This window comes from Mycobacterium sp. NGS67, from assembly GCF_059812185.1.
The window spans coordinates 55,469-111,293 of sequence record NZ_JCALCF010000007.1 but is presented as its reverse complement, the minus strand read 5'-3'; the positions used below and the strand labels follow the sequence as shown (position 1 = coordinate 111,293).

Sequence of the window (55,825 nt, the reverse complement as noted above, 5' to 3'; positions counted from 1 at the left end):
GGTCAAGGCGCTGCTGATGCCCGGCCTCCAGGAACTGGCCGAGAACTCCGTCCCGGCGCATCTGGTGATCTGCACCAAGGACCGCATCGTGCCATCGCCGAGGTTCAGCAAGCACTTCCGCCACCACCTGCCTGACGACCATCAATTCACCAAACTCGAAGGCGTCGGCCATGTGCCGATGTTCGAGGCACCCGGCCGGGTCACCGAGGTCATCCTCGATTTCCTCGATGAGTGCGTGCAGGACACTCGCGCGGTCGAGCCCGGCGCGAGCTAACCGGCCACCGTCAGCGCGCAATTGGCAGCTGACACCCGCCATGCGATAGGCTGCGGGTCGGTCATGAGCGCCAGCGTCAAGCCCCGGCTCGCTGGCCGGCAACCCTCCAACCGCGGTGGGGTGCCCCGGGTGATGACCAGGTTGAGTAGCCACTACCGGCTACGCGGCAAGCGCGGGTCCGCCATGACGGGCCCCTGAGCCAGACAGGGGAACATTTCGTGAGCACTGACGGCACCACCGAAACCGATCCGACTGCGGGCTGGTCGTTCGAAACCAAGCAGATCCACGCCGGCCAGCAGCCGGACCCGGCCACCAATGCCCGGGCGCTGCCGATCTACCAGACCACCTCCTACACGTTCGACAACGTCGCGCACGCCGCCGCGCTGTTCGGTCTGGCCGAGCCGGGCAACATCTACACCCGCATCGGCAACCCGACCACCGACGTGGTCGAGCAGCGCATCGCCGCACTCGAGGGCGGGGTGGCCGCGCTGTTCCTGTCCTCGGGGCAGGCCGCCGAGACGTTCGCCATCCTGAACCTGGCTGGCGCCGGCGATCACATCGTGTCCAGCCCCCGGCTCTACGGCGGAACCTACAACCTGTTCCACTATTCGCTGGCCAAGCTGGGCATCGAGGTCAGCTTCGTCGAGGACCCCGACGACCTGGAGTCCTGGCAGGCCGCGGTGCGGGACGACACCAAGGCGTTCTTCGCCGAGACCATCTCCAACCCGCAGATCGACATCCTGGACACCCCTGGGGTTTCCGAGGTCGCGCACCGCAACGGGGTGCCGCTGATCGTGGACAACACCATCGCCACCCCCTATCTGATCCAGCCGCTGTCTCAGGGCGCCGACATCGTGGTGCACTCGGCCACCAAGTACCTCGGCGGGCACGGTTCGGCGATCGCCGGGGTGATCGTCGACGGCGGCACCTTCGATTGGACGCAGGGCCGCTTTCCCGGCTTCACCACGCCCGACCCCAGCTACCACGGTGTCGTGTTCGCCGAGCTGGGACCTCCCGCGTTCGCGCTCAAGGCGCGCGTGCAGTTGCTGCGCGACCTCGGCTCGGCGGCCTCGCCGTTCAACGCGTTCCTGGTCGCCCAAGGCCTGGAGACGCTGAGCCTGCGGGTGGAGCGCCACGTCGCCAACGCCCAGCGGGTCGCCGAATACCTGGAAGGCCGCGACGACGTCCTGTCGGTCAACTACGCCGGGCTGCCCAGTTCGCCGTGGCACGAGCTGGCAAAGAAGCTGGCGCCCAAGGGAACCGGGGCCGTACTGGCCTTCGAGCTGGCCGGCGGGGTCGAGGCCGGGAAGGCGTTCGTCGACGCGCTGCAGCTGCACAGCCACGTCGCCAACATCGGCGACGTGCGCTCGCTGGTGATCCATCCCGCGTCCACCACGCACGCCCAACTCAGTGCGGCCGAGCAACTGGCCACCGGGGTCACGCCGGGACTGGTGCGCTTGGCCGTCGGCCTCGAAGGCATCGACGACATCCTGGCCGACCTGGAGCTTGGATTCGCGGCGGCCGGGGTATACGCGGCCAACGGCAGCGACCCGCAGGCCGTGGCTGCCTTCTGAGGACCGCGTAGAACATGACGATCTCTGACGTGCCAACTCAGACGTTGCCCGCCGAAGGCGAGATCGGTGTCGTCGACATCGGGTCGCTGACGCTGGAGAGCGGCGCGGTCCTGCCCGACGTGCACATCGCGGTGCAGCGCTGGGGCGAGTTGTCGCCGGCACGGGACAACGTGGTGATGGTGCTGCACGCGCTCACCGGCGATTCGCATGTCATCGGACCCGCCGGACCCGGGCATCCGACGCCCGGCTGGTGGGACGGGGTGGCCGGGCCCGGCGCACCCATCGACACCGACCGCTGGTGCGCGGTGGCCACCAACGTGCTGGGTGGTTGCCGGGGTTCCACCGGCCCGAGTTCGCTGGCCCGCGACGGCCAGCCGTACGGCTCCCGGTTCCCGCTGGTCACGGTGCGCGACCAGGTGCAGGCCGACATCGCCGCGCTGGAAGCACTGGGAATAACTCAGGTGGCCGCCGTCGTTGGCGGATCCATGGGCGGCGCGCGAGCGTTGGAGTGGATCGTCGGTCACCCCGACCGGGTGCGAGCCGGGCTGCTGCTGGCGGTGGGTGCGCGCGCCACCGGTGACCAGATCGGCACCCAGACCACTCAGATCGCGGCCATCAAGGCCGACCCGAACTGGCAGGGCGGCGACTATTACGACACCGGCCGCGCACCCGAGGACGGGCTGCGGGTCGCGCGCCGGTTCGCGCACCTGACCTACCGCGGCGAGATCGAGCTGGACGTGCGGTTCCGCAACGACCCCCAGACCGGCGAGGACCCGTCGGCCGGCGGCCGTTACGCCGTGCAGAGCTACCTGGAGCATCAGGGCGACAAACTGTTGTCCCGCTTCGACGCCGGCAGCTACGTGATCCTGACCGAGTCGCTCAACAGCCACGACGTCGGACGGGGCCGGGGCGGCGTGCATGCGGCGCTGACCAGTTGCCCGGTGCCGGTGGTGGTCGGCGGCATCACCTCCGACCGGCTCTATCCGCTGCGGTTGCAGGACGAGCTGGCCGAACTGTTGCCAGGCTGCGTCGACGTGCGGGTGGTGCCGTCGGTCTGCGGGCACGACGGGTTCCTGGTCGAAACCGAGGCCGTCGGCGAATTGATCCGCGAGACACTGGAACTCGCTGCGGGCACGTGTGCAGGGTCGCAAAGGTGACCCGATCCCGGCGTGACCGCTCCCTGTCGTTCGGCTCGGCGGCGGCCGCCTACGAGCGTGGTCGCCCGTCGTATCCGCCGGAGGCCATCGACTGGCTGTTGCCGTCCGACGCCCGCGAGGTGCTCGACCTGGGGGCCGGAACCGGCAAGTTGACCACCCGACTGGTTGAACGCGGCCTGGACGTCGTCGCCGTCGACCCGGTTCCGGAGATGCTGGAAGTGCTGTCCGCGTCGCTGCCGCAGACCCGCGCGCTGCTCGGTACCGCGGAGGAGATTCCGTTGCCGGACAACAGCGTTGACGCCGTGCTGGTCGCGCAGGCGTGGCACTGGGTCGATCCGGCCCGCGCGATTCCGGAGGTCGCCCGGGTGCTGCGACCGGGAGGCCGGCTGGGCCTGGTGTGGAACACCCGCGACGAACGGCTGGGCTGGGTGCGCGAACTCGGTGAGATCATCGGCCGCGACGACGACGGCGGCCGCTTCGACGTCACGTTCCCCGCACCGTTCACCGAGCCGCAGCGCCATCAGCTCGAGTGGACGAATTACCTTACCCCGCAAGCACTTATCGATCTCGTCGCGTCCCGCACCTACTGCATCAACTCCCCTGCCGAAGTGCGCACCCGGACGCTGGACAAGGTGCGCGAACTGTTGAGAACCCATCCGGCACTAGCCAACTCCAATGGCCTTGCGCTGCCCTACATTACGGTGTGCGTGCGAGCCACGCTGAACTGATCGACGAGTAGTTGCACGCGTTGCGAGTCGTGGTCGGGACGTAGTCGTCCGGTCCGGCCGAGGGTGACCAGCCCGTGCAACGCCGCCCAGAAAACTTCGGTGAGCGTGTCTGTGTCTGTGTCTGTGTCGTGTTCTGCGGCCGTCCCCTCGACCGCTTCTCGCAACCGGGCGAACGCCGCCTGCAGTTGCGGCGGCGTGCTTTCGGCGGCGAAGCGCAAAGTGGTGGTTCGAGTGAACATCGCGTCGTAAACGGCCGGGTTGTCGCGGGCAAAGTCCAGGTAGGCGCGCACGACTCGTGTCAGGGCATCGCCCGCGGCGCTGGCTGCTGATGCGGCTGCGCACACGTCCGCGAGTTCGCCGAAGCCCTCGATCGCCACCGCTTCGGCGACGTGTTCCATGCCGGCGAAGTGCTTGTACAGCACCGGTTGGCTGTACTCGATCTCGGTGGCGAGCCGACGTGTGGTGACTGCGTCCCACCCTTCGGTTTCGGCCAACTTACGGGCCGTGTCGATTATCAGCCGCCGACGCGCGGCCCGCTCACGTTCCCGTCGGTCCTGAATTGCCATGTCGTCATTCTAGCATTGCTTTAATTTCTAGCACCGCTATTGCCCCAGCTGCGCGTTAGGGGTTAGCATTGCTAGCAGTTCGTCTGACGGGAGTAACTACATGGCCCTTGACCTCACCCGCTTCGCCGCGCTGATCGCGGTGCTGGCTAACGCCGTCGTCTACGGCACTGACGTGTTCTGCGCGACGGTTATGCGCCCGGCGTTGGCATCGATCGGCGACAACGCCCTGGTCACGGTGATGGGGAGCGTGCACCGCTACGGGGACCGGCGCATGCCGGTACCTGGAGTGCTCGGCCTGCTCGCCGCCCTGGTCAGCGCAGTGCTGGCGGCAGCAAGCGCACATTGGACGCACGCGATCGCGGCGGCCACCGCCGTACTGTCGCTGTCCATCTGGCTGGTGGTCTACCTGCGGGTGAGCGCACCGCTGAACAAGCAGCTCACCGCGGCAGCCGATGCCGGGCGCCAGCTGACGAACGGACGGGCGCTGCAGGCAAGTTGGGACCGCGTCATCGGCGCCCGCGCTGTGCTGCAGGGTCTGGCGCTGGCCGCTCTGTGCGTGGTGCTGGCGGCCTGATGTTGCAACTGAGGATTTACACCCTGCGCTCACCCGAAGCGCTGCGGCGGTACGCCACGGTTCACTGGGCTCGGCACCTGCCCACCTTCCGGACTTTCGGCATCACTACGCACGGCGTGTGGTCGGAGCGAACCGGCGGCGCGAATCGACTCGTCGCGCTGATCCGCTATCCACCTGGCGCCGAACCCGAACAACTCACTCGGCAGGTCATGGCCAGCCCGGAGTTCACCGCCGACATGGCCGGGTTCGATGTCGAGGAGATCGTCGACGTCCAATCGGTGCTGCTTGACTCACTATTTTCGGCGCAGGAGCTCTCGGCATGACCGCAACCATCGGCTATACGCTCGCCGGACTCATCGGCGTGGGCATCGTCTTCATCGGTGCACGATTCATCGTCGCGCCGCGCGTGGCTGCCGCCGGCTACGGCGTGCAAGCCGATCGATCCACTGACGCCTACCTGAGCGTCAAGGGGATCCGCGACATCGCGTGGGGGATTTTCGTCTTCATCATGATCGCCGCGGGCGCCACGCACCTGCTCGGCTGGATGATCCTGGCCGCCACGATCATTCCGTTGGCCGACGCGCTCATCGTGCTCCGCCACGGCGGCTCCAAGTCGATCGCGGTGGGCGTCCACGGTCTCACCGCCGCCGTCATGCTCGCGACTGCCACTCTGCTGCTTATCTCCTGACCAGCCTTCCCCGGCGAGTGTGCGTCCGGCGACGCCACCGCGGCGTGTCGCGTCGTGGAATCCACTCTCGGCGGCCGGAGCGGGTGGAGCTAAACGCGAAGTTAAAAGTCGAGCCCGGAGTACATGACGTGATTCGGGTCGTACTGTTGACGAACAGCGCTGAGCCGCGCCAGGTTCGACCCGAAATACCGTGACGCCGAGGTGTTGGCCTCCAGATAATTGACGTAGCCCCCGACCGAATACTGCTTCACCGTTTGGTGCGCGGTCGCCACCCAGGTACTGGACGTCGACGTCTGGCCGTTCCCGTTCTCCACATACCACTGCGCGACGGCGGCTGCGCTGCGCCACGGGAAGGCCGTCGCCGTCGCGTCGACGTCGCCCACGGCTCCGGACAGCGTGTCGACGATCACCGAGGCACGACCGCCTTCGGCCGGCCATTTGCCGAGTGCACCGACAATTGCCTGCGCCGCAGCCGAATTGAGGGTTCCGATCACGTCGGATCCGGCCACGAAGCCGCGCGGCGAACTCGTCGCGCTGCCACCGGCCAGATAGGTCACCAGCTCCATGTGGCTCAGCGTTTTGTGCTCGGCCGCCGTGGGCGCGGCGCCGACCGCGGACTTGATGGCATCGGCAACGGCCTGGCCGGTGCCCGCCGGGCAGGTCGCCAGCACATGACAATTGCCCTGCGCCCCGTTGACCGAGAGGTCGACCAAGCCCCAGGTGTTGCGATCGGCAGCGGAAAGCCATGTCTGCCAGCCGGTGAGCACCTGCGCGCCGGCCGACGGCGCGAAGTCGACGCGCACCACATCGGAATCGGAGGTCGGGAACATCGTGAACGTCAGCGACGTCGTCACCCCGAAATTGCCGCCACCGCCGCCGCGCAGCGCCCAGAACAAATCCGGGTGGTCTTCGGCGGAAGCGGTGACGGTCTGCCCGTTGGGCAACACCACCGTGGCCGACCGCAATGCATCGGCGGTCAGGCCGGCGTGGCGGGAATCCGCGCCCATCCCGCCGCCCAACGTCAAACCCCCCACCCCGACGGTAGGACAACTGCCGGCCGGTATCGCCCGGCCCGCGCCGGCCAAAGCCTGCTGTATCGCGTAGAGCTGGGTTCCCGCCGGCACCGTCACGGTGCCGGCGCCGTTGTCGACGTTCACTCCGCCCTGCAGGCCGCGCAGGTCGAGCACCATGGCCCCGTTCGCGTTCGACGCCCCGATATAGGAGTGGCCGCCGCCGCGGGGTGCGACCTTGAGCCTGTTGGCCGCCGCGAACGCGACCGCCTTCTCGACGTCCTGCTGGGAGGTGACCACCACCACCGCCGCCGGGTTCGCGGCGTCGTAGTTGGAGTTGAACACCTGCTTACCGGTGGTGAAGGAGGCACCGTCGGCCGGCAGCAGCACCCTGCCACCGATCGAGGTGGCCAACCCGCTCCACGCGCCCGTCGGCTCGGCCCATGCCCTCGTCGGGAACAGCGCGGAGGTCGCCAACGCTCCGGCGGCGCCCCGAAGAAAAGCCTGGCGAGAGATCATGGACCGCATTGTCAGTCGCGCCGGTAGCCAATGTGGTTGTCCGCCAACGTGTCGCGGCACAGCGTGATCCGATCGTGTTGTTACCGAACGCGAAACGCCGACCGGACCAAACCTTTACGCCATCGTGTCCCGAATGAGACCGCCGTAGAGAAAGGTTCTGGACACACCAAGAGGAGACCACATGAACCCTTTGCGCCACCAACCGTTGTCGGTTCGTCTGTTGACGGGCGCCGCGGGGATGCTGACTGCGGCGGCGGCGTTCGCCGCACCGGCCGAGGCAAGTCCCGTCGACGACGCCTTCATCACCGCGTTGACCAACGCCGGTGTCAACGTCGGAGACCCGATCGACGCCGAAGCTCTGGGGCAATCGGTCTGCCCGATGCTGGTTCAACCGGGCGGCAACTTCGCCGCGGCCGCCACGCGCATCCGGGGCAGCAACGGCATGTCGCCGGAGATGGCCAGCATGTTCACCACCATCGCGATCCAGATGTACTGCCCGTCGGTGATGGCTGACGTCGCCAGCGGCAATCTGGCTGGGCTGCAACAGCTTCCGGGCGCCTCGGCGATACCCGGCCTGGCCGGCGGCATCCCGGGTCTGGGCGCCATACCGGGTCTGCCCGGGTCCTGAGCTGCTGCGCTAACCGGTACCCAGCGGGTCGATCGTCCACGCGATGTAGACCATCGCGGCACCGACCGACGCGGTCGTCAGGAAATCGGTTCCCCGACTGCGCACCACCAGCAGTCCGGCCCGTTCCTCGGGCAGCGCCAGCCGCAGCGCGGCGCCCACCCCGACGCCGATGCCGATCAGCAGCGCGCCGCGGCGCCAGAAGTTCGCCCCCGCCAGCACGAACGCCACCAGGAAGATCAACCCGACGAGCAGGATCGGCCACTGGGCGCGGGCCGCGCGCGCCAGAATGGCCCGGACGGTCATTGCTGTTCGGCTGACTCGACGACGTTGGTCAGCAGGAACGCTCGGGTCAGGGGACCGACGCCGCCGGGGTTGGGCGACACGTGACCGGCCACTTCCCAGACGTCGGGATGCACGTCGCCGGTGAGCTTGCCGTCCACCCGACTGACTCCGACGTCGACGACGGCCGCGCCGGGACGCACCATGTCCGCGGTCAGCAGATGCGGCACCCCGACACCGGCCACGATGATGTCGGCCTGCCTGGTCAGCGCGCCCAGATCACGGGTTCCGGTGTGGCACAACGTGACTGTCGCATTCTCGGAACGGCGGGTGAGTAGCAGGCCCAACGGCCGCCCGACCGTCACGCCGCGGCCGATGACCACCACATGAGCGCCGGCGATCTCGACGTCGTAGCGGCGCAGCAGGTGCACGATGCCGCGCGGGGTGCACGGCAGCGACGCCGGGGTGTTCAACACCAGGCGACCCAGGTTGGTGGGGTGCAGGCCGTCGGCGTCCTTGTCCGGGTCGACGCGCTCGAGCGCGGCGTTCTCGTCCAGATGCTTGGGCAGTGGCAGCTGCACTATGTAGCCGGTGCAGTCCGGGTTGGCGTTCAGCTCGTCGATGGTCTCGTTGAGCGTCTCGGTGGAGATGTCGGCGGGCAGGTCGCGGCGGATCGAGGTGATGCCCACCTTGGCACAGTCGGTGTGCTTGCCACGCACGTAAGCCTGGGAGCCGGGATCCTCCCCGACCAGGATGGTGCCGAGGCCAGGCGTACGGCCCGACGATTTCAGAGCCGCCACTCGCGTGGTGAGGTCGGACAAGATCTCGTCACGGGTGGCCTTGCCGTCCAGCGTGATTGCGCCCACGGCTGACAGTCTCGCACGTTCGCCGGGGTGCGGTGGCGCCCGGCAGCGCCGCGCTTGCGATCGCCGCTGTGCCCGATGGCGGCGACCCGCCTCGCCCGGCTTCGCCGCGCTTGCGATCGCCGCTGTGCCCAATGGCGGCGACCCGCCTCGCCCGGCTTCGCCGCGCTTGCGATCGCCGATAGGCTCCCTCTATGTCTGCTGCCCCAGATGTGTTCAGCCCCGCCAAGCTGGGTCCGGTGACGCTGCGCAACCGCATTATCAAGGCCGCGACCTTCGAAGCCCGCACACCCGACGCACTGGTGACCGACGACCTGATCGAGTACCACCGCCTGCCCGCAGCCGGCGGGGTCGGCATGACCACGGTCGCCTACTGCGCGGTCTCCCCCGGCGGACGCACCGAAGGCAACGGCCTGTGGATGCGTCCCGAGGCGGTGCCCGGGTTGCGCAAGCTCACCGACGCGATTCACGCTGAAGGAGCCGCGATCAGCGCGCAGATCGGCCACGCCGGGCCGGTCGCCAACGCCAAGTCCAACCAGGCCACCGCCCTGGCTCCGGTGCGGTTCTTCAATCCGATCGGGATGCGATTCGCCCGCAAGGCAAACGCCGACGACATCGACGACGTGCTCGCCGACCACGCCAAGGCCGCGCGGTTTGCCGTCGAGGCCGGGTTCGACGCGGTCGAGATCCATCTGGGTCACAACTATCTGGCGAGTTCGTTCCTGTCGCCGCTGATCAATCGGCGCACCGACGAATTCGGTGGCTCGCTGGCCAACCGAGCCAAGGTAGCCCGCGGAGTGGTGATGGCGGTGCGCCGTGCGGTGGATCAGGGTCCGCGGCAGATCGCGGTGACCGCCAAAATCAACATGTCCGACGGCGTCCGCGGCGGGATCAGCAACGAGGAGGCGGTCACCACCGCCAAATGGCTCGAAGAAGACGGTGGCCTGGACGCGATCGAGCTGACCGCCGGCAGTTCGCTGGTCAACCCGATGTACCTGTTCCGCGGCGACGCTCCGATCAAGCAGTTCGCCGGCGCCTTCAAGCCGCCGATGCGCTGGGGCATGCGCATGACCGGCAAGAAGTTCCTGCGCGAGTATCCGTACAAAGAGGCGTATCTGCTCAATGAGGCCAAACTGTTCCGCGCCGAGTTGAAGATGCCGCTGATCCTGCTCGGCGGCATCACCAACCGGGACACCATGGACCTGGCCATGGCGGAGGGCTTCGACTTCGTCGCGATGGGTCGGGCGCTGCTGGCCGAGCCGGACCTGATCAACAAGATCGCGCGCGACGGCGCGGCCGTCCGGTCCGCATGCACGCACTGCAATCAGTGCATGCCGACCATCTACACCCGCACCCGCTGTGTGCTGACCGGCGCGCCGGACAGGGAGTGACTCCGGGCCTACCGGCTAAGGTTGTCACCAATGTCTCCGCCCGTCCCGCCAGCGCTGACCGTCCGTCATGACGGTTCGGAGCGCACCTTTGCAGCCGGACACGACGTGGTGGTGGGCCGCGATCTGCGCGCCGACCTGCGCATCACCCATCCGCTGATCTCGCGCGCCCACCTGCTGCTGCGCTTCGACCAGGGCCGTTGGCTGGCGATCGACAACAACTCCCTGAACGGCACGTACGCCAACGGCCGCCGAGTGCCGGTCGTGGACATCCAGGACGGTCAGGGCGTCAACATCGGAAACCCGGACGGTCCCCTGCTGATCTTCGAGGTCGGACGGCACCGCGGACCGGCCGGGCGCCCACCGCAAACCGAGTCGATGCGCATCCCCGCCGTGGCGGGCCCGTCCGGGGGCTGGCCGGCCGGACCGCCGGGTCCGCCTTCCGGAGCAGCACCACCAACCTCGCGGCTGCCCAGTCGGGGCGCCCCGCCGCCGCGGCCGCAGCCCGGTGGGCCCCCTCCCCCGCCGCCGGGGCAGCCCATGTACCCCAGCAGCGGCCAGCCGTGGGCCCCGCCCGGCTACCCGGTCAGCGGGCCGCCGCCGTCGTCGCCGAATTTCCCGCATGCGCCACCGCGACAGCCGCCTCCGCGCCCCGGGCCGCCGATCGGCGCCAAGCCGCCCGACGCCGGCAACATCGCGACCAAGATGTTCCAGGCCCTGCTGACGCGGACGGGGTCACACGCCAAGCCCGCCGGGTCGGTCACCATCGGCCGCTCCACCGACAACGACATCGTCATCCAGGACGTCCTCGCGTCCCGGCAGCACGCCTTCCTGACCCTGACTCCGCTGGGTGCGGAGATCCGCGACAACCAAAGCGTCAACGGCACGTTCGTCAACGGGGTGCGGGTCGGGTCGGCCATCCTGTCCGAAGGTGACGTGGTCACCATCGGAAACGTCGACCTGGTGTTCGCCGGCGGCACCCTGGTACGCCGCACCGCAGCGGCCACCCGGTCCGGCGGGCTGGAGGTCAACTCCGTCACGTTCACCGTCGAGGGCGGCAAGCAACTGCTCGACCACATCTCGCTGACCGCCCGCCCCGGCACGCTGACCGCCATCATCGGCGGGTCCGGCGCCGGCAAGACCACGCTGTCGCGGGTGATCGCCGGCTACACCAGCCCCAGCACCGGCAGCGTGACCTTCGAGGGCCACGACGTCCACGGGGAGTACGCCTCGTTGCGCAGCCGGGTCGGCATGGTCCCCCAGGACGACGTCGTGCATCGGCAGCTCACCGTCAACCAGGCCCTCGGCTACGCCGCCGAGCTGCGGCTCCCGCCCGACACCAGCAAGGGTGACCGCGCGCAGGTGGTCGCCCAGGTCCTCGAGGAGCTCGAGTTGACCAAGCACGCCGAGACCCGGGTGGACAAGCTCTCGGGCGGTCAGCGCAAGCGTGCGTCGGTGGCGCTGGAGCTGCTCACCGGACCGTCGCTGCTGATTCTCGACGAGCCGACCTCGGGTCTGGACCCGGCGCTGGACCGCCAGGTGATGATGATGCTGCGCCAGCTGGCCGACGCCGGTCGCGTGGTGCTGGTGGTCACGCACTCGGTCTCCTACCTGGACGTCTGCGATCAGATCCTGTTGCTCGCCCCCGGCGGCAAAACCGCATTCCTGGGCCCGCCCGATCAGATCGGCGCGGCCATGGGCACCACTAACTGGGCCGACATTTTCACCAAAGTGGGCGCCGACCCGGACGAGGCCAACCGCCGGTTCCTTGCCGAAAACGCGGGGGGGCCGCAACCGGCCGCCAAGAGCAGCCCGGCCGACCTGGGTGAACCGGTGCACACCAGTGCCTTGCACCAGTTCTCCACCATCGCCCGCCGCCAGGTGCGGCTGGTGATCTCCGACCGCGGATACACGGTCTTCCTGGCGGTTCTGCCGTTCTTGATCGGGATCCTCGCCATGACCGTGCGCGGCGAGACCGGGTTCGGCATTGCCGAGGCGGTGAGCAGCAACCCCGACCAGCCGGGGCAGATCCTGGTGATGCTCAACGTCGGCGCTGTTTTCATGGGCGTCGCGCTGACGATCCGCGACCTGGTCGGCGAGCGTCCGATCTTCAATCGCGAACAGGCGGTCGGCCTGTCCACGGGGGCCTATCTGGGCGCCAAGATCGCTGTGTTCAGCGGGTTCGCGATCGTTCAGGCTGCGATCGCGACGATCATCACGCTGGTCGGCTGGGGCTATCCGCCCACCGACGCTGTGCTACTGGGCAATGTCGGCATCGAGCTGTTCGTGACGGTCGCCGCGACCTGCGTGGCCTCGGCGATTCTGGGCTTGGCGCTGTCGGCGTTGGCGAAATCGCAAGACCAGATCATGCCGATGCTGGTGTTGGCGATCATGTCGCAGCTGGTGTTCTCCGGCGGAATGATCTGGGTGACCGACCGGTTCCTGCTCGACCAGCTGTCGTGGGCCACCCCCGCGCGGTGGGGTTATTCGGCGTCGTCGTCGACGGTCAACATCGAGAAGCTGGTACCGGGTCCGGTCAAGCCGAAGGACTCGCACTGGAAACACAATCCGGGCACCTGGCTATTCGACATGGCGATGCTGGCGCTGCTGTGCATCATCTACAGCTTCATCGTGTGGTGGAGGATCCGCCTCAAGCGGCGCTAGCCTTCCCCTGCGCTAGCTTTCCCTGCGCGAGCAGACGCAAAAGCCCCCGAAAACCGCACTTTTTAGGGGCTTTTGCGTCTGCTCGGCCAACAGTCAGCTGGCCAGGCTGGCCAGTGCGTACTCGCTCACCGCGATCAGCGCGTCGGTGGCCGACCTGCGGTTGCGGGCGTCGACGGAAATCACCGGGATGTGCTCGGGCAGGGTCAGCGCCTTGCGCACCTCACCCACGGGATACCTTGGCGCACCGTCGAACTCGTTGACCGCGACCAGGAACGGCAGCCGCCGGTGCTCGAAGAAGTCGACGGCGGCGAAGCTGTCCTGCAATCGCCGGCAGTCGACCAGCACAATCGCCCCGATCGCACCGCGCACCAGGTCGTCCCACATGAACCAGAACCGGCGCTGACCGGGCGTGCCGAACAAATACAGCACCAAGTCCTCGGCCAGCGTGATGCGACCGAAATCCATCGCGACGGTGGTGGTGCGTTTGTCGGGGGTGGCCTCGATCATGTCGACGCCCGCCGAGGCGTCGGTCACCATCGCCTCGGTCCGCAGCGGCATGATCTCCGAGACCGACCCGACGAACGTGGTCTTGCCGGCCCCGAACCCGCCCGCGATGACGATCTTCGTCGACGCGGTGCCGTGCGGTTCAGAGTGCTCGGAGGCCACGCAGCGTCCTTCCTATGAGTTCGTGCCGTTCATCGCGGGTGGAGCGGTCGGTCAAGGTCCTGTGCACCCGAAGGTAACCGGCGCCGACCAGATCCCCGATCAGGACGCGCGCAACACCGACCGGCAAATCCAGCCGCGCCGACACTTCGGCAACCGACGGGCTACCCGCGCACAGCCCGATGATCCTGCCGCGCACATCGTCGGCCCCCCAGGGCGACGCCTCACCGGCCTGCACCGTCTGCACCGGCGCCTCCAACGGAAGGTCGACGTCGGTGCCGGTGCGTCCGGCCGTCAAAGTGTACGGGCGGACCAGGTTCGGGCTCAGCGGTGGTTCGCGTCGGTCCATCGCGGCTCGGGCTCGGCGCGGCGGGCGGACTGCACGACGTTGCCCACCTGTTCGACAAGAATGGCCATCTCGTAGCCGATCTGGCCGATGTCACAGTTCGGCATGGCCAGCGTCGCCAGATGCGAGCCGTCGCCGACGCGCATCAACAGCAGGAAGCCGTGCTGCATCTCCACCACCGACTGCAGCACCTGCCCGCCTTCGAACAGCTGCGCGGCGCCGGTGGCCAGGCTGGCCAGTCCCGATGCCACCGCGGCCAGTTGGTCGGCCCGTTCGCGCGGCAGGTGCTCGCTGGCCGCAAGCGGCAGCCCGTCGACCGACACCAGCAGCGCGTGCGCCACACCGGGGACCTCGCGCACGAACTTCGACACCAACCAGTCCAGCGGGCTGTAGGAGGATTGGACGGTCATTGCTGATCGGCCCCTTCCTCCGGGGCGTGCTCTCGTCCGGCACGAACTCCGCTGAAGTGGCTGCCGATGCTGGCCCGGACCGCGTCGGGGTCGCGACCCGGGTGCGAACCGCCGTTGGACGCCGGTTGTCGGGGCTCGTCGTCGTCGGCCGCTCCCGGCACCAGGCGGGCCCCCGGGGTGCGCATCGGCAACCCGGACTCGGTGCGCGACTCGACCGGCTTGTCCTCGGCTTCGGCGGCCGCCGTCCAGCCGCGGTCCCATACCGTCTGCCAATCCAGGTCGGGGCTTCGGACCAGGTCGTGTGGGTCGCCCATGATCTCCGACAGCATCCGCTGGTAGATCACGTCGTCGTCATCGGGTCCCGACGGCTTGAGGTCCGGCGGCGCCGGCTTGGGGGGCGGGGCGGCCGGCGGTGCGGGACGCCGGGCGAAGAACGCCGAGGTGTCCGAGGCCGTCGTGGTGGGCGGTGCCGGCTCGGCCGGTGCCGGCTGGGATCCCTTCTCCCACCACGGCGTCGGCAACGGACGCTTCTGCTTGGGTTCCGGCTCCGGGGCGCCGACCGGGCCGCCGGCGGTGATGCCGCTGGACCCGGGACTGCGACGCGGCAGCGACGTCACCGCTTGCCCACCGGCGGGGACGGGCGAGGCCGCCGGGGCCGCCGGCTCGGGGGGCGGACTCACCTTGAAGAACTGCCGCTGCGGCGGTTCGGGTGGCTGCCCGCCGACCAGCACCGTCACCGGCAGATACACCTCGGCCGTGGTGCCGCCCGTTTCGCCGCTTGCCGGACCACGCAGTCCCACCCGGACACCGTGGCGGGCGGCCAACCGGCCCACCACGAACAGGCCCATGTGCCGCGCGTTCTCCGGGGTGGGCTCCGGCGTGCCGCCGGGCTGCAACCGCATGTTCGCCATCCGCCGGTCGGAGTCCGTCATCCCCAGCCCGGAGTCGGCGATGCGCAGCAGCACACCGCCCTCGCTGCCCCGCACGGCAGACACCTTGACCGGTGTGGTCGGCGGCGAGTAACGCAGCGCGTTGTCGATCAGCTCGGCGAGCAAATGGATGACGCCGCCGGCGGCGGTGCCGAGCACCGTGCAGTCCGGCACGGCGCCCGTCTCGACCCGGCGGTAGTCCTCGACCTCGGACACCGCGGCGTTGATCACCGTCGACAGCGGGACCGGGTCGCGCTGGTCGCGGGTGATCTGCGCGTCGGCCAGGACCAGCAGGTTGGCGCTGTTGCGGCGCAGTCGGGCGGCCAGGTGATCCAGCCGGAACAGGTTGTCGAGCCGCTCGGGATCCTCTTCGTCGCGTTCCAGCCGGTCGATCAACGCCAGCTGTTGGTCGACCAGGGAGCGGCTGCGGCGCGACATCGTCTCGAACATGTCGTTGACCAGCAACCGCAGCCGGGCCTCGTCACCGGCCAGCAGCAGCGCCTGGGTGTGCAGTTCGTCGACCGCGTGTGCGACCTGGCCGATCTCTTCGGTGGTGTACACCGCCAGCGGTTCGGGGATCGGTTCACCGCCGGCGCGGACCCGCTCGATCTCGCCTTCGAGGTCGGTGTGGGCGACCTTCAGCGCGCCGTCGCGCAGCAACCGCAGCGGCTTGACCAGCGCCCGCGCCATCAGCAGCACGATCAGCAGCGCGATCGCGATGGCCGCCAGCACCAGCACGGCGTCACGGACCGCGGTCGCGCGCCGGTCGTCGGCCTGGGCCTGAACCGACTTCGTCACCTCGGCGGTGGTGTTGGTGATGATCTGTTCGGCGATTCCCTGCGTGGTCTGTATCGAGCGCAGCAGGTCCTGATTGTCGACGAGTTCGCTGGCCGGGTCGGACATGATCGCCATCCGGGTGACCATCTGCTGCTGCAGGTTCTTGGCGTCCGGGGAGCCGGCGCCAAGTACCTCGCTCATGCCGAACAGGGTCGACGGCTCGGTACCGGCCAGCGTGATCATCGCGGTGCGCAACTGAGGTTCGGGCAGGTCGGCGCCGCGGGTCACCAGGATCTGCTGCAGGGTCATCTGGCCGCGGGCGCCCACGGCCCGGCTCAGGCCCTGCACCTGCGACCGGATCTGCTCACTGTCCGCGCGGACCGAGGCGTTGATGGCGTCCTCGGCGGTCAGCAGCAGCGGGGCGTAGGTGGTGATCCGGTCGCGCAGGCTGATGCTGTTGTCCAGTGTCTTGTCCAGCAGCGTCTGCCCACTGTTGAGCAGCGTGTCGACCGCGGTCCGGACGTCGGGGAGAACGTCGGTGCCCGCCAGGCGGGTCTGCAACTCGTTCTTACGCGAGGCGAAATTCTTCTTCGCCCCTTCCACGTCGCGTCCGGTAGAACCGGCCAGCAGCGCGACGTCGAGCGCGGACATGTACTTGGTGATCGTCGGGATCACGTCGGCCCGGGCCGCGGCCAACCGCAGGCCGCTGGAGTGGGAAAGGGCGCTCTCGACCCGCAGCGCCCCGAACACCGTCGCCAACAGCAGCGGCACCAAGGCGATCGCGAACACCTTCCACCGCACCGGCCAGTTGCGCAGCGACCATGCCCCCGGCCGTCTGGCCGGCGCCGGCGCCGGGGTGGCGGGTGCCGCTGCGACCGGGTGAGTCGGGCGGGCGAACATGGTCACGTGATCGCGCTTTCAAGCGGCGTCGCGTGAAACGAGAGAGTCATCGAACTTCCTGCTGCTTATTCGCCGACAGATAGCCGCGAACGTGATGCGTGGCGATCCGACGAGTATGGCAGCCTGCAGCCGAGGTCTCCACAATCGTTACGCAGTAGTTAGCTGTCCATCAGCCGACGGGGTAGCCGGACACCGCTTTCTTGACCACCGAGTCGACCTCCTCGGTCAGCAAGAACCGTTGCGCCACAAGGCCTTCCGCGGCAGCGCGGACCGCGGTGGCATAGTCGCCGCTGGTCGGGTAACGCTCGGCGACCGACGGCCGTCCCGGCGCGAAGGCCAGCTTGCTGCCGATCCGCTCGTAGAGCACGTCGGGCAGCTCCTCGGTGTACCGGCGGGCATTCCAACCGGTGTAGACCGCGAGCGGCGCGGCGACGGCCGGCAGCCGGATCCCGGCCACCTCGTTGCCGTCCGCGTCGACCGCCGACACCAGGTCGACGTGAGACTGGCCGCGGCGCGCCGACGGCAACCAGGCCGGCGAAGGGACGTTGGCGTACCCGAAGTGCGACAGCACGTCCTTGCGGGCGACGGCGGTGCCGTCGCTGGTCCGCGGCACGGCGCTGGCGGGCGGCTCGATGCCGTCGACGACCCAGTTCTCTAGTGCGACGAGCAGCGCCCGGGTGACCGGGGTGACGTCCAGCTGGTGCACCGGGTTGGCGGCGGGCAGCGCGTTCTTGATCTTGCTGCTGCCGAAGTGGTCGGTGCCGGCCAGCAGGTAGGTGCGGACGTCGGGGTCCTCGGGCAGGTCCTGGCCGGTGTGCGGGTCGACGTGGACCAGTGCGCCGTCGCCCTGCCAGTACTCGGTGGCGCTGTTGGTGAAGATGGTCTTCGGCACCCCGCCGAGTTGGCGCTGCACGGCGAGCAGGTCGGCGTTGCCGAACGGGTCGGCGGTGCCGCGCCCGCTGCCGCCGGGGGTCGACGGCTGGGCGTAACGCTGGTTGAACTGGCCGCGAGCGGCGCTGGCGAAGTCGCTGAAGATGCCGTCGAAGACCGGCAGTCCGGCCTCGTCGACGTTGAGGCCGTCGGAGACGAACTGGCGCAGCAGCCGGCCGGCCTGGGAGACGCCGTAGGCGAAGGTGTGCTCGATGCCGTCGGCGCGCAGGTGGGAGACGATATCCCGAATGGCCAGCAGACCGGTGCCGGCGACCGGAGCCAGCGCGGTCCGGTAGGTCAGCTCGTACCAGTGGAAGGGCTGGAAGCCGCCGTCCACGGCGACGTGGGTCTGGTCGGTGAAGCGCCAGGTGTCCCGGGGGACGACGGTCGGCTCGGCGTCGGGTGCGGTGCGCACGGTCAGCACGGCCTCGGGGTCGTCGACGTCGACGGTCGGGTAGTCGGTGAACTTGAACAGCACGTCGGCGCCGGGGATCGACTCGATCTCGGGTGCGGTGAAGCTCAGCACGTGGTCGTCTTTCGTAGTGTCCGAGCGCCATTCCAGGCGCATGAAGCCGGGCTCGACTTCGGCTTGGGGGGCGGTCAGGCCCAGGACGGCCGGCCCGCGCTGCACGTCCCACTGCCAGCCGCACGAGGCGATGGTCCAGCCGCGGTCGAGCAGGAAGCCGCCCTTCAACCAGGGGGCGTTGGTCGGCAGACCACGGTTGGGGACGACGAACAGCAACTTGCCGTTGCCGCCGTTCACCGGGCGGATCAGGCGCAGGTCGGCTTCGTAGCGGACCAGGCCGTCGGCGTCGCGGGGAGCCAGCTCGAGGTCGACGATGCGCTGGTTGGCCAGGTGGGTCGGGTCGACGGCGAAGGTGACGGTCGCTTCGACGTTCTCGTAGCGGCTGTCGGCGTGCGGGTAGGTGTTGGTCACTTGCACGGATTCGACGCTCATCTTCGGCTCCCCCGGGTTCGGCATTCCACTTGCTGGTACCGAGATTTCTGCAGGGGGCTTGAAGAGTTCTAAAAGACTTCTTGGAAACCTCTCAGGTGACCGAACCGGACGCGCGTTCAGCCGCTCGAGACGGCATCGTTCCGCCTCCGCGCACCAGGGTCGGCGGACCGGCTTTGTTCCTGATCGCTGCTGGTGGTGGCCCAGCTGCCGAAGGCGGTCATTCTGACCGCTCGTGCCTTATTACGTCCCGCGGTTGCCCGGCGCGCGCAGGAACGCGTCGCCGGGCTGCGGGCAGAACTGTCGCCGGTGTGACTGGTCGTCGCGATCAGTCGTCCTTGGAGTCCTTGTCATCGTCTTCGTCATCATCGTCATCGTCGTCATCGTCATCGTCGTCGTCGTCATCGTCTTCGTCATCGTCGTCGTCGTCTTCGTCGTCTTCGTCGTCGTCTTCGTCATCGTCATCGTCGTCTTCGTCGTCGTCTTCGTCGTCGTCGTCATCGTCGTCTTCGTCGTCGTCATCGTCTTCGTCATACTCATCGGCCTTGTCGGCGTACTTCGTCAGCAGGTCGACCAGATTGCGAGCCTCGTCGGGTGCTATCAGATCTTCGAACAGCGCCTCGTCTTCTTCGGAGATGCGAGCGATGTACACCTCGCCCTTTTTGGCACCTACGTCCCAACGCCCGCCCTCATGAGCCATTTGCCGCCCTTTCACCTAGAACCCGATTGACAGGCGTTGTTTACCCAATTGGAGGGAATGCGGAAACGACAGGATTTTCGGCCGGGCCGCTCGCGGACTTTGCCATGATCGACCCCATGTTCCGGCTGCTGTTCTATTCGCCTCGTATTGCCCCGAATACGGGCAATGCCATCCGGACGGCGGCCGCGACAGGCTGCGAACTGCATCTGGTCGAGCCGCTGGGTTTCGACCTGTCCGAACCCAAACTGCGGCGCGCCGGGCTGGACTACCACGACCTGGCCTCGGTCACGGTCCACGCTTCGCTCGAGTGGGCGTGGGAGGCGTTGGCACCGGAGCGGGTGTTCGCCTTCACCGCGCAAGCGACGTCGCCGTTCGCCGGCGTCGACTACCGGCCCGGCGACGTGCTGATGTTCGGACCCGAACCCACCGGCCTGGACGCGGCGACCCTCGCCGATCCGCACATCACCCAGCAGGTGCGCATCCCGATGCTGGCCGGACGGCGTTCGCTGAACCTGTCGAACGCTGCGGCCGTCGCCGTCTACGAGGCGTGGCGCCAGCAGGGTTACCCCGGGGCGATCTAGGTTCGGGCTACCAGCTGTTCCAGTGCGTCAGGCTCTCGGCAGGAAGACGCTTGGCCGGCCGGAAGTCGGTGCCTTTGGTGTAGGCGATCGGGAACAAACCGCCCTGGCTGTATTGGTCGTAGGGGATGCCGAGAACGTCGGCCACCTCGCGTTCGCCGCCGTCGAACAGGTGCAGGGTGGTCCAGCACGAGCCCAGCCCGCGCGAACGCAACGCCAGGCAGAAGCTCCACACCGCCGGGAACAGTGACGCCCAGAACGACACCCCGCCCAGCTGCGACTTGGCTTCGCGGCCCTCGATGCACGGGATGAGCAGCACCGGCGCCTCGTGCATGTGCTCGGCGAGGTACCGCGCCGAATCGCGCACCCGCCCCATCCGCTCGCCGCGGGTGTCGTCGTATTCGGGGGCCGGGGAGCTGAGGTAGTCGCGGGCCCTGGCCAGGTAGACGTCGGCGATTGCCTTCTTCTTGTCCGGGTCCTCGACGAAAACCCATTGCCAGCCTTGCGAATTGGAACCGGTCGGGGCCTGCAACGCTAGTTCGAGGCATTGCATCAGCACCTCGGGCGGCACTGGTTTTTCGAAGTCGAGGCGTTTGCGGACCGAGCGGGTGGTGCTGAGGACTTCATCGACGGTCAGGTTCAAGGCCATGCTCTGGAGGCTACCTGCCGGCCGGACCCTACGCCGAACGTGTTGTGGCTGCGAAAAATTCGGCGATTTTTCGCAGTGGTTACACGTTCGGCGCGGAGAGTGGTCCGCGCCGTGCCCGCTCACTGACCCGCGAGCGCATCAACGGAAGTCGCGGGACTTCGAGGCCACCGCCAGCGTGATGCGACCCATCCGCTCGGCGACCACGGTGATTGCGCCGCTGGCGTTTTGGACCTGGCCGCGGATCACCAACGCCGGTGCCGTCTGCGCCAGTTTGCGGTGCCGGGCCCACACTCCCGGCGTGCACAACACGTTGACCATGCCGGTCTCGTCTTCGAGGTTGACGAACGTCACCCCCTGAGCGGTCCCGGGGCGCTGCCGGTGGGTCACCGCACCGGCGATCAGCACCCGGTCACCGTCGGGCACCAATCCCAACTCCACCGCCGGCACCACCCCCATTGCGTCCAGGTCGGCCCGCAGGAACTGCGTCGGATAACTGTCCGGGGAGACCCCGGTGGCCCACACGTCGGCGGCGGCCAGTTCCAGCTCGCTCATCCCGGGCAGCGCCGGAACGTGCGACGACGACCCCACCCCCGGCAGCCGGTCCGGCCGTTGGGTGGCCGCAGCACCGGCCGCCCACAGCGCCTCGCGCCGGGACATCCCGAAGCAACCCAGCGCCCCCGCCGTCGCCAACGCCTCGGTCTGCGGCACGCTCAACTGCAACCGGGACGTCAGGTCCAGCAGAGAGGCGAACGGGCCGTTGGTCTTTCGCTCCTCGGCCAGCTTTTCGGCCAGTTCGTCACCGATATGGCGGACCGCCCCCAGCCCGAGACGCACTTCCATGCCCGCGTTCTCCAGCGTGGCGAATGCCAGGCTGGCGTTGACACACGGGCCGTGCACCAGCACCCCGTGCCGTCGCGCATCAGCCACCAGCGACTGCGGCGAGTAGAAACCCATCGGCTGGGCACGCAGCAACGCCGCGCAGAACGCCGCCGGGTGATGCAGCTTGAACCAGGACGAGTAGAACACCAGCGACGCAAACGACAGCGCGTGGCTTTCCGGGAAGCCGAAGTTGGCGAACGCCTCCAGTTTCTCGTAGATCCGGTCGATCAGCTCGTCGTCGGCGCCGTGCAGGGTGCGCATGCCGTCGTAGAACCGGCCGCGGAGCCGGCGCATGCGTTCGGTGGAGCGCTTGGACCCCATGGCGCGCCGCAACTGGTCGGCCTCGGCGGCGGTGAAGCCGGCGCAGTCGACCGCCAGCTGCATCAGTTGTTCTTGAAAGAGCGGCACTCCCAGCGTCTTTCGTAATGCCGACTCCATGGACGGATGGTCGTAGACCACCGGCTCGATGCCGTTGCGGCGCTTGATGTACGGATGCACCGAATTGCCCTGGATGGGACCGGGACGGATCAGCGCCACCTCCACCACCAGGTCGTAGAAGATCCGGGGCCGCAGCCGCGGCAGCGTGGCCATCTGTGCCCGAGACTCCACCTGGAACACCCCCACCGAATCGGCCCGCGACAACATCTCGTAGACCGCCGGCTCGGAGAGGTCGAGCCGGGCGAAGTCCACCTCGATGCCTTTGTGCTCGGCCACCAGATCCCGCGCATAGTGCAGCGCCGACAGCATGCCCAGCCCCAGCAGGTCGAACTTGACCAAACCTATTGCCGCACAGTCGTCTTTGTCCCACTGCAGGACACTTCGGTTTTCCATGCGCGCCCACTCCACCGGGCACACGTCGGCGATCGGACGGTCACAGATCACCATGCCACCGGAATGAATGCCCATGTGCCGAGGCAGGTTCCGGATCTGGTTGGCCAGGTCGACCACTCCTTCCGGGATGCCTTCGATGTCGACGGGCTGCCCGGACCAATGGCTGATCTGCTTACTCCACGCGTCCTGTTGGCCCTGCGAGAAACCCAGGGCGCGGGCCATGTCGCGCACCGCGCTGCGCGGCCGGTAGGTGATGACATTGGCGACCTGGGCGGCATAGTCCCGGCCGTACTTGTCGTAGACGTACTGGATGACTTTCTCGCGCTGGTCGGACTCGATGTCGATGTCGATGTCGGGGGGGCCGTCGCGGGCGGGCGACAGAAAGCGTTCGAACAACAAGTCGTTGGCTATCGGGTCGACGGCGGTCACTCCGAGGGCGTAGCACACCGCGGAATTGGCCGCCGATCCCCTGCCCTGGCACAGGATGTCGTTGCGCCGGCAGAACCGGGTGATGTCGTCGACCACCAGGAAGTAGCCCGGGAACCGCAGCTGGGCAATGACTTTGAGTTCGTGCTCGATCTGGTCGTAGGCTTTCGCCGCCCGCCCGGCCGGCCCGTAGCGGTCGGTCGCGCCCACCATGGTCAACGCACGCAACCAGCTGTCCTCGGTGTGCCCGTCGGGGACGTCGAACGGCGGCAGCTGCGGTGCGATCAGCGCGAGGCCGAACGCACACTGCTCGCCGAGTTCGGCGGCCGCGGTCACCGCCTCGGGGCACTGCGCGAAAAGCCGCGCCATCTCCTCACCCGAGCGCAGATGCGAACCACCGAGCGGAGCCAGCCAGCCGGCGGCCGCGTCCAGAGACTGCCGGGCCCGGATCGCACCCATGGCCATGGCCAATCGCCGACGGGATGGATGGGCGAAGTGCGCCCCGGTGGTGGCGACGACGCCGACGCCGAAATGCGGCGCCAGTCCGGCCAGCATCGCGTTGCGTTCGTCGTCGAGCGGTTGACCGTGATGGGTCAGCTCGATGCTGACCCGGCCGGCGCCGAACCGATCCACCAGATCGGCCAGCGCCCGCCGCGCCGATTCCGGGCCACCTTCGGAAAGCGCCTGTCGCACATGCCCTTTGCGGCAGCCGGTCAGAATATGCCAGTGCCCGCCGGCCGCCTCGGTCAGTGCGTCGAAATCGTAGCGCAGTTTGCCTTTCTCACCACCGGCCAGATGCGCGACGGCAAGTTGCCGGGACAACCGCCGGTACCCTTCGGGTCCCCGTGCCAGCACCAACAGATGCGGGCCGGCCGGGTCCGGTCGCTCGGTGCGCGCCACCGACGACAGCGACAGCTCGGCGCCGAATACCGTGCGCACACCGAGTTCACCCGCGGCTTCGGCGAACCGCACCGCCCCGTACAGCCCGTCGTGGTCGGTCAGCGCCAGCGCGCGCAGGTCCAGCCGGGCGGCCTCCTCGGCCAGTTCCTCCGGGGTGCTGGCCCCGTCCAGAAAGCTGTATGCAGAATGCGCATGCAACTCGGCGTACGCCACGGAGGAACGGTGTCGTTGTCCGTGTGTTTTTGCTGAATACGCTTCCCGTTTGAGCGACAGCGGACCATCTTCGGGAGGACCGAACGGAGCGGGCATCCCGGCATGACGCGGCTTGCTATCGAGAACCCGCTCCATTTCGGCCCAACTCGGCGGGCCGTTGTGCCACCCCATGACGCCAGTGTATCGAACGTCTGTTCGATGTGCGAACGCGCACCCACCGGTCTGTGTTCGTCATCGGAACAGCTTCGGAACGCTATTGAAACAATTTGCGGCCAATAGCCTCAGCGGCACATCGTCGCAGTTAAACGCATCTTCAACTGGACAACACACTCTTAACCTGACCGTTCTGTCGATGCGCATGACCCACCCGGATACTGGTACAACTTGAACAAACACGGTGGGGACTGGGCATGGCAGGAACGACGACTTCGGAGGCGGGGTCCTTCAGGACTCCAGAACGCGACCGACACGCAGGCATGGCAACCGGTGCGGTTGCCGTCATCGCCGGATCCAAACCCGGCCACGAGTTGATCAGGAATTTGCTGGCCGAACGGATCCAGCTGGGCTTCGACGGGCCCGGGCAGGTCCACCGGGTAGCCCTGCCGCAGCCCGGTGACGACGCAGCACTGTTCCGGGCCATCGCCCACGCGCTCGAGCGTCCCCTCGACGTGAACGGACCGCGCTGGGAGTGCTGGGTCATCGAACGCCTCGAGGGCAATCGATGGGCGATCTTGATGAAGGTCGACCACAGCATCGCCCACGCCATCCCGCCGGCCCACCTGCTGGCGCGGCTCTGTGACGAGGCTGACAGCGAAGCATTCGCCGATACCGTTGCCGGACAACGGGATTCGGACCCTGGCGCCGATAGGCCAAGCTGGGTGCACACCCTGATGCAGACCCCACTGGACATCGCGAAAGCCGCCGTCAGCGCCGCGGCCACGGTGATGACGTGGCCCGAACCGGCCGGCCCGGTGAACACCCTTCGGCATTACCGCGCGGTGCGGGTTCCTCGCGCCGCCGTGGACCGGATGGCCCGCAAGTTCGGGGTGAGCGCCGACGAGGTCGCGGTCGCGGCCATCACCGAGGGCTTTCGCGGCGTGCTGGTCCAGCACGGCCACCAGCCCCGCTCGGACTCGGTGCGCACGGTCGGTGCAGTCTTGCCCTTCCTGCCGGTCGACCACGAGGACCCGTTGCGGCAACTGCGGGCAGTGCGCCCGGAACCGAACCGGGCCAGCCAGCCGTTCCCCTCGCCATTCAAGTTGTGCGCCAAGGCTGTTCAGTCCTTGATACGGCCGCCCGGACAACACACCGTCACGCTGGCCATCCATGCCTTCGGACCGCGGGAACGGCTGCGGTTGATGGGCCGACAACTGGAGCGATTGTTGCCGATCCCGCCGACCGCACCCGAGTTCAGCACCAGGATCTCGGTGATCGGCTACGCCGACGAGCTGGTGTTCGGTCTCATCGCCGACTACCACACCGCAGCCGACCTCGCGCGGCTTGCCGGCGGGATCGAACTGGGCATGGCGCGGCTGCTTGCGCTCGGTCAGGACTCGGTGCTGCCTTTCGACCGTCGGCGCAAGCGTCCGGGCCGGGTGCCGGCGCGCCGGGTGCCGCGGCCCTCGGCGGTGCCGGTGCGAGCGCGCCGCCGCTGACCCCTCGGCGGTCCACCGTGAGAAGGTGGGTGCATGTCGGTCACCATCGACCCGCGACGCATCGATGCCGTCTTGTTCGACGCCACACTGCCCGGCACCGACACCGTGTCGGACCGTCTGCACGACATCCACGTGCGCACCGGCGTCTTCACATCCAATGGTGACGCCGCGATCGAAGCCGCCCAACGGTTGGGGGTGCGCTCGGGCCGTTGTGCCGTCGTCGCAGCGGGCGAGTCCGGCGTCACGGCCGCCCGCGCCGCCGGTTTCGCGCTGGTGATCGCCGTCGGCGCCGCGTCCGACGATGCAGACGCGGTCATCTCCGGCGTCGACGAGATCGACGCGCGCACCGGCGACCGGCGGATGTCGGAGTTGCCGGATGCATTGCAGTCCGTCAGCCTGGCCGACGACTTCTCGGTCCGGCGGCCCGCGGTGTTCTTCGACTTCGACGGGACCCTCTCGGACATCGTCAACGATCCCGACGCGGCCCGGCCGGCGCCCGGTACGACAGAGGCGCTGCGGGAACTGGCGACGCGGTGCCCGGTCGCGGTGCTCAGCGGGCGCGACCTGACCGACGTCGTCGAGCGAGTGGGTCTGCCCGGAATCTGGTACGCCGGCAGCCATGGATTCGAATTGACCGCACCCGACGGCACTCATCATCAGAACGAAGACGCCGCGGCGGCCATCCCGGTGCTCGAAGAAGCCGCGGGGCAGCTGCGCGAGCGACTCGGATCCATCGATGGTGTCGTGGTGGAACACAAGCGTTTTGGCGTGGCAGTGCACTATCGCAACGCGGCCCGCGACCGGGTCGGGGAGGTGGCTGCGGCGGTGCGCACGGCCGGCCGGCGCGACGCGTTGCGGGTGACGACCGGGCGCGAAGTCATCGAGCTGCGTCCGGATCTCGACTGGGACAAGGGCAAGACACTGCGATGGGTGATCGAGCACTTGACCGACGGCGGGTCGGTACCGCTGGTGCCGATCTATCTCGGCGATGACATCACCGACGAGGACGCCTTCGATGCGGTGCACCACGACGGGATCCCAATTGTGGTGCGGCACAACGACGACGGCGACAGGGCCACCGCCGCGCTGTTCGCGCTGGACAGTCCGGTCCACGTCGCCGACTTCACCGCCCGGCTGGCCCGTGAATTAGCTGACGCTGACGTGAATTAACGCTTGCCGCTTCACAATCCGGCACAACGCAACCAATCGCGCAAAATTGTGCCCACCCCTGCGCGATCGGCGTAAGCTGCGCGGCAGTCTATCGGGAGGACTGTCATGTCGTTTGTGCTCGCGAATCCGGAATACATCACCTCGACGGCAACGGACTTGGCCGCCATCAGAGCGGCGATCAGCGCCGCGGGTGCCGCGGCGTCGATCCCGACAACACAACTGCAGGCCGCCGCCGCCGACGAGATATCCACTGCCCTGTCAGCGATATTCGGCGCGCACGGTCAGGCGTATCAAGCGTTCAGCGCGCAGGCGACAGCGTTTCACCAACGGTTCGTCCAGGCGTTGGCCAATGCCGGCAGCGCTTATGGCGCGGCGGAAACGGCCAGTGCCGAGCAACTTCTGCTCAACGCGATCAATGCGCCCACCCAGACACTGCTGGGGCGCCCGTTGATCGGCAACGGCGCAGACGGGACCGCCGCCGCCCCGAACGGCGGAGCCGGCGGGTTGTTGTACGGCAACGGCGGCAACGGTTTCTCGCAGACGTCGGCCGGCAGCCCCGGTGGGGTCGGGGGTGCCGCCGGACTGATCGGTAACGGCGGACTCGGCGGCAGTGGTGGCGCCGGAGCGGCCGGCGGTGCCGGCGGCGCCGGCGGCTGGCTCTACGGCGATGGCGGACGGGGCGGCGCGGGCGGTGCGGCCACCGCGCTGGGAGCGGCGGGCGGGGCCGGCGGGGCGGGCGGCAACGCATGGCTGCTGGGTACGGGTGGGGCCGGCGGTGCAGGTGCGAATGGCGCCAACGGCAATGCGGGTACCGCAGGCGGGGCAGGTGGGGCCGGCGGTGCCGGCGGCGATGCCGGACTGCTCTGGGGTGGCGCCGGTGCCGGCGGTAACGGCGCTGACGGCGGCAGCGGTCAGAATTCCGCGGCCACTTCAGCCGGCGGGGCCGGCGGCGCCGGTGGTCACGCGGGTCTGTTCGGTGCCGGAGGGGGCGGAGGGACCGGCGGAGACGGCGGTACTAACAACGTTGCTCTGACAAACGCCTCCGGCGGCGCCGGCGGCGCGGGCGGGGCCGGCGGCGGCGGAGGCTACCTCACCGGTAACGGCGGTGCGGGCGGGGCCGGCGGGGCCGGCGGTGACAACTCAGCCGGATCGCCCCCGAGCGGCATGACCAGCGGCGTGGGCGGAGTGGGCGGAGCCGGCGGCGCAGCCGGGTTGCTGTACGGCGACGGTGGCACCGGAGGCGCGGGCGGGGGCGGTGGAACGAATAAGGGTGGTGGGGCTACCGGCGGCCTCGGCGGGTTCGGCGGCTCCGGCGGGGCCGGGGCACGCATGTTCGGCAGTGGCGGCACCGGTGGCGCCGGTGGGCATGGTGGGCAGAACACCTCGGCCGGGATGGGCGGTACGGGGGCCGGCGGCGGCGTCGGGGGTAGCGCCGGCATGTTCGGCAACGGCGGCCACGGGGGGGCCGGCGGGGGCGGCGGGGACCAGACCGGCGGCCAGGGTTCGGAGCCGCTGCCGGGAGCGGCGGCGCCGGTGGCACCGGGGGTTGGCTGTACGGCAACGGCGGAGACGGTGGTGGCGGCGGCGCCGGCGGGTCCAACAAAGCCGGCGGCACCAACTCCGCCGGAGGGGTGGCCGGTCACGGTGGTGCCGGCGGCAGCGCCGGGCTGATCGGCGCCGGCGGCCACGGCGGCGACGGCGGTGCCGGTGGCGGCACCGTCGGTAGGGAAAGCGGGGCGGTCGGAGGCGCCGGTGGCAACGGTGGCGTCGGCGGGAACGGCGGATTGCTGTTCGGCGACGCCGGGGCCGGCGGCAGCGGCGGCACCGGCGGCAGCAACACCCAGACTTCCAGCGGCAGCGCGCACAATGGCGTCGCCGGCGGCGCCGGCGGCCGGGGCGGGGACGGCGGAAACGGCGGCACCGCCGGCAGCAACACCCAGACTTCCAGCGGCAGCGCGCACAATGGCGTCGCCGGCGGCGCCGGCGGCCGGGGCGGGGACGGCGGAAACGGCGGCACCGCCGGGTTGTTCGGCAACGGTGGCGATGCCGGCGGCGGCGGCACCGGCGGAAACGGCGGCGTCGCCCAGATCGGGACCGACGGCACCGCCACCGTTCTGGGGGGCACCGGAGGCACCGGGGGCGGCGGAGGTAACGGCGGCAACGGCGGCAGCGGCGGTCACGGCGGACAGCTGACCGGCAACGGCGGCAACGCCGGCTCCGGCGGTGACGCCGGCAACGGCGGCAAGGGCGGCCGAGGCGGTAGCACGTCCGGCGCCGGCGGCGGCACCGGCGGCAATGGCGGGGACGGTGGCAGCGGCGGCAGCGGCGGCACCGGCGCCAAGGGCGGGTTGCTATTCGGCAACGCCGGTTCCGGAGGCGGCGGCGGAACCGGAGGTGACGGCGGCAACGCCGGCCTCGGTGTGGCTCCCTCCGGCAACGGCAGCATCGGCAACGGGGGCAACGGCGGGCCGGGCGGAGCCGGCGGGAACGCCCAGATCATCGGAAACGGCGGCGACGGCGGCGGGGGCGGTGACGGCGGAACTGGCGCCGCTCCTGGAGCCGGCGGGGCCGGCGCCCTCGGTGGTGCCGGAGGATCCTGGTTCGGAACACCGGGCGCCAACGGCGCCGACGGAGCATAGCCCGCACCCAAGTTTGGCTGTTCAGCGCCCGTGGTACGAACGTGTACTAACCAGCCCTGATCCTGGGCCGGATGCGGCTAGGAGGGCGTGCGATCAGCAAGCTCGGCTTCTGGAGCATCGTCATGCTCGGGATCAACGCGATCATCGGGGCGGGCATCTTCCTGACCCCGGGCGCGGTGATCAGGCTCGCCGGGCCACTGGCGCCGTTGGCCTACGTGCTGGCCGCCGCTTTCGCGGGCATCGTCGGAACCGTCTTCGCCACCGCCGCCCGCTACGTCAAGACCAACGGCGCGTCCTACGCCTACACGACGGCGGCGTTCGGCCAACGGATCGGTATCTACGTCGGCGTCACCCACGCCGTCGTGGCATCCATCGCCTGGGGGGTGCTGGCCTCGATTTTCGTGGCGACTTTTCTCAAAGTCGTTTTCCCGCATGAGAATTGGGCCAATGACACCCAGCTGATCAGCGTGAAGACGTTGACGTTCCTGCTCTTCGTCGCGGTGTTGCTGGTGATCAACCTGTTCGGCAACCGGGTGATCGAGTGGGCCAACGGAATCTCCACCGTGGGAAAGATATTCGCGCTTTCGCTGTTCATCCTGGGTGGGTTGTGGATCATCGTCGCGCGACACGTCAACGACTACGCCGCCGCGAGTTCGCCCGAGGTCTTCTCGCCCGCGCCCTACGCGTTATTCGGATTCGTCCACCTCGGCCAGAACAGTGCATCGGGATTGGTACTGGCCACGGTGGCCGCGTTGTACGCATTCACCGGTTTCGAATCGATCGCCAACGCCGCCGAGGAGATGCACGCGCCGGAACGAAATCTGCCGCGCGCCATACCGATATCGATTCTGGCCGTCGCGACCGTCTACGTGCTCGCCGTCACCGTGGCGATGCTGCTGGGTGCCGACCGGGTCGTGCATTCCACCGACACGGTCAAACTCGCCGCGGCCATCGGCAACGACGCCTTCCGCACCGTCGTGGTCTTAGGCGCCCTGGTGTCGATGTTCGGCATCAACGTCGCGGCGTCGTTCGGCGCGCCGCGCCTGTGGACTGCGTTGTCTGCCACCAGAACTCTGCCGGCACGACTGTCGCGGAAGAACCGCTTCGGCGTCCCGATGCTCGCGTTCGCCATCACGGCGGCACTGGCTCTGGCGTTCCCACTGGCGCTGAGCTTCGACATCGAGAACCTGACCGGTCTCGCGGTGATCGCCCGGTTCGTCCAGTTCATCATCGTCCCGATCGCGCTGATCGCGTTGGCGCGAGACACCACCAGACATCCGAAGGTGAAACGAAACTGGTTCACCGACAAGGTGTTACCGGTTGCGGCCGTGGTGATCTCGGTGGCGCTGGCGGTGTCGTTCGACTACCGGCCGCTGCTGCTCACCCCGCAGGGCGGCGCGAATTACTTCTCGATCGTGTTGATCGTGCTCACGTTCGTCGTGGTACCCGCGGCCGCCTATGCGCACTACTACCGGACCCTCAACCGTCAGGGCTCGACGTAGTCGACCTCACCGTCGTCGAGCACCAGCCGGGGCCCGAGTCCCTCGGCGCCGGATGCTTCGGTGCGGAACAGCGCTTTGCCCGGTTCGGTTTTCCAGATCAACGTCGACAACGTCTCGCCGGGGAACACCGGCTTGGTGAACCGCGCGGCGATCGAGGTGATGTTGGCGGCCACACCACCGCCGAGTTCGGCGACCAGGGCGCGACCCGACACCCCATAGGTGCACAGCCCGTGCAGGATCGGGCGGGGGAACCCGGCCAGATTGGTGGCGAACCAGGGATCGCTGTGCAGCGGGTTGCGGTCCCCGGACAGCCGGTAGATCAGCGCCTGGTCTTCGCGGGTGGGTAGGTCGACCCGCGCGTCGGGCTCGCGGTCGGGAAACTCCGGGGCCGCCGGGCGCTCCCCCTTCTCGCCGCCGAAGCCGCCCTCACCGCGGATGACCAGGTTGGTCAGTGTCTCGGCGATCAGCGTCCCGCTGTCGGGATCCTTGCCCTGGCCGCGCAGCATCAGCACGGCGTTCTTGCCCTCGCCCTTGTCCTGGATGTCGACCACCTCGCTGACCACAGACAGCTTCCCGGCCGGCGGCAGCGGCGCGTGCAACCGGACGGACTGCGAGCCGTGCAGCAGCATCGCCCAGTTGAAGCTGCCCACCTTGCCGGCCGCACCGAAGGCGGGGCAGCAGATCACCGCGTAGGTCGGCAGCACCTGCTGCGGAACGTCGTGACTGTTTTCGGTGGTGAACGGCAGGTCCTCGATGCCGGCGCCGACACCGAGCGCGTAGAGCAGCGTGTCCCGGTCTGTCCATTCGAACAGCTGCGGCTCGGTCACTGCGCCTACGGCACTGGGGTCAATCGGCATACGAGTCTCCTCCAGATTCCAAAATCGGCACTTTCTCCGAAGTAACCATCGCAAACCCTTCCCACCGACGGTGTCGGCAGGGCAGGCTATCGCCATGGCGAAGCGCACCAGGATCGGGAAGGCCCTCACTGTCTCAGTAGTGCTCGTCGCGGCGGTCCTCGTCGGGGCATGCGGCGGCAGCACCCCGCAGGCACGCAGCATCACGTTGACCTTCATCCGGAACGCGCAATCGCAGGCCAACGCCGACGGTGTCATCGACACCGTGGAGCCGGGTCCCAGCTTGACCACCGAAGGCCAGGCACAGGCACAACAGCTGGCCCGTCAGGTGGGACGCAGCGACTTCGACTGGATTTACACCTCGCCCATGGCCGCCGACCAGCAGACCGCGGCGCCGTTGGCCAGCGAACTGGGTAAGCACGCCGAGATCGTGAAGGGCCTGCAGGCCATCAACGCCGGCTGGTTCAACGGCAAGCCGGAGGCGATGGCCAGTTCGACCTACCTGCTGGCGCCGGTCCGCTGGCTCGACGGCGACATCGACACCAGCATCCCGGGCTCGCTGAGCGGCACCGATTTCAATTCCCAGTTCACCGGTGCGATCCGCAAGATCTATGACAGTGGCCACAACAAGCCCGTCGTGTTCTCCCAGGGGACGGCGATCATGGTGTGGACCCTGATGAACGTCAAAAACCCCAAGACGTCGCTGCTGAACAGCCACCCTCTGCCCAATGTCGGGCGGGTGGTCATTTCGGGCAACCCGGTCACCGGCTGGAAGCTGGTGGACTGGGACGGCGTGCGCAGCTTCACCTGACCCACTGTTGACGCGGGCGGCGCGTGCCGCCACGATGGGCTGCATGCGGTATGTCGTTACCGGCGGTACCGGGTTTATCGGGCGCCGAGTCGTGTCACGGCTGCTGGACCGACAACCCGATGCGCAGGTCTGGGTGCTGGTCCGCCGGCAGTCGCTGGGGCGCTTCGAGCGCCTCGCCCTGCAGTGGGATGAGCGGGTGCGGCCGCTGGTCGGCGAGCTGCCCGAATTGCAGCTGACCGACCAGGTCATCGCCGAACTCGGCACGGTCGACCATGTCGTGCACTGCGCGGCGATCTACGACATCACCGCCGGCGATGCCGAGCAGCGCGCCACCAACGTCGAAGGCACCCGCGCGGTGATCGCGCTGGCGCAGCGACTCGACGCCACCCTGCATCACGTGTCGTCGATCGCGGTGGCGGGCGACTTCCGTGGCGAGTACACCGAGGACGACTTCGACGTCGGACAGCAGTTGCCGACCCCGTATCACCAGACGAAGTTCGAGGCCGAGGCGCTGGTGCGGGCCGCCCCCGGGTTGCGGTTCCAGGTGTACCGGCCCGCGGTGGTGGTGGGCGATTCGCGCACCGGCGAGATGGACAAGGTCGACGGGCCGTACTACTTCTTCGGGGTGTTGCGCAAGCTGGCCGTGTTGCCGCGGTTCACCCCGTTGATGCTGCCCGACACCGGGCGCACCAACATCGTCCCGGTCGACTACGTGGCCGACGCGCTGGTCGCACTCATCCACGCCGAGGGACGGGATCAACGGACGTTCCACCTGACCGCACCCACCACGATCGGCCTGCGCGGCATCTACCGGGGGATCGCCCGGGAGGCCGGGCTGCCGCCACTGCGGGGGTCGCTGCCCCGCTCGACGGCCACCTCGGTACTCAGGGCCAGCGGCCGCGCCAAGGTGCTGCGCAACATGGCGGCCACCCAGCTGGGAATTCCCGCCGAGGTGCTCGACGTCGTCGACCTGGCGCCCACCTTCGTCAGCGACGAGACACGGAAAGTGTTGCGCGACAGCGGGATCGAAGTCCCTCCGTTCGCCTCCTACGCACCCGGGTTGTGGCGGTACTGGGCCGAGCACCTGGATCCCGACCGGGCCCGGCGCGACGATCCGCGAGGTCCGCTGGTGGGCCGGCACGTCGTCATCACCGGCGCGTCCAGCGGGATCGGCCGGGCCTCGGCGATCGCCGTCGCAGACCGCGGCGCAACGGTTTTCGCGCTGGCCCGTAACGGAGACGCCCTCGACCAGCTGGTCGCCGACATCCGCGCCAACGGGGGCAAGGCTCACGCTTTCACCTGCGACGTCACCGATTCCGCGTCGGTGGAGCACACCGTCAAGGACATCCTGGGCCGCTTCGACCACGTCGACTATCTGGTCAACAACGCAGGCCGGTCGATCCGCCGGTCGGTGGTCAACTCCACCGATCGCCTCCACGACTACGAACGGGTGATGTCGGTCAACTACTTCGGTGCGGTGCGGATGGTGTTGGCGTTGCTGCCGCACTGGCGGGAGCGGCGGTTCGGACACGTCGTCAACGTGTCCAGCGCCGGCGTGCTGGCCCGCAACCCGAAATACAGTTCCTACCTGCCCACCAAGGCGGCGTTGGACGCGTTCTCCGACGTGGTCTCCTCCGAGACGCTGTCCGACCACATCACCTTCACCAACATCCACATGCCGCTGGTGTCCACCCCGATGATCGTGCCGTCGAAGCGGCTCAACCCGGTGCCGGCCATCAGCGCCGAGCGCGCCGCGGCGATGGTGGTCCGAGGACTGGTCGACAAACCGGTGCGCATCGACACCCCGTTGGGCACTCTGGCCGAAGCCGGCAACTACTTCGCGCCGAGAACCGCGCGGCGCATTCTGCATCAGCTGTATCTGGGTTATCCCGATTCGCGTGCCGCTCGCGGCGTGGCTGAACCGATTGCGGCGCAATCCATTTCGCGACGCCCGCAGCGCCCGTCCCGGTCCGTGGTCCGAGCGGTGGGAGTGCCCCGCCCGGTCAGGCGACTGGTGCGGTTGGTGCCCGGGGTGCACTGGTAGACCCATGTCGCCGGCGCACGTTTAGTCGCACCCGACACCGGTACTTCGCGGCCCAACGCGACGTCCTGGTGGTCACCTTCGATTCGCGGTGAGCTTACTTCTCGCAGGTGAATTGGTTGACGTCGATGTAGCCGATCCGGAACATCTCGGCGCATCCGGTCAGGTATTTGACGTAGCGCTCGTAGACTTCTTCGGACTGCAGCGCGATCGCCTGATCCCGGTGGGCTTGCAGCGCCGCCGACCAGATGTCGAGAGTCCTGGCGTAGTGCGGCTGCAGGGACTGCACCCGGGTCACGTCGAAGCCGTTGGCGGTGGCGCGCTCCTGCACCATCGGGATGGAGGGCAGCCGTCCACCCGGAAAGATCTCGGTGACAATGAATTTCACGAACCGGGCGAACTCGAAGGTCAACGGCAACCCGCGTTCCTTCATTTCCAACGGATGCAGCCCGGTGATGGTGTGCAGCAGCATGATTCCGTCGTCGGGCAGGATGCGGTGGGCGAGGGTGAAGAACGCGTCGTAGCGCTCGTGCCCGAAATGCTCGAAGGCCCCGATGCTGACGATGCGGTCGACGGGTTCGTCGAACTGCTCCCAGCCCTGCAACAGAACCCGCTTGGCGCGCGGACTGTCCGAAGCCGCGAACAGGCGCTCGACGTGATCGGCCTGATTCTTGCTCAAGGTGAGGCCGACGACGTCGACGTCGTACTTCTGCACCGCACGCATCATGGTGGCGCCCCACCCGCAACCGACGTCGAGCAGCGTCATCCCGGGCTGCAGCCCGAGCTTGCCCAACGCCAGGTCGATCTTGGCGATCTGCGCCTGTTCCAGCGTCATGTCCTCGCGCTCGAAGTACGCGCAACTGTAGGTCTGGGTGGGGTCGAGAAAGAGCCGGAAGAAGTCGTCGGACAGGTCGTAATGGGCTTGGACGTCGTCGAAGTGCGGCGCCAGGGCGTCTTCGGGCGGTTCGGACATCAGGCCAGCGTATCGTTACGTCGGTGAACGCGGTCTTTGCCGACGTGGACACCGGCATCGACGACGCGATCGCCTTGATCTATCTGCTGGCCAGTCCAGAGGCCGACTTGATCGGGATCGGCTCGACCTGTGGCAACATTCCGGTCGACCAGGTGTGCGCGAACAACCTCGGTCTGCTCGAACTGTGCGGCGCGGCCGGGATACCGGTGTCCCGGGGTGTCGACCAACCGCTGAGCGGCCCGGTTCCGCTTCGGCGAGATGGTCACGGCCCCAAGGGTTTAGGGTATGCCGAGCTGTCGGCCCCCGGCCACCCGGTCACCGAGTACGACGCCGCGACGGCATGGGTGCGCGCTGCTCGCGCCCACTCCGGCGAGTTGGTCGGACTGGTGACCGCGCCGCTGACCAATCTGGCGCTGGCACTGCGTCTGGAGCCGCAGCTGCCGATGCTGCTGCGGCGCCTGGTGATCATGGGCGGCTCATACGACGAGCAGCCGCAGCCCGAATGGAACATCAGGGTGGACCCGAAAGCAGCCGTCGACGTCTTCGCCGCGTTTGCAGACCGCCCTCCCGTGGTGTGCGGGCTGAACTTGACCCGCCAGGTCGCGATGACCCCGGAGATCCTGGCCAGGCTGTCCGGGCCGTCCCGGATCTTCCGATTCGTCCAGGACGCGTTGCGGTTCTACTTCGAGGTGCACCGCGAACGCGGCGACGGCTATCTGGCGTACATGCACGACCCGCTGGCCGCGGCGGTGGCGCTGGACCCGGAGCTGATCTCGACCCGGGCCGCGACGGTGCAGGTCGAACCCGACGGCGCGATCACGACCGATTGGACCGGGACTCGAAACCCCAACGCGCATATCGGAGTTCACGTCGATCCCATGACATTTCTGGATCGGCTGGTGGGACGGGTGACGGCATTGGCGCACCGAGTGGGTTGACCGCGGCTCCGGCGCAAGATTTTCGCAAGTCCCGCGCACTAACGTCGCGCTCGTCGGGTAACGGCAACAGATCGGCGAGTCCTCATGAGAAGACTGATCGTGGGTTTGGCAGTGATCGTGCTGATGGCGGGTGACGTCGCCGCGGTGACCGGCGCGGGCCCCGCCGGGGCCGCGCCCGGGGCCCCGGTGCCGCTGAGCTCCTGGCCCGGCTGTCCCGAAGACCACCCGGAAGGCCCGTGCCGCTGGTGCCCGGGCGACCCTCCGGTCCAGACCGGCAACCTCCGGGTGAACCCGGTGGTGTGGGACGAGACCGTCTGTCATACCTACTACTACGTCTACTCGGGCCAGGGGAACGTGGCGCAGAACATCTGGGACGGGGAGAATCCGCCGGCTCCCCCGCCGTGGCCGCCGGGTCTCAACTTCTGCCCGATCCCGCCCTGGTGCCCCTGAGCCGGCGCGCATCACCGCCCTACGCTGCACGAACGGACAAACCGAGGGTTAAGACAGCCCAGCCGAGACCATACCGAAAAGATGGTACATCAGTCCCAAAAATACCGTGTTGAACTGTTGCGCAATTGCCCCCTCGACCCTTAATTTATTAAGCACGGTGAGATTCAGGTCACGTGTGACGAGACGGGCTACGAAACACAGACCACTCGACCAGCACCACGGGAGGCGGCCGCGCATCGCGGCTGGGAGTTAAAAAGGGGACCATTCGTGTCAGGAACACGTCCGGCCGCGCGGCGGCTGAACCTTGTCGCGGTGAGCAGTGCGCAGGATGACGGCGATCGGGCCTGGGTGTCGCAGGCTTTGTGCCGGACCAAAGACCCTGACGAGCTGTTCGTCACCGGTGCCGCGCAGCGCCAGGCCGCCGCCATGTGCCGGCACTGCCCCGTCCTGCAGCAGTGCGGTGCCGACGCCCTGGACAACCGCGTCGAGTTCGGCGTCTGGGGTGGCATGACCGAACGCCAGCGCAGGGCATTGCTCAAGGAGCACCCCGAGGTGGTCTCGTGGTCGGCCTTCCTGGACAAGCGCAAGAAGCGCTCCGTCGGATAGCCCCGCAGCCCCTAGAGCCGCGCGCTTCATCATTACTTTTCTGTTACAGCAACTGCATTTCCGCAGGTCAGCGGCATTATCAGGCTTTTGCGGTTAGATCGCCGTCAAATACGGGTGCAAGACAAGACACCTGGGCCGCATCTGACCATGTCCCTGTCGGCCGGTAGCTGCGGGAATCACTCGTAGATTCCCTCCACGTACCACCTCCGCTGCCGGTAGCAGAGCAGCAGCGCACGCTCACTTTCCAACAGCACCTGGGCGCGCGCCACCCGCCCAGGACCGGGCCGGTCATCCCACCACCGCTCGTCGACCGGCCAGGGGCCGGCCCACCAACGCAGCCGGTCGTCGCGGCCCCCCACGTTCAGTCGGGAAGGGTCGGCGGAGAACAACCCCCGGTTGGTCACCCGGATCGGGTTGCCTTGCCCGTCTACCAGTTCCACCGGGTCGTCGAGCAGCACCGCCGGCGACGGTGCGGGCAATTGTCCCGGCCAGGGCTGAGCTGGGTCGGCGGCGAGCACCGGCTCGTCCCCCAGCGGGGTCAGGGTGATGCGCTCGGCCGGCCCACGGCCGCCGGCCAGCACCGGCACCTGCACCGCCTCCGGACCGAGCAGACCCTGGACCCGCACCAGCGCCCGTCGGGCCCGGAGCCGGTCTTCCTCCCCGAGACCGCCCCACAGCGGCAGTTGCAGCGCCTCGGCCGAAACCACCTCGACCGCCTGCAGTCGCAGCAGCGTCACCGGCGCGTCCAGGGGCCGGCCGCGCGCGAGCCGATGACTCAACCATCCGTCCAGCTGCCAGCGCACCCGGTCGGCGGTGGCGTCCTCGGTCAACGGTTCGGCGCACCGCCATACCCGGCTCAGCTCTTCGCCGGTGGCGGTGACGGCGTGAATGGCCAGCCGGGTGCATCCCACCCCGGAGGCCAGCAGCGCCTGATGCAGCGAGGCGGCCAGTGACCGTCCGGCGAAAGCCGCGGCGTCGACCCGGTCGATCGGCGGGTCGCAGTCCAGCACGGCCTCGAGTTCCGGCGGCGGCTCCCGCCCGGACGGCGCCCGTTCCGGCTCGCCGCGGGCGAACCGGTGCGCGGTCACCGCATCGGCCCCGAACCGGGAGGCGACGTCGGTACGAGACAGCGCCGCGAACTGCCCGATAGTGCGAATCCCCATGCGCCACAACAGATCCACGAGTTCCTCCCGGCCGGCACCGGACAGGCTGGGCTCGGTGGCCAGTTGGCGGATCGACAGCGCCGCCAAGAACCGCGCGTCGCCTCCCGGTTGCACGACGCGGCCGGCCCGCGCGGCGAAGACCGCGGTGGACAGCCCGTCGGCGATCCCGACCTGACACTCGGCACCGGCGGCGGACACCGCGTCGATCATCTTCTCCGCGGCCAGCTGCTCGGACCCGAAGAACCTGGCCGCCCCGCGCACCGGCAGCACCAGCAGCCCGGGTCGCAGCACCTCGGCCCGGGGCACCAGGTCGTCCACCGCGGCGATCACCCCTTCGAAGAACCGGGCGTCGCGGTCGGCGTCGGCGAGCGCGAGGTGCAGTTGCGGGCACCGGGCCGCCGCCTCCCGGCGCCGCAGCCCGCGCCGCACTCCGAACGCGCGGGCCGTCGCCGAGCAGGCGATAACCCGGTTGGCCAACGTGACCGCGACCGGTGCCGTCGCGGGCTGGCCGGCGGCCGCCGCCGCTGCGACCGCGGGCCAGTCCATGCACCAGATCGCCAGCACCCGAGAATCAGGCACCGCAATTCACCCGGTTCGCCAGCGGCCGATCGTCCGCCCCCCGGCGCACACCTGCAGCCGCACCCCGTTGATGCGCCCGAACCCAGGCACGGGCTTGCCCGTCCCGAAAGGCGTGGTGATGTCGTAGCCGCAGATCCGGGCCTCCAGTCGTGTCGATGCTCCTTCCCAATCTCCGTCGGTGACCAGCACCGTGCATCCTTTGCTGCGGGCGCGGGCCACCACTGCCCGCGCCCGGGTCCGCGTCACCCGGCGCCCACCCAGGCCGAGAACCACCAGATCCATGCCGTCGATCAGCACCGCGGCCACCTCCACCGGATCGTTGCCGGGATCGGGGATCACGGCCAGCCGACTCAGATCCGCCCCCATCTCCACCGCAGCCAGTAACCCGATATCGGGCTGACCGACGATCACCGCGTTACCGCCGTCGGCCGTCACCGTGGCCACCATGCGCAGCAGCAGGGACCGCGCCCCGGACAACACCGCCACCGTTCCCCGCGGCACCAGCGCGCGCTCCGTCGGCAACAGGGCGTCCGCCTGGGCGGGATCTTTTCCGGACAGCGCAGCCATCTTCTGCCGGAGCTGTTTCAGCTGTTCAGCACGCTGGTCGGACGCCAAAGCCGCGGTCATGACCAGCCCTCCCGACACCCATTCATTCGAAAATATGTTCGATAAAGGTGAGTAAACACCGACCCTCCGACAACCGTCAAGAAACGCGAGAGGCTGCTTTATGCGCCCGATGCTGGTGTGGCTGCTGGCATGTAATGGGATCTGCCGGTGGTCACACCAGCCCCACTGGTCACACGCGCGGAGTTTGAATGTGAACCCTGGGCCTTCAGCGTGAAATCTCGGCGGGATTTTCGCCGGCCGTTTTCCCGCCGTGAGCTCACCCCGAAAGCCCTCGCTTCACACCCGACGCCAAGGATTCACACCGAAGCGCTCGACCGTCGACGCGTGCTCTAGGTACACCGCGACCAGCAGGCACCAGAATCGGCGGCAGCAGCAATACTTTCAGCCATGCCCCTGGATCCAGCAAGCATTCTCCTGACCGACCGGGTCGCAGTCGTGACCGGCGGCGGCGCCGGTATCGGCCGCGGTATCGCCGCGGGTTTGACCGCGTTCGGCGCCAAGGTGGCGATCTGGGAACGCAACCCCGAATCGTGCGCATCGGCCGCCGATGCGATCGGCGCGCTGGGCATTCCGACCGACGTGCGCGACAGCGCCGCCGTCGACGCCGCACTCGCCCGGACCGTAGCCGAACTCGGACCGGTCACCATCCTGGTCAACAACGCTGGCGGCGTCTTCTGGTCGGGCATCCTCGACACCAGCGAGAACGGCTGGGACGCGCTGTACCGGTCCAACTTGCGTCATGTCTACCTGTGCACCCAGCGGGTGGCTCGCGGCATGGTGGAGCAGAAGTTGACCGGCAGCATCATCAGCGTCACGTCGATCGAAGGGGTGCGCGCCGCACCGGGCTACGCCACCTACGCCGCGGCCAAGGCCGGGGTCATCAACTACACCAAGACCGCAGCGCTCGAACTCGCACCGCACGGCATCCGGGTCAATGCGCTGGCGCCCGACATCACTCTCACCGAAGGCATCGCGGCGATGGCACCGCCCGGCTCCGAGGAGCGGTTCGGCCTGACCGTGCCGCTGGGACGCGCCGGTCATGTCGACGAGATGGCCGGCGCCGCAGTGTTTCTCGCCTCGGACATGGCCAGCTACATCACCGGGCAGACAATCCACGTCGACGGCGGCACCCACGCCGCAAGCGGCTGGTATCACCACCCCGAGACCGGCGGCTACGCGCTCGGACCGGCCAGCGGTTAGGCTCCCCCGTCCAGGACGAGCAACGCGCGTAGGGCCGCCCGATCAGATGGCTGCGACGCCCGTCGGCACCGGAAACCCGGAAGGCAACGCGACGCCCGGCATATAGCGCTGGAAAAGCGAGGTGGCGATGGCCGCGACGTCGTCGGACAGCGGATACATGTGCCGATACTGCAAGACCTGTTTGCCGACCAGCCCGAGCCGCTCCTGGAAGCTCGGCACCCGGGCCGGATCCAGCAACGGGCTGTTGAATGGCGCACGGTCGGCGCGCTGGAACTCGAAGGCGGCGCTGATCCGCGCCTCGGTTCCCAGCCGGCAGCCGCGCCCGCCCCAGTGCAGCACCGCCTGGTTCCAGGCCAACATCGAACCCGCCGTCGCCGGCAGTGCCCGGATGTCCTGCGGGTTGTAGACGGTGGTGTTGTTCTCCCCGTCCCAGCGACGTTGCCGGAACCGGTCGTCGAGGTGGGCGGGCAGCATGTACATGCATCCGTTGAGCGGCGTGGCGTCGGTGAACGGCAACCACACGGTCAGGGTGTGCGGCGAGTTGTCGGGATCCAGCGTGGTCATCAACCGGTCGCGGTGCGGACCCCAACCCACGGAGTTCTCGCTGGGGTTGACGTGCCAGACCCAGAAGTCGGGCAGCGCCCAGTAGTCCGCGCCGAGCACGCCGGTCAGGAACTCGGACAGTCCCTGAAACGCCAGCCACAACTCGTCGTAGACGAACGCGAACGCCAACGGGATCCCGTGCCGGGACAGCGTCGACACGGCCGCGCGGATGGGTGCGACGGTCGCTTCCGACAGCACTCCGGGTACCTGCACATAACCCTCGCGCTTCAGATCGGCCAGCAGGGGCTCGACCCGACCGACCGTCGCCGGTGCGCCGGGTCTGCCCGACTCGATCGACAACCCAGGGCACAGCTCGCCCCAGAATTCGCGACGCTCCGCCTGAGCAGCTGAAAGGGCAGCGATCATCGCGACATCGTAACCCGCATCGCGGGCGGCAGCGGCCGGATTACTCCCACTCGATGGTGCCGGGCGGTTTGCTGGTGACGTCCAGTACCACCCGATTGACTTCGCGAACCTCGTTGGTGATCCGGGTCGAGATCCGCTCGAGCACCTCGTAGGGCACCCGGGTCCAGTCGGCGGTCATGGCGTCCTCGCTGGACACCGGACGCAGCACGATCGGATGCCCGTAGGTACGTCCGTCGCCTTGCACACCCACCGAGCGCACGTCGGACAATAACACCACCGGGCACTGCCAGATCTGGTGGTCCAGGCCGGCCGCGGTCAGTTCCTCGCGCACGATCGAGTCGGCGCGCCGCAGCGTCTCCAACCGCTCGGCGGTCACCTCACCGACGATCCGGATGCCCAGTCCCGGACCCGGAAACGGTTGGCGCGCAACGATTTCCTCGGGCAGGCCGAGTTCCCGTCCGACCGCGCGCACCTCGTCTTTGAACAGCAGCCGCAACGGCTCGACGAGCTTGAATTTCAGGTCGTCGGGCAGGCCACCGACGTTGTGGTGGCTCTTGATGTTCGCGGTGCCACTGCCGCCGCCGGATTCCACCACGTCCGGATACAGCGTGCCCTGCACCAGGAACTCGACCTCGGCGTCCTCTTCTTTCACGACATCGAGCACCGCGCCCTCGAACGCCCGGATGAACTGGCGGCCGATGATCTTGCGTTTGCCCTCCGGGTTGCGCACCCCCGACAACGCATCCAGGAAGGTTTGCGCGGCGTCCACGGTGACCAGATGGGCGCCGGTGGCCGCGACGAAATCGCGCTCCACCTGCGCGCGCTCGCCGGCCCGCAGCAACCCGTGGTCGACGAACACACAAGTCAGGCGGTCACCGATGGCACGCTGCACCAGCGCGGCGGCCACCGCGGAATCCACCCCACCGGACAGGCCGCAGATCGCGTGACCCTCGCCAATCTGCGCGCGCACCTGCTCGACCAATGCAATGGCGATGTTGGCGGGCGTCCATTCCGAGCCGATCCCGGCGAACTCGTGCAGGAACCGGCTGAGCACCTGCTGGCCGTGCGGCGTGTGCATGACCTCCGGGTGGTACTGCACGCCGGCCAGACGACGCTCCCGGGACTCGAACGCCGCCACCGCCGCGCCGGCGCTGCTGGCCACCACGTCGAATCCCTCCGGCGCCGCGGTGACCGCGTCACCGTGGCTCATCCATACCGGCTGCACCGCAGGCAGATCCGAATGTAGTTGACCACCAAGGACTTTCAGTTCGGTGCGGCCGAACTCGCTGGTGCCGGTGCGGGCGACGGTGCCGCCGAGCGCGGCCGCCATGGCCTGAAACCCGTAGCAGATCCCGAATACCGGCACCCCGATGTCGAACAGCGCCGGATCCAGTTGCGGGGCGCCCTCGACGTAAACGCTGGACGGCCCGCCGGAAAGCACCACCGCCAGCGGATCCCGGTCCCGGATCTCCTCGATCGTGGCGGTATGAGGGACGACCTCGGAAAATACCCGTGCTTCGCGGACCCTGCGGGCGATCAACTGGGCGTACTGTGCACCGAAGTCGACCACCAACACGGGCCGCGGCGAGGCTGATTCCACGGGCACCGAGTTTAGTGGTTGGCCGAGCTTGGGTAGGCACCCTGCGAGGCAACGACGGCAAGCACTGTCGGAACTGCGCGACAGGATGCGAACTGCTGGCGCCGATTCCTGCGAAAGTGAGGTTCCCGTGCTGGGTCTGCCCGACAAGGTGCGTGCGTGTTTGTTCGACCTCGACGGGGTGCTCACCGATACCGCGGGTGTGCACACCAAGGCGTGGAAGCAGATGTTCGATGCTTTCCTCTCCGAACGGGCCGAACGCGAGGGCGAGGAGTTCGTGCCCTTCGATCCGGAGTCCGACTACCGCCAGTACGTGGACGGCAAGAAGCGCGAGGACGGGGTGCGCTCGTTCCTGGAGAGCCGCGACATCGACTTACCCGACGGTGATCCCGATGATCCGGGCGACAAGGACACGGTGCACGGGCTGGGCACCCGCAAGAACGACATGTTCCAGAAGGTGCTGCACGAGGACGGCGTCAAGGTCTTCGAAGGATCGCGGCGCTACCTGGAGGCGGCAGCCGAAGCCGGCCTGGCCATCGCGGTGGTGTCGTCGAGTGCCAACACCCGCGATGTTCTGGAGATCACCGGACTGGACCGGTTCGTCGAAAAACGGGTGGACGGTGTCACGTTGCGGGAGGAGAACATCACCGGCAAACCCGCCCCGGATCCCTACCTGCGCGGGGCGGAGTTGCTCGAGGTCGAACCCGAAGCGGCGGCGGTGTTCGAGGACGCGATTTCCGGTGTGCAGGCCGGGCGGGCCGGTAACTTCGGCATCGTGGTCGGTGTCGACCGGGTGGGCCAGGCCGAAGACCTGCGTCGCAACGGCGCCGACGTGGTGGTGACCGATCTGGCCGAGCTTCTCGACGACGACGGGGAACAGTCGTGATTTCCCAGGAATCCTTCCCCGTCGAGCCGTGGCAGATTCGTGAGACCCAACTCAACCTGAACGTGCTGGCCCAGTCGGAGTCGGTGTTCGCCTTGTCCAACGGGCACATCGGATTGCGCGGCAACCTCGACGAGGGGGAGCCCTACGGTCTGCCGGGCACCTATCTGAATTCCTTCTACGAGATCCGGCCGCTGCCGTACGCCGAGGCGGGATACGGATACCCCGAGGGCGGGCAGACCGTCGTCGACGTCACGAACGGCAAGATCATCCGGCTGATGGTCGACGACGAGCCCTTCGACGTCCGCTACGGCGAATTACTGGACCACGAACGGATTCTCGACTTGCGTGCCGGCACGATGACCCGCTGCGCGCGCTGGCGCTCCCCCACCGGCAAGCAGGTCGAGGTGACCTCCACCCGGCTGGTCTCGCTGGTGCACCGCAGTGTGGCAGCCATCGAGTACGTGGTCGAGGCCATCGACGACTTCTCCCGCGTGACGGTGCAGTCCGAACTGGTCACCAACGAGGATCAGCCGCAGACCTCCGACGACCCGCGGGTGGCGGCCATCCTGGAGAATCCGCTGGAGGCCGTCGACCACGAAAGCAAGGACTGCCGAGCAATTCTCATGCACCGGACGCGCAGCAGCGCGCTGATGATGGCGGCCGCCATGGACCATGAGATCGAGGTCGAGGGACGCTACGAGGTCACCACCGACGCCCGACCGGACCTGGCCCGCATCACGTTCATCTGTGGTCTGCGCCCCGGGCAGAAGCTGCGCATCGTCAAGTACCTGGCCTACGGTTGGTCGAGCCTGCGGTCGCGGCCGGCGCTGCGCGACCAGGCCGCCGCGGCGTTGACCAGCGCGCGCTACAGCGGTTGGCAGGGTCTGGTAGACGGGCAACGTGCCTACCTGGACCTGTTCTGGGACGCCGCCGACGTGGAAGTCGAAGGCGACCCGGAGAGTCAGCAGGCGGTGCGGTTCGGGATGTTTCATCTGTTGCAAGCCAGCGCCCGCGCCGAGCGGCGGGCCATCCCCAGCAAGGGGCTCACCGGAACCGGTTACGACGGCCACGCCTTCTGGGACACCGAGGCTTTCGTGCTACCGGTACTCACCTACACCGCCCCGCACGCGGTCGCCGACGCCTTACGGTGGCGAGCCTCCACGCTGGACCTGGCCAAGGAGCGCGCCGCCGAACTCGGCCTGGACGGCGCGGCTTTCCCGTGGCGCACCATTCGCGGTCAGGAATGCTCGGCGTACTGGCCGGCCGGCACGGCGGCCTGGCACATCAACGCCGACATCGCGATCGCCTTCGACCGCTACCGGGTCATCACCGGCGACGACTCGCTGGAAGAGGAATGCGGTCTGCCGGTGCTGATCGAAACCGCCCGACTGTGGATGTCGCTGGGACACCACGACCGTAACGGCGTCTGGCACCTCGACGGGGTCACCGGTCCCGACGAGTACACCGCGATCGTGCGCGACAACGTCTTCACCAACTTGATGGCAGCCAACAATCTGCGCATCGCCGCCGACGCCGCCAAGCGCCACCCCGACAAGGCGGGCGGGATGGGGGTCACCACCGAGGAGATGGCCGCCTGGCGCGACGCGGCCGACTCGGTGAACATCCCTTACGACGAGGAACTGGGCGTCCATCAGCAGTGCGAAGGGTTTACCACCTTCGCCGAATGGGACTTCGAGACGAACACCACCTACCCGCTGCTGCTGCACGAACCGTACGTGAAGCTCTATCCCGCACAGGTGATCAAGCAGGCCGACCTGGTGCTGGCCATGCAGTGGCAGAGCAGCGCCTTCACCCCGGAGCAGAAGGCTCGCAACGTCGACTACTACGAGCGCCGCACGGTGCGCGACTCGTCGCTGTCGGCCTGCTCCCAGGCGGTGATGTGCGCCGAGGTCGGGCACTTGGAGCTGGCCCACGACTACGCCTACGAGGCCGCGCTGATCGATCTGCGCGACCTGCACGAGAACACCCGCGACGGCCTGCACATGGCTTCGCTGGCCGGGGCGTGGATGGCGCTGGTCGTGGGTTTCGGTGGGTTGCGCGACGACGAGAATGTACTGTCGCTGGACCCGCAATTGCCCGACGGCATCTCACGATTGCGATTCCGGTTGCGCTGGAAGGGTTTCCGGCTGACCGTCGACACCGATCATGAAAACGTGTGCTACACGTTGCGCGACGGACCACGCACCGAGTTGATCATTAAGCACGCCGGTGAGGAGGTCACCCTCAACACCGAAGAATCAGCGACCTTCCCGGCGCGGGAGCGCAAGGCGTTGCTGCCGCCGCCGCCGCAACCGCCGGGGCGCGACCCGTTGCGCCGGCGGTCCCTGGCGCGGGCGTCGGATTGAGCCGCCGCAACAATCCCAATCAGCCTCAGTCGGGTTCCATCATCCGGGCGGCCTCGGCGAGCACCGCCTGACGCAGATCGGCCTCGGGCAACTCCTCGAGACCCGTCGCGGTACGCAGCATCGGTTCGAACAACCGCCAACCCATCTGCAGCGCAAGGGCATTGGCGACTGCCAGCCGGGCTGTCGGGTGATCTTCGAAGCGGGTCAGCACATCTTCGAGCAGCGGGGCGATGTTGGGGAAACGGGTCTGCAACTGCTGTGCCGGGTAGCCGTCGAGCAGCGCCCGTGCCCACACCCGCATCTGGCGGTCCATCGCCTTCTCCACCACCTCGGGGGAGGCGTCGGACGCGAGCAGTTCGGTCAGGTTGGCGCCCAGATAGTCCAGCACGGCCCCGACCAACCGTTCCTTGGCGCCGAAGTGACGAAACACCAAGCCGTGGTTGACTTTTGACCGGGCAGCAATGTCGCGGATCGACGTTGCCGCCGGGCCGCGCTCGGCGAACAGGTCGGCGGCGGCCCGCAAGACCGCCGCGGCCACCTCTTCCTTTCCGGTGGGAATCGGGCCGCGCGAAGTGCCGGCCGACCGTGTAGTCACGCGTCTACATTAGCCCTTGCCGTCGCATAGTCAGCCGACTACACTCTGCCTTGTGTAGTCAGATGACTACACTTCCTTGTAGAGGACGGCCACCATGACCAACCAGATGACAGTGCAGAAACTGGGCAGCCGCATCGGCGCCGAAATCGCCGGCGTGCGCCTGGACGGCGATCTGCCCGACGCCGCGGTCGAAGAGATCCGCGACGCGCTGCTGACCCACAAGGTCATCTTCTTCCGCGACCAGCACCAGCTGGACGACGCCCGGCAACTCGCCTTCGCCGCACTGCTCGGCACCCCGATCGGCCACCCGGCGGCCGTCGCGTTCGCGCCGGACGCGCCGGTCATCACCCCGATCAACTCCGAGTTCGGCAAGGCCAACCGCTGGCACACCGATGTCACCTTCGCCGCCAACTACCCCGCGGCCTCGATCCTGCGCGCGGTCACGCTGCCCAGCTACGGCGGCTCGACGTTGTGGGCCAACACCGCAACCGCCTACGCCGCATTGCCCGAGCCGCTGAAGTGTCTGGTCGACAACCTGTGGGCGTTGCACACCAACCGCTACGACTATCTGGATAGGGCAGTCAACACCGAACCGACGACCGACGCGCAGCGGGCGTTCCGGGAGGTGTTCGAGAAGCCGGACTACCGCACTGAGCACCCGGTGGTGCGTGTGCACCCCGAAACCGGTGAACACACCCTGGTCGCCGGTGACTTCGTCCGCAACTTCGTCGGCCTGGACAGCCAGGAATCCAACGCGCTATTCGAACTATTGCAGCGCCGAATCACCGTGCCCGAGAACACCATTCGGTGGAACTGGGCGCCCGGTGACGTCGCCATCTGGGACAACCGGGCCACCCAACACCGGGCCGTAGACGACTACGACAACCAACACCGGCTGATGCACCGCGTCACCCTGATGGGCGATGTGCCCGTCGACGTGCACGGGCAGCGCAGCCGGGTGGTCAGCGGGGCGCCGCTGGCGCTGGCCGGCTGAGTCAGCCCGTCTTGGTGACCGGCTCGATCGGCAGCCAGCGCAGCGCGCCCGGCGCGTCGGCCGGCACCACCGGGTGCTCGGGCTCGATCGGGTCGAGCCGGCGGTAGTCGTCACCCTGCAGCGGCCGCAGGTCGTCCTGGCCCTTGTTCGGCCACAGCGACGCGGCCCGCTCGGCTTGGGCGGTGATCGACAGCGACGGGTTGACGCCCAGGTTCGCCGAGATCGCTGCGCCGTCGACGACGAACATCGTCGGGTAGCCGTAGACGCGGTGATACGGGTCGATGACTCCGTTGGAAGGGCTGTCGCCGATTGCCGCGCCGCCCAGGAAGTGGGCGGTCAGCGGAATGTTGAACAGCTCGCCCCAGGTGCCGCCGGCCACGCCGTCGATCTTCTCGGCGATGCGCCGGGTCACCTGGTTGCCGACCGGGATCCAGCTGGGGTTGGGCTCGCCGTGGCCCTGCTTGCTGGAGAACCAGCGGATGCCCAGCTTGCCCCGCTTGGTGAACGTGGTGATCGAGTTGTCCAGGTGCTGCATCACCAACGCGATCATGGTGCGTTCACTCCACTGCTTGGGGTAGAGCAGCCGCAGCATCTTCCGCGGATCCTCGCCGGCTTGGTCCAGCAACTGCCGCCAGCGCGGCACGTCGGTCCCCTCCGGCCCGGTCCCGTCGGTCATCAACGTCTGCAGCAACCCCATCGCGTTGGAGCCCTTGCCGTACCGGACCGGTTCGACGTGGGTGTCCGAGGTCGGATGGATCGACGAGGTGATCGCCACCCCGTGCGTCAGATCCAGCTCCGGGTTCACGCTCAGTGTCGCCGCGCCGACGATCGACTCGGAGTTGGTCCGGGTCAGCACGCCCAGCTTTTCGGAGAGCCGCGGTAGCTTGCCCTTGTCGCGCATGTTGAACAACAGATGCTGGGTGCCCCAGGTGCCGGCGGCCAGGATCAAATTCGCCGCGGTGTAGGTGCGGCGGTCGCGGCGCAGCCAACTGCCGGTGCGCACCGTCTTGACCTCCCACAGCCCGTCGGCGCGCTGTTCGAACCCTTTCACCGTCGTCATCGGAATCACTTCGGCCCCAGCCGATTCCGCCAACGCGAGATAGTTCTTCAACAGCGTGTTCTTGGCGCCGTATCGGCAGCCGGTCATGCAGCACCCGCACTCCAGGCATCCGGTGCGCGCCGGGCCGGCACCGCCGAAGTACGGGTCGGGCACCGTCACGCCCGGCGTCTTCTGCCCGTCGGCGCCGAAGAACACCCCGACCGGGGTGGGCACCCAGGTGTCGCCGCAACCCATCTCCTCGGCGACCTCTTTGACGATGCGGTCGGCGTCGGTGAACGTCGGGTTGTAGACGACGCCCAGCATCCGCTGGGCTTGCTCGTAGTGCGGCATCAGTTCGTCGCGCCAGTCGGTGATGTGCTTCCACTGCTGGTCGTTGAAGAACGGCTCCGGCGGGATGTAGAGGGTGTTGGCGTAGTTCAGCGAGCCGCCACCGACGCCGGCGCCCGCCAGGATCAGCACGTTCTTCAGCGGGTGGATGCGCTGGATGCCGTAGCAGCCGAGCCTCGGCGCCCAAAGGAATTTACGCAGGTCCCACGAGGTTTTCGCGAACCGGTCGTCTTCGTAGCGGCGGCCGGCTTCGAGCACACCGACCCGGTAGCCCTTCTCCGTCAGGCGCAGCGCGCTGACGCTGCCGCCAAAACCCGAACCGATGATCAGGACGTCGTAATCCGGTTTCATGGCTGCATAGCCTACGGCGAGCAGACGCAGAATCGCACAAATCCCATGGCAGGAGCGCGATTCTGCGTCTGCTCGCGGCCCGCGCCAACTAGCTGGCGACGGTCAGGCCGACTTTCTGAAACTCTTTGAGATCGCAGTACCCGGCTTTGGCCATCGCCCGACGCAGCCCGCCGACCAGGTTCAGGGTGCCGAACGGGTCATCCGACGGGCCGTTGAGGACCCGCTCCAGCGGCGGCCGTTCGCCCAGCGCGATCTGCAGCAGCGCCCCGCGCGGCAACGACGGGTGCGCCGCGGCCGACGGCCAGAACCAGCCCTCTCCCAGCGCCTCGGCGGCCTCGGCCAGCGGGGTGCCCAGCACCACCGCGTCGGCGCCGCACGCGATCGCCTTGGCCAACTCGCCGGAATTGTGGATGTCACCGTCGGCCAGCACGTGCACGTAGCGCCCGCCGGTCTCGTCGAGGTATTCGCGCCGCGCGGCCGCGGCGTCGGCGATCGCGGTGGCCATCGACACGCTGATGCCCAGCACCTCGTCGGTGGTGGTCACACCGCGGGTGGCGCCGTAGCCGACGATCACCCCGGCCGCACCGGTCCGCATCAGGTGCAGCGCGGTGCGGTGGTCCTGCACCCCGCCGGCGACCACCGGGATGTCGAGTTCGGAGATGAAGCTCTTCAGGTTCAGCGGCTCACCGTCGCGCGCCACCCGCTCGGCCGAGACGATGGTGCCCTGGATGACCAGCAGGTCCACCCCGGCCTGCACCAGCACCGGCGTCAGCGCCTGCGCGTTCTGCGGGCTGACCCGCACCGCAGTCGTCACCCCGGCCTCCCGGATGCGGGCCACCGCGGCGCCGAGCAGTTCGGGATTCAGCGGGGCCGCGTGCAGCTCCTGCAGCAACCGGATCGCCGCCGACGGTTCGGGTTCCTTGCTGGCGGCCTCGACCAGCTGAGCGACCTTGGCCTGCACGTCGGCATGCCGGCCGATCAGCCCCTCGCCGTTGAGCACCCCCAGACCGCCCAGCCGGCCCAGCTCGATGGCGAACTCCGGAGATACCAGGGCGTCGGTGGGGTGGGCCAGCACCGGGATCTCGAAGCGGTAGGCGTCCAGTTGCCAGGCGGTGGAGACGTCCTGCGACGATCGGGTGCGCCGCGACGGCACGATGTTGATCTCACTGAGTTCATAGGTGCGACGGGCGTTGCGGCCCATGCCGATTTCGACCATGGCCAATTCGCTGTTCACCGCGCGTAGTAATTGGGCGCTTCGACCGTCATCGCGACGTCGTGCGGGTGGCTTTCCTTCAGGCCCGCCGGTGTGATCCGGACGAACTGCGCCTGCTGCAGCACCTCGATGGACGGCGAGCCGGTGTAACCCATCGCCGCGCGCAACCCGCCGGTCAGCTGGTGGATCACCGACGCCAGCGGACCTCGGAACGGTACCCGTCCCTCGATGCCCTCGGGCACCAGCTTGTCCTCGGAGAGCGCGTCGTCGGCGAAGTAGCGGTCCTTGGAGTACGACTTGCCACCGCCGCGACCCTGCATGGCGCCCAACGACCCCATGCCGCGGTAGCTCTTGTACTGCTTGCCGTTGACGAAGATCAGCTCGCCGGGCGCCTCTGCTGTGCCGGCCAACAGTGAGCCCAGCATGGCGGTCGACGCGCCGGCGGCCAGCGCCTTGGCGATGTCGCCGGAATACTGCAGCCCGCCGTCGGCGATCACCGGCACACCCGCCGGGGCGCACACCGCGACCGCCTCCAGAATCGCCGTGATTTGTGGGGCCCCGACCCCGGCGACCACCCGGGTGGTGCAGATCGAACCCGGGCCCACGCCGACCTTCACCGCGTCGGCACCGGCGTCGACCAGCGCCGCGGCCGCCGAGCGGGTCGCGACGTTGCCGCCGACCACCTCGACCCGTTCACCGACCTCGAGTTTGAGCTTGTTCACCATGTCCAGCACCAGGCGGTTGTGCGCGTGCGCGGTGTCCACCACCAGCACGTCCACTCCGGCGTCGACCAGCATCATCGCCCGTACCCAGGCGTCGCCGCCGACCCCGACGGCCGCCCCGACCAGCAATCGGCCGTCGCTGTCCTTGGTGGCCAGCGGGTGTTGCTCGGTTTTGACGAAGTCCTTGACGGTGATCAGCCCGGTCAGCCGGCCGCGGCCGTCGACGATCGGCAGCTTCTCGATCTTGTTGCGGCGCAACAGGCCCAGCGCCGCCGACGCGCTGACACCCTCCTGGGCGGTGATCAGCGGCGACTTGGTCATCACTTCGGCGACCTGCTTGTTCTGGTCGACCTCGAAGCGCATGTCGCGGTTGGTGATGATCCCGACGAGGGCGCCGTCGTCGTCGACGACCGGCAGACCCGAGATCCGGAACCTCGCGCACAGCGCGTCTACCTGGGCCAGCGTGTTGTCGGGGCGGCAGGTGACCGGGTCGGTGACCATGCCGGCCTCGGAGCGTTTGACCATCTCGACCTGCCCGGCCTGCTCGGCGACCGGCAGGTTGCGGTGCAGCACACCCATGCCGCCGGCGCGGGCCATGGCGATCGCCATGCGCGACTCGGTGACGGTGTCCATCGCGGAGCTGACCAGCGGCACCTTGAGCCGGATCCGCTTGGTGAGCTGGCTGGCGGTGTCGGCGGTGGCGGGCACCACATCCGAGGCGGCCGGCAGCAGCAGGACGTCGTCGAACGTCAGTCCCAGCATCGCGATCTTGTGCGGGTCGTCGCCGCCGGTCGGTACCGACTCCTCGGACAGCCCGCCGACCCGCACGTAGGAGCTGCCGACCAGGTCGGAGCTGTCTTCGAGGCCGGACATGCCACGGGACATCGGCGAGGCCCTCCATATGCATGCTGGGTTGGAAAACATAATCCTATCGGCTCCCAGACGCTGTCCGGCTCACGGCTTCTGCGCGGCGCGCCACCGGCGGCGCGCGTCGGCAATTTCTGGCGTTATCACTGCCGTGCTGCGTAGGCTATGGGGGTGCGCGACCACCTCCCGCCGGGTTTGCCGCCCGATCCCTTCGCCGACGACCCATTGGACCCGTCGGCTGCTCTGGATGCCGTCGAGCCCGGTCAGCCGCTCGACCAACAGGAGCGGATGGCCGTCGAAGCCGACCTGGCCGACTTGGCCGTCTACGAAGCACTGCTGGCCCACAAGGGAATCCGCGGACTCGTGGTGTGCTGCGACGAATGCCAGCAGGATCACTATCACGACTGGGACATGCTGCGCGCCAACTTGCTGCAGCTGCTGATCGACGGCACCGTCCGCCCGCACGAGCCGGCTTACGACCCCGAACCGGACGCCTACGTCACGTGGGATTACTGCCGCGGATACGCTGACGCCTCGCTCAACGAAGCGACGTCAGACGCCGACGGATTCCGCCGCCACCTCTAGACCTACGGCGCTTCGCCTGTTGGGAACGATGTTCTCGGCCTGGGCTGTCCCGTTGTCCTGTCCCACGATTCGCCTGACGGTGTCTGCTGCGTCGGCGACGCGGGTACGCCGGGCGCTGCCGCGGGTGTGCTGGGTGCCGTCGTGGTGGTGGTCGTGGTGTTGGGTTTGGTGGTCGTCGTGGTCGGGACGGGACTGGGCGGGGTCGTGGCGGTCGACGGGGTCGCCGTTGGTGACGCGACCGGGCCGGTGGACTCCGGTAGCTCCGACGGAGCCTGGATCGCGGACGGCGGCGACTGTGGGACCGGAGCCGACGGCGGCGACTGTGGGACCGGAGCCGAGGGCGGCGCCGACGACACGGCCGGGGCGCGCGGCACGGCCAGCTCCGCGCTCGCCGTCGGGTCGCGCTTTTCCACCTTGGTGTTGAGCTGGTTCACCTCCGCCAGCAGACCCTTCCGGCGGCTGCCGTCGTTGACACCTTGCACAGTGGTGCTGACCTCGGCCAACTGCGTCTGCGCCTGATCCCATTGACCCTGGGCGATCATCTGCTCGACTTTGGCCAGATCGGCCTTGGCGGACAACTCGATCTGGTCGTCACTGACCCTGGGTTCGTTGAACATCATCGCGTGCAGCCCGTAGAGGAAGTCGCCCGGTTTGGCGTCGGCGACCACCGCACCGAACCCGCTGAGCGCCAGCAGGGTCGCGGCCACCGAACCCACCGCGGCCAGGCCGCTGCGTCGCCGGCGGGGCCGCAACATCCCCTCCCGCAGCGCGTCTTCGGCTTCGTCCTGGGACACCAGCGCGCTCGCCGGTGGCCAGCGCAGGTCATCGCGCCAATTACCCAGCAAGAGGGCAAGCGCTTCGTCTTCGAAGTTTGCCGGATGGACGAAGTGGTCTTCGGTACGCGCCGCCAGCGCATCGAGCAGCAAGTCGGTGTGGGTCACCTCGTCCAGGGCGGGTCGGCCCCGGCGGGCATCGGAATCAGAGTTACGCATATTCACCTGCCGCGACGATTTCGTCTCTCAACCGTTGAAGGGCGCGGTGCTGGGCTACCCGGACCGCTCCCGTGGTGCTTCCGACCGCCGCAGCGGTCTCCTCGGCGCTCAGCCCGACGACGACGCGCAGAATCAGGATCTCGCGTTGCTTGGCCGGAAGGATCTCGAGCAATTCGTTCATCCGGGTCACCGAATCGGCTTCGATGGCCATCTGTTCCGGACCGGCGTCGTGGGACCGCCGCTCGGGGACCTCTTCGGCCGGATAGGCGAGGTCGCGGCCGGCGGCACGATGGGCGTCCGCGACTTTGTGTGCTGCGATGCCGTACAGGAAGGCCAGGAACGGTCGTCCTCGGTCTCGGTAGCGCGGCAGCGCCGTGATGGTCGCCAAGCACACCTCCTGCGCCACGTCATCTGCTGACAGGCCACCCCGTTCGACCGTGCCGACCCGCGCTCGGCAATATCGGACGACGATCGGACGGATGGTCTCCAGCACCTCCCGCAATGCATTCCGGTCCCCTGCCGCGGCTTCCGCAACCACGACGTCGAGACGTTCTCCCTGCATTGTCATCGACGGTGGTTTCTCCAAAGTCACGAACCGGACACATACCGGGCTAACTCGCTGATCGAAGCTATCGGGCGGACGGGCTATCGAGCGGTACGCCAGATCCCACCGGCGCGTTGTACTTCACCTGCGCAAATATCCCGAATTTCGGTCCATTCCGGCAGCCCTTGTGCTCCAACCGTGACGCTTCCGGTATCGACCAGCAAGCTGGCCAGCGCCCACCGCAGCGGTATCAAACCCAGCGGTTCGGTGGCCTGCAGTGCCGCGTGCGCCACGGCGCGCGCCCGCTCGACGTCCCCCGCGCTGCACAGCGCGGCCGCCAGGACCACGTCGCTTTTGACCCGGTGGCGCGCCGAGACGCCGGCCCGGGCCCTGGCGACGGCGTCCTCTGCGCGCCGGACAGCGGTGTCGCCGTCGCCGGAGGCCATCGCCAGCTCGGCACCCACCCATCCTCGGCGCACCGCCAGCCGGTCGGCCACCGGGATCGGCAGTTCGGCGTTATCCATGGCCGCGTCCGCGCGGCTGAGAAATCC

At 68.4% G+C, this 55,825-nt stretch carries 51 protein-coding genes and 1 riboswitch (2 of these 52 cut by a window edge); of the genes, 26 read left to right on the top strand and 25 right to left on the bottom strand.

Features of this window, described 5'->3' with window-relative positions; genetic code table 11:
• From ephH to AC5Y4D_RS08480, 4 genes are all read left to right on the top strand, one after another.
• On the top strand, nt 1–274 hold the 3' portion of the coding sequence (gene ephH, locus AC5Y4D_RS08495) for an epoxide hydrolase EphH (protein WP_499941888.1). The gene continues 524 nt to the left of window position 1, outside the view; only the last 274 of its 798 coding nucleotides appear in the window; its start codon lies beyond the left edge, outside the window; it ends in the stop codon at nt 272–274.
• Nucleotides 275–333: 59 nt separating this feature from the next.
• Nucleotides 334–453, top strand: a riboswitch (SAM riboswitch).
• Between the two features lie 39 nt (nt 454–492).
• Complete coding sequence (locus tag AC5Y4D_RS08490; RefSeq protein ID WP_499941627.1) at nt 493–1,848, top strand: bifunctional o-acetylhomoserine/o-acetylserine sulfhydrylase; 1,356 nt, start codon at nt 493–495, stop codon at nt 1,846–1,848.
• A 14-nt stretch (nt 1,849–1,862) separates the two neighbouring features.
• Nucleotides 1,863–3,005, top strand: a complete 1,143-nt coding sequence (gene metX / locus AC5Y4D_RS08485; RefSeq protein WP_499941625.1) for a homoserine O-acetyltransferase MetX — start codon at nt 1,863–1,865, stop codon at nt 3,003–3,005.
• On the top strand, nt 3,002–3,733 hold the full coding sequence (locus AC5Y4D_RS08480; RefSeq protein ID WP_499941623.1) for a class I SAM-dependent methyltransferase: 732 nt from the start codon (nt 3,002–3,004) through the stop codon (nt 3,731–3,733). The genes metX and AC5Y4D_RS08480 overlap by 4 nt, the downstream gene beginning before the upstream one ends.
• Here the strand turns inward: AC5Y4D_RS08480 and AC5Y4D_RS08475 are convergent.
• On the bottom strand, nt 3,697–4,299 hold the full coding sequence (locus tag AC5Y4D_RS08475; protein WP_499941621.1) for a TetR/AcrR family transcriptional regulator: 603 nt from the start codon (nt 4,297–4,299) through the stop codon (nt 3,697–3,699). The genes AC5Y4D_RS08480 and AC5Y4D_RS08475 overlap by 37 nt on opposite strands.
• A 100-nt stretch (nt 4,300–4,399) precedes the next feature.
• Between AC5Y4D_RS08475 and AC5Y4D_RS08470 the strand changes: the two genes are divergently transcribed.
• Genes AC5Y4D_RS08470 through AC5Y4D_RS08460 form a run of 3 tightly spaced genes read left to right on the top strand, consistent with a single transcriptional unit; the run spans nt 4,400 to nt 5,561 of the window.
• Nucleotides 4,400–4,873 (top strand): DUF1772 domain-containing protein, encoded by a 474-nt coding sequence (locus AC5Y4D_RS08470; protein WP_499941619.1) that lies wholly within the window; start codon nt 4,400–4,402, stop codon nt 4,871–4,873.
• A complete protein-coding gene (locus tag AC5Y4D_RS08465) occupies nt 4,873–5,196 on the top strand; it encodes an NIPSNAP family protein (RefSeq protein WP_499941617.1) in 324 nt (107 codons plus the stop codon). Before AC5Y4D_RS08470 ends, AC5Y4D_RS08465 begins: the two co-directional genes overlap by 1 nt.
• Nucleotides 5,193–5,561 carry a DUF4267 domain-containing protein gene (locus tag AC5Y4D_RS08460; protein ID WP_499941615.1) on the top strand — a complete coding sequence of 123 codons (369 nt, stop codon included), beginning with the start codon at nt 5,193–5,195 and terminating at the stop codon, nt 5,559–5,561. Before AC5Y4D_RS08465 ends, AC5Y4D_RS08460 begins: the two co-directional genes overlap by 4 nt.
• A gap of 101 nt (nt 5,562–5,662) precedes the next feature.
• Here AC5Y4D_RS08460 and AC5Y4D_RS08455 read toward each other — a convergent pair whose 3' ends face one another.
• Nucleotides 5,663–7,099, bottom strand: coding sequence for an FAD-dependent oxidoreductase (locus AC5Y4D_RS08455; RefSeq protein WP_499941613.1), 1,437 nt, complete (start codon nt 7,097–7,099; stop codon nt 5,663–5,665).
• A 172-nt stretch (nt 7,100–7,271) separates the two neighbouring features.
• Here AC5Y4D_RS08455 and AC5Y4D_RS08450 point away from each other — a divergent pair, with 172 nt between their 5' ends.
• Entirely contained in the window at nt 7,272–7,718 is a 447-nt protein-coding gene (locus AC5Y4D_RS08450; protein WP_499941612.1) for a DUF732 domain-containing protein, read from the top strand.
• 9 nt (nt 7,719–7,727) lie between these two features.
• Here AC5Y4D_RS08450 and AC5Y4D_RS08445 read toward each other — a convergent pair whose 3' ends face one another.
• Both AC5Y4D_RS08445 and AC5Y4D_RS08440 read right to left on the bottom strand, forming a co-directional pair.
• The gene (locus AC5Y4D_RS08445; protein WP_499941610.1) at nt 7,728–8,021 is read right to left on the bottom strand and encodes a DUF3017 domain-containing protein; all 294 of its coding nucleotides are present in this window, start codon (nt 8,019–8,021) and stop codon (nt 7,728–7,730) included.
• Nucleotides 8,018–8,863 carry a bifunctional methylenetetrahydrofolate dehydrogenase/methenyltetrahydrofolate cyclohydrolase gene (locus tag AC5Y4D_RS08440; RefSeq protein WP_499941608.1) on the bottom strand — a complete coding sequence of 282 codons (846 nt, stop codon included), beginning with the start codon at nt 8,861–8,863 and terminating at the stop codon, nt 8,018–8,020. The genes AC5Y4D_RS08445 and AC5Y4D_RS08440 overlap by 4 nt, the downstream gene beginning before the upstream one ends.
• Nucleotides 8,864–9,054: 191 nt before the next feature.
• On the opposite strand from AC5Y4D_RS08440, the gene AC5Y4D_RS08435 reads away from it, so the two are divergent.
• Nucleotides 9,055–10,251 (top strand): NADH:flavin oxidoreductase, encoded by a 1,197-nt coding sequence (locus tag AC5Y4D_RS08435; RefSeq protein WP_499941606.1) that lies wholly within the window; start codon nt 9,055–9,057, stop codon nt 10,249–10,251.
• A gap of 30 nt (nt 10,252–10,281) precedes the next feature.
• Nucleotides 10,282–12,912, top strand: a complete 2,631-nt coding sequence (locus AC5Y4D_RS08430; RefSeq protein ID WP_499941604.1) for an FHA domain-containing protein — start codon at nt 10,282–10,284, stop codon at nt 12,910–12,912.
• A 93-nt stretch (nt 12,913–13,005) separates the two neighbouring features.
• Here AC5Y4D_RS08430 and AC5Y4D_RS08425 read toward each other — a convergent pair whose 3' ends face one another.
• The 6 genes from AC5Y4D_RS08425 to AC5Y4D_RS08400 all read right to left on the bottom strand — a co-directional run bounded on the left by AC5Y4D_RS08425 (nt 13,006) and on the right by AC5Y4D_RS08400 (nt 19,522).
• On the bottom strand, nt 13,006–13,578 hold the full coding sequence (locus tag AC5Y4D_RS08425) for a GTP-binding protein (RefSeq protein ID WP_499941602.1): 573 nt from the start codon (nt 13,576–13,578) through the stop codon (nt 13,006–13,008).
• Nucleotides 13,559–13,924 carry a DUF742 domain-containing protein gene (locus tag AC5Y4D_RS08420; protein ID WP_499941601.1) on the bottom strand — a complete coding sequence of 122 codons (366 nt, stop codon included), beginning with the start codon at nt 13,922–13,924 and terminating at the stop codon, nt 13,559–13,561. The genes AC5Y4D_RS08425 and AC5Y4D_RS08420 overlap by 20 nt, the downstream gene beginning before the upstream one ends.
• Nucleotides 13,900–14,331 (bottom strand): roadblock/LC7 domain-containing protein, encoded by a 432-nt coding sequence (locus AC5Y4D_RS08415; RefSeq protein WP_499941599.1) that lies wholly within the window; start codon nt 14,329–14,331, stop codon nt 13,900–13,902. Before AC5Y4D_RS08415 ends, AC5Y4D_RS08420 begins: the two co-directional genes overlap by 25 nt.
• Entirely contained in the window at nt 14,328–16,943 is a 2,616-nt protein-coding gene (locus AC5Y4D_RS08410) for a sensor histidine kinase (RefSeq protein WP_500036946.1), read from the bottom strand. The genes AC5Y4D_RS08415 and AC5Y4D_RS08410 overlap by 4 nt, the downstream gene beginning before the upstream one ends.
• Nucleotides 16,944–17,106: 163 nt before the next feature.
• A complete protein-coding gene (locus tag AC5Y4D_RS08405; RefSeq protein WP_500036945.1) occupies nt 17,107–18,825 on the bottom strand; it encodes an alpha/beta hydrolase domain-containing protein in 1,719 nt (572 codons plus the stop codon).
• Between the two features lie 325 nt (nt 18,826–19,150).
• On the bottom strand, nt 19,151–19,522 hold the full coding sequence (locus AC5Y4D_RS08400) for a hypothetical protein (protein WP_500036944.1): 372 nt from the start codon (nt 19,520–19,522) through the stop codon (nt 19,151–19,153).
• Between the two features lie 116 nt (nt 19,523–19,638).
• On the opposite strand from AC5Y4D_RS08400, the gene AC5Y4D_RS08395 reads away from it, so the two are divergent.
• Complete coding sequence (locus tag AC5Y4D_RS08395; protein WP_499941887.1) at nt 19,639–20,103, top strand: tRNA (cytidine(34)-2'-O)-methyltransferase; 465 nt, start codon at nt 19,639–19,641, stop codon at nt 20,101–20,103.
• A gap of 7 nt (nt 20,104–20,110) precedes the next feature.
• Here the strand turns inward: AC5Y4D_RS08395 and AC5Y4D_RS08390 are convergent, their stop codons facing one another.
• Both AC5Y4D_RS08390 and AC5Y4D_RS08385 read right to left on the bottom strand, forming a co-directional pair.
• Nucleotides 20,111–20,749, bottom strand: coding sequence for a nitroreductase family protein (locus tag AC5Y4D_RS08390; protein WP_499941593.1), 639 nt, complete (start codon nt 20,747–20,749; stop codon nt 20,111–20,113).
• A 138-nt stretch (nt 20,750–20,887) separates the two neighbouring features.
• Entirely contained in the window at nt 20,888–24,169 is a 3,282-nt protein-coding gene (locus tag AC5Y4D_RS08385; protein WP_499941591.1) for an error-prone DNA polymerase, read from the bottom strand.
• Between the two features lie 239 nt (nt 24,170–24,408).
• On the opposite strand from AC5Y4D_RS08385, the gene AC5Y4D_RS08380 reads away from it, so the two are divergent.
• The 5 genes from AC5Y4D_RS08380 (at nt 24,409) to AC5Y4D_RS08360 (ending at nt 30,964) form a co-directional block, all read left to right on the top strand.
• Complete coding sequence (locus AC5Y4D_RS08380; RefSeq protein WP_499941589.1) at nt 24,409–25,653, top strand: wax ester/triacylglycerol synthase domain-containing protein; 1,245 nt, start codon at nt 24,409–24,411, stop codon at nt 25,651–25,653.
• Between the two features lie 33 nt (nt 25,654–25,686).
• Nucleotides 25,687–26,823 carry a trehalose-phosphatase gene (otsB, locus tag AC5Y4D_RS08375; RefSeq protein WP_499941588.1) on the top strand — a complete coding sequence of 379 codons (1,137 nt, stop codon included), beginning with the start codon at nt 25,687–25,689 and terminating at the stop codon, nt 26,821–26,823.
• 105 nt (nt 26,824–26,928) lie between these two features.
• The gene (locus AC5Y4D_RS08370; RefSeq protein ID WP_500036943.1) at nt 26,929–28,494 is read left to right on the top strand and encodes a PE family protein; all 1,566 of its coding nucleotides are present in this window, start codon (nt 26,929–26,931) and stop codon (nt 28,492–28,494) included.
• On the top strand, nt 28,455–29,462 hold the full coding sequence (locus AC5Y4D_RS08365; RefSeq protein ID WP_500036942.1) for a hypothetical protein: 1,008 nt from the start codon (nt 28,455–28,457) through the stop codon (nt 29,460–29,462). Before AC5Y4D_RS08370 ends, AC5Y4D_RS08365 begins: the two co-directional genes overlap by 40 nt.
• A 71-nt stretch (nt 29,463–29,533) precedes the next feature.
• Complete coding sequence (locus AC5Y4D_RS08360; protein WP_500036941.1) at nt 29,534–30,964, top strand: APC family permease; 1,431 nt, start codon at nt 29,534–29,536, stop codon at nt 30,962–30,964.
• Here AC5Y4D_RS08360 and AC5Y4D_RS08355 read toward each other — a convergent pair.
• Nucleotides 30,949–31,821 carry a MaoC family dehydratase gene (locus AC5Y4D_RS08355; RefSeq protein ID WP_500036940.1) on the bottom strand — a complete coding sequence of 291 codons (873 nt, stop codon included), beginning with the start codon at nt 31,819–31,821 and terminating at the stop codon, nt 30,949–30,951. The genes AC5Y4D_RS08360 and AC5Y4D_RS08355 overlap by 16 nt on opposite strands.
• A gap of 94 nt (nt 31,822–31,915) precedes the next feature.
• Between AC5Y4D_RS08355 and AC5Y4D_RS08350 the strand changes: the two genes are divergently transcribed.
• Both AC5Y4D_RS08350 and AC5Y4D_RS08345 read left to right on the top strand, forming a co-directional pair.
• Complete coding sequence (locus AC5Y4D_RS08350; protein WP_500036939.1) at nt 31,916–32,629, top strand: histidine phosphatase family protein; 714 nt, start codon at nt 31,916–31,918, stop codon at nt 32,627–32,629.
• A gap of 43 nt (nt 32,630–32,672) precedes the next feature.
• On the top strand, nt 32,673–34,673 hold the full coding sequence (locus tag AC5Y4D_RS08345) for an SDR family oxidoreductase (protein ID WP_500036938.1): 2,001 nt from the start codon (nt 32,673–32,675) through the stop codon (nt 34,671–34,673).
• Between the two features lie 94 nt (nt 34,674–34,767).
• On the opposite strand, the gene cmaA1 is transcribed toward AC5Y4D_RS08345, so the two are convergent.
• Entirely contained in the window at nt 34,768–35,643 is an 876-nt protein-coding gene (gene cmaA1 / locus AC5Y4D_RS08340; protein WP_499941578.1) for a cyclopropane mycolic acid synthase CmaA1, read from the bottom strand.
• Nucleotides 35,644–35,666: 23 nt separating this feature from the next.
• On the opposite strand from cmaA1, the gene AC5Y4D_RS08335 reads away from it, so the two are divergent.
• The 3 genes from AC5Y4D_RS08335 to AC5Y4D_RS08325 all read left to right on the top strand — a co-directional run bounded on the left by AC5Y4D_RS08335 (nt 35,667) and on the right by AC5Y4D_RS08325 (nt 37,637).
• Complete coding sequence (locus AC5Y4D_RS08335; RefSeq protein ID WP_500036937.1) at nt 35,667–36,581, top strand: nucleoside hydrolase; 915 nt, start codon at nt 35,667–35,669, stop codon at nt 36,579–36,581.
• An 84-nt stretch (nt 36,582–36,665) separates the two neighbouring features.
• Entirely contained in the window at nt 36,666–37,031 is a 366-nt protein-coding gene (locus AC5Y4D_RS08330) for a hypothetical protein (protein WP_500036936.1), read from the top strand.
• Nucleotides 37,032–37,298: 267 nt separating this feature from the next.
• Nucleotides 37,299–37,637 (top strand): WhiB family transcriptional regulator, encoded by a 339-nt coding sequence (locus tag AC5Y4D_RS08325; RefSeq protein ID WP_499941572.1) that lies wholly within the window; start codon nt 37,299–37,301, stop codon nt 37,635–37,637.
• 176 nt (nt 37,638–37,813) lie between these two features.
• Here AC5Y4D_RS08325 and AC5Y4D_RS08320 read toward each other — a convergent pair whose 3' ends face one another.
• Complete coding sequence (locus tag AC5Y4D_RS08320; protein ID WP_500036983.1) at nt 37,814–39,346, bottom strand: DNA polymerase Y family protein; 1,533 nt, start codon at nt 39,344–39,346, stop codon at nt 37,814–37,816.
• 39 nt (nt 39,347–39,385) lie between these two features.
• Entirely contained in the window at nt 39,386–40,006 is a 621-nt protein-coding gene (imuA', locus tag AC5Y4D_RS08315; RefSeq protein WP_499941884.1) for a DnaE2-dependent mutagenesis accessory factor ImuA', read from the bottom strand.
• A gap of 387 nt (nt 40,007–40,393) precedes the next feature.
• On the opposite strand from imuA', the gene AC5Y4D_RS08310 reads away from it, so the two are divergent.
• Nucleotides 40,394–41,206, top strand: coding sequence for an SDR family NAD(P)-dependent oxidoreductase (locus AC5Y4D_RS08310; RefSeq protein ID WP_500036935.1), 813 nt, complete (start codon nt 40,394–40,396; stop codon nt 41,204–41,206).
• Nucleotides 41,207–41,248: 42 nt separating this feature from the next.
• Here AC5Y4D_RS08310 and AC5Y4D_RS08305 read toward each other — a convergent pair whose 3' ends face one another.
• On the bottom strand, nt 41,249–42,175 hold the full coding sequence (locus tag AC5Y4D_RS08305) for a phytanoyl-CoA dioxygenase family protein (RefSeq protein WP_499941568.1): 927 nt from the start codon (nt 42,173–42,175) through the stop codon (nt 41,249–41,251).
• Between the two features lie 40 nt (nt 42,176–42,215).
• On the bottom strand, nt 42,216–43,781 hold the full coding sequence (gene guaA / locus AC5Y4D_RS08300) for a glutamine-hydrolyzing GMP synthase (RefSeq protein ID WP_499941567.1): 1,566 nt from the start codon (nt 43,779–43,781) through the stop codon (nt 42,216–42,218).
• Nucleotides 43,782–43,860: 79 nt separating this feature from the next.
• Here guaA and AC5Y4D_RS08295 point away from each other — a divergent pair, with 79 nt between their 5' ends.
• Together AC5Y4D_RS08295 and AC5Y4D_RS08290 are read left to right on the top strand one after the other, a co-directional pair.
• Entirely contained in the window at nt 43,861–44,658 is a 798-nt protein-coding gene (locus AC5Y4D_RS08295) for a beta-phosphoglucomutase family hydrolase (RefSeq protein WP_499941565.1), read from the top strand.
• The gene (locus AC5Y4D_RS08290) at nt 44,655–47,024 is read left to right on the top strand and encodes a glycoside hydrolase family 65 protein (protein WP_499941563.1); all 2,370 of its coding nucleotides are present in this window, start codon (nt 44,655–44,657) and stop codon (nt 47,022–47,024) included. The genes AC5Y4D_RS08295 and AC5Y4D_RS08290 overlap by 4 nt, the downstream gene beginning before the upstream one ends.
• Before the next feature lie 25 nt (nt 47,025–47,049).
• On the opposite strand, the gene AC5Y4D_RS08285 is transcribed toward AC5Y4D_RS08290, so the two are convergent.
• Nucleotides 47,050–47,619 (bottom strand): TetR/AcrR family transcriptional regulator, encoded by a 570-nt coding sequence (locus AC5Y4D_RS08285; RefSeq protein WP_499941561.1) that lies wholly within the window; start codon nt 47,617–47,619, stop codon nt 47,050–47,052.
• A gap of 94 nt (nt 47,620–47,713) precedes the next feature.
• On the opposite strand from AC5Y4D_RS08285, the gene AC5Y4D_RS08280 reads away from it, so the two are divergent.
• Complete coding sequence (locus AC5Y4D_RS08280) at nt 47,714–48,613, top strand: TauD/TfdA dioxygenase family protein (RefSeq protein ID WP_500036934.1); 900 nt, start codon at nt 47,714–47,716, stop codon at nt 48,611–48,613.
• Between the two features lies 1 nt (nt 48,614).
• Here AC5Y4D_RS08280 and AC5Y4D_RS08275 read toward each other — a convergent pair whose 3' ends face one another.
• From AC5Y4D_RS08275 to guaB, 3 genes are all read right to left on the bottom strand, one after another.
• On the bottom strand, nt 48,615–50,351 hold the full coding sequence (locus tag AC5Y4D_RS08275) for a GMC oxidoreductase (RefSeq protein ID WP_500036933.1): 1,737 nt from the start codon (nt 50,349–50,351) through the stop codon (nt 48,615–48,617).
• Nucleotides 50,352–50,439: 88 nt separating this feature from the next.
• Nucleotides 50,440–51,567, bottom strand: coding sequence for a GuaB3 family IMP dehydrogenase-related protein (locus AC5Y4D_RS08270; protein WP_499941882.1), 1,128 nt, complete (start codon nt 51,565–51,567; stop codon nt 50,440–50,442).
• Between the two features lie 14 nt (nt 51,568–51,581).
• The gene (gene guaB, locus AC5Y4D_RS08265) at nt 51,582–53,171 is read right to left on the bottom strand and encodes an IMP dehydrogenase (protein ID WP_499941556.1); all 1,590 of its coding nucleotides are present in this window, start codon (nt 53,169–53,171) and stop codon (nt 51,582–51,584) included.
• Nucleotides 53,172–53,324: 153 nt separating this feature from the next.
• On the opposite strand from guaB, the gene AC5Y4D_RS08260 reads away from it, so the two are divergent.
• Nucleotides 53,325–53,738 carry a DUF5319 domain-containing protein gene (locus AC5Y4D_RS08260; RefSeq protein ID WP_499941554.1) on the top strand — a complete coding sequence of 138 codons (414 nt, stop codon included), beginning with the start codon at nt 53,325–53,327 and terminating at the stop codon, nt 53,736–53,738.
• A 2-nt stretch (nt 53,739–53,740) separates the two neighbouring features.
• Here the strand turns inward: AC5Y4D_RS08260 and AC5Y4D_RS08255 are convergent, their stop codons facing one another.
• The 3 genes from AC5Y4D_RS08255 to AC5Y4D_RS08245 all read right to left on the bottom strand — a co-directional run.
• Nucleotides 53,741–54,730, bottom strand: a complete 990-nt coding sequence (locus tag AC5Y4D_RS08255) for an anti-sigma-D factor RsdA (protein WP_499991936.1) — start codon at nt 54,728–54,730, stop codon at nt 53,741–53,743.
• On the bottom strand, nt 54,723–55,298 hold the full coding sequence (gene sigD, locus AC5Y4D_RS08250) for an ECF RNA polymerase sigma factor SigD (protein WP_499941551.1): 576 nt from the start codon (nt 55,296–55,298) through the stop codon (nt 54,723–54,725). The genes AC5Y4D_RS08255 and sigD overlap by 8 nt, the downstream gene beginning before the upstream one ends.
• A 77-nt stretch (nt 55,299–55,375) precedes the next feature.
• Nucleotides 55,376–55,825: the 3' portion of a hypothetical protein gene (locus AC5Y4D_RS08245; protein ID WP_499991977.1), read on the bottom strand. 348 nt of this gene lie beyond the right edge of the window; 450 of the gene's 798 nt are visible here — the last part of the coding sequence; its start codon lies beyond the right edge, outside the window; the stop codon is at nt 55,376–55,378.

What these genes read in the sequence shown, in the direction of transcription:
- metX (WP_499941625.1), top strand. Translation starts at nt 1,863, where the DNA reads ATGACGATCTCTGACGTGCCAACTCAGACGTTGCCCGCCGAAGGCGAG.
- AC5Y4D_RS08475 (WP_499941621.1), bottom strand. Translation starts at nt 4,299, where the DNA reads ATGGCAATTCAGGACCGACGGGAACGTGAGCGGGCCGCGCGTCGGCGG.
- AC5Y4D_RS08470 (WP_499941619.1), top strand. Translation starts at nt 4,400, where the DNA reads ATGGCCCTTGACCTCACCCGCTTCGCCGCGCTGATCGCGGTGCTGGCT.
- AC5Y4D_RS08465 (WP_499941617.1), top strand. Translation starts at nt 4,873, where the DNA reads ATGTTGCAACTGAGGATTTACACCCTGCGCTCACCCGAAGCGCTGCGG.
- AC5Y4D_RS08460 (WP_499941615.1), top strand. Translation starts at nt 5,193, where the DNA reads ATGACCGCAACCATCGGCTATACGCTCGCCGGACTCATCGGCGTGGGC.
- AC5Y4D_RS08455 (WP_499941613.1), bottom strand. Translation starts at nt 7,099, where the DNA reads ATGCGGTCCATGATCTCTCGCCAGGCTTTTCTTCGGGGCGCCGCCGGA.
- AC5Y4D_RS08450 (WP_499941612.1), top strand. Translation starts at nt 7,272, where the DNA reads ATGAACCCTTTGCGCCACCAACCGTTGTCGGTTCGTCTGTTGACGGGC.
- AC5Y4D_RS08445 (WP_499941610.1), bottom strand. Translation starts at nt 8,021, where the DNA reads ATGACCGTCCGGGCCATTCTGGCGCGCGCGGCCCGCGCCCAGTGGCCG.
- AC5Y4D_RS08435 (WP_499941606.1), top strand. Translation starts at nt 9,055, where the DNA reads ATGTCTGCTGCCCCAGATGTGTTCAGCCCCGCCAAGCTGGGTCCGGTG.
- AC5Y4D_RS08430 (WP_499941604.1), top strand. Translation starts at nt 10,282, where the DNA reads ATGTCTCCGCCCGTCCCGCCAGCGCTGACCGTCCGTCATGACGGTTCG.
- AC5Y4D_RS08420 (WP_499941601.1), bottom strand. Translation starts at nt 13,924, where the DNA reads ATGGACCGACGCGAACCACCGCTGAGCCCGAACCTGGTCCGCCCGTAC.
- AC5Y4D_RS08415 (WP_499941599.1), bottom strand. Translation starts at nt 14,331, where the DNA reads ATGACCGTCCAATCCTCCTACAGCCCGCTGGACTGGTTGGTGTCGAAG.
- AC5Y4D_RS08405 (WP_500036945.1), bottom strand. Translation starts at nt 18,825, where the DNA reads ATGAGCGTCGAATCCGTGCAAGTGACCAACACCTACCCGCACGCCGAC.
- AC5Y4D_RS08400 (WP_500036944.1), bottom strand. Translation starts at nt 19,522, where the DNA reads ATGGCTCATGAGGGCGGGCGTTGGGACGTAGGTGCCAAAAAGGGCGAG.
- AC5Y4D_RS08395 (WP_499941887.1), top strand. Translation starts at nt 19,639, where the DNA reads ATGTTCCGGCTGCTGTTCTATTCGCCTCGTATTGCCCCGAATACGGGC.
- AC5Y4D_RS08390 (WP_499941593.1), bottom strand. Translation starts at nt 20,749, where the DNA reads ATGGCCTTGAACCTGACCGTCGATGAAGTCCTCAGCACCACCCGCTCG.
- AC5Y4D_RS08385 (WP_499941591.1), bottom strand. Translation starts at nt 24,169, where the DNA reads ATGGGGTGGCACAACGGCCCGCCGAGTTGGGCCGAAATGGAGCGGGTT.
- AC5Y4D_RS08380 (WP_499941589.1), top strand. Translation starts at nt 24,409, where the DNA reads ATGGCAGGAACGACGACTTCGGAGGCGGGGTCCTTCAGGACTCCAGAA.
- otsB (WP_499941588.1), top strand. Translation starts at nt 25,687, where the DNA reads ATGTCGGTCACCATCGACCCGCGACGCATCGATGCCGTCTTGTTCGAC.
- AC5Y4D_RS08370 (WP_500036943.1), top strand. Translation starts at nt 26,929, where the DNA reads ATGTCGTTTGTGCTCGCGAATCCGGAATACATCACCTCGACGGCAACG.
- AC5Y4D_RS08360 (WP_500036941.1), top strand. Translation starts at nt 29,534, where the DNA reads ATGCGGCTAGGAGGGCGTGCGATCAGCAAGCTCGGCTTCTGGAGCATC.
- AC5Y4D_RS08355 (WP_500036940.1), bottom strand. Translation starts at nt 31,821, where the DNA reads ATGCCGATTGACCCCAGTGCCGTAGGCGCAGTGACCGAGCCGCAGCTG.
- AC5Y4D_RS08350 (WP_500036939.1), top strand. Translation starts at nt 31,916, where the DNA reads ATGGCGAAGCGCACCAGGATCGGGAAGGCCCTCACTGTCTCAGTAGTG.
- AC5Y4D_RS08345 (WP_500036938.1), top strand. Translation starts at nt 32,673, where the DNA reads ATGCGGTATGTCGTTACCGGCGGTACCGGGTTTATCGGGCGCCGAGTC.
- cmaA1 (WP_499941578.1), bottom strand. Translation starts at nt 35,643, where the DNA reads ATGTCCGAACCGCCCGAAGACGCCCTGGCGCCGCACTTCGACGACGTC.
- AC5Y4D_RS08330 (WP_500036936.1), top strand. Translation starts at nt 36,666, where the DNA reads ATGAGAAGACTGATCGTGGGTTTGGCAGTGATCGTGCTGATGGCGGGT.
- AC5Y4D_RS08320 (WP_500036983.1), bottom strand. Translation starts at nt 39,346, where the DNA reads ATGGACTGGCCCGCGGTCGCAGCGGCGGCGGCCGCCGGCCAGCCCGCG.
- imuA' (WP_499941884.1), bottom strand. Translation starts at nt 40,006, where the DNA reads ATGACCGCGGCTTTGGCGTCCGACCAGCGTGCTGAACAGCTGAAACAG.
- AC5Y4D_RS08310 (WP_500036935.1), top strand. Translation starts at nt 40,394, where the DNA reads ATGCCCCTGGATCCAGCAAGCATTCTCCTGACCGACCGGGTCGCAGTC.
- AC5Y4D_RS08305 (WP_499941568.1), bottom strand. Translation starts at nt 42,175, where the DNA reads ATGATCGCTGCCCTTTCAGCTGCTCAGGCGGAGCGTCGCGAATTCTGG.
- AC5Y4D_RS08295 (WP_499941565.1), top strand. Translation starts at nt 43,861, where the DNA reads ATGCGAACTGCTGGCGCCGATTCCTGCGAAAGTGAGGTTCCCGTGCTG.
- AC5Y4D_RS08280 (WP_500036934.1), top strand. Translation starts at nt 47,714, where the DNA reads ATGACCAACCAGATGACAGTGCAGAAACTGGGCAGCCGCATCGGCGCC.
- AC5Y4D_RS08275 (WP_500036933.1), bottom strand. Translation starts at nt 50,351, where the DNA reads ATGAAACCGGATTACGACGTCCTGATCATCGGTTCGGGTTTTGGCGGC.
- AC5Y4D_RS08270 (WP_499941882.1), bottom strand. Translation starts at nt 51,567, where the DNA reads ATGGTCGAAATCGGCATGGGCCGCAACGCCCGTCGCACCTATGAACTC.
- guaB (WP_499941556.1), bottom strand. Translation starts at nt 53,171, where the DNA reads ATGTCCCGTGGCATGTCCGGCCTCGAAGACAGCTCCGACCTGGTCGGC.
- AC5Y4D_RS08255 (WP_499991936.1), bottom strand. Translation starts at nt 54,730, where the DNA reads ATGCGTAACTCTGATTCCGATGCCCGCCGGGGCCGACCCGCCCTGGAC.
- sigD (WP_499941551.1), bottom strand. Translation starts at nt 55,298, where the DNA reads ATGACAATGCAGGGAGAACGTCTCGACGTCGTGGTTGCGGAAGCCGCG.